The 54,912-nt window shown below is 73.7% G+C and carries 58 protein-coding genes, 1 pseudogene and 3 riboswitches (2 of these 62 cut by a window edge); of the genes and pseudogenes, 32 read left to right on the plus strand and 27 right to left on the minus strand.

Going from position 1 to position 54,912, the window contains the following annotated elements; genetic code table 11:
• The 3 genes in view from HGAM_RS12315 to HGAM_RS12325 are tightly spaced (each overlapping or abutting the next) and all read right to left on the minus strand, a layout consistent with a single transcriptional unit that may run on beyond the window.
• Window positions 1–76, minus strand: partial view of an ABC transporter ATP-binding protein gene (locus tag HGAM_RS12315; RefSeq protein ID WP_019145805.1) — the start only. 686 nt of this gene lie to the left of the window's left edge; only the first 76 of its 762 coding nucleotides appear in the window; it begins with the start codon at window positions 74–76; its stop codon lies off the left edge, out of view.
• A complete protein-coding gene (locus tag HGAM_RS12320) occupies window positions 73–1,134 on the minus strand; it encodes an iron chelate uptake ABC transporter family permease subunit (RefSeq protein WP_019145806.1) in 1,062 nt (353 codons plus the stop codon). Before HGAM_RS12320 ends, HGAM_RS12315 begins: the two co-directional genes overlap by 4 nt.
• Window positions 1,134–2,120, minus strand: a complete 987-nt coding sequence (locus tag HGAM_RS12325) for an ABC transporter substrate-binding protein (RefSeq protein ID WP_019145807.1) — start codon at window positions 2,118–2,120, stop codon at window positions 1,134–1,136. Before HGAM_RS12325 ends, HGAM_RS12320 begins: the two co-directional genes overlap by 1 nt.
• A gap of 55 nt (window positions 2,121–2,175) precedes the next feature.
• A riboswitch (cobalamin riboswitch) is annotated at window positions 2,176–2,356 on the minus strand.
• Between the two features lie 195 nt (window positions 2,357–2,551).
• Between HGAM_RS12325 and HGAM_RS12330 the strand changes: the two genes are divergently transcribed.
• From HGAM_RS12330 to HGAM_RS12345, 4 genes are read left to right on the plus strand one after another with little or no spacing between them, the layout of a single operon-like run.
• Window positions 2,552–3,430, plus strand: coding sequence for a hypothetical protein (locus tag HGAM_RS12330; protein WP_019145808.1), 879 nt, complete (start codon window positions 2,552–2,554; stop codon window positions 3,428–3,430).
• Window positions 3,427–4,092: a precorrin-8X methylmutase gene (locus HGAM_RS12335; protein WP_019145809.1), complete on the plus strand. Its 666-nt coding sequence runs from the start codon at window positions 3,427–3,429 to the stop codon at window positions 4,090–4,092. The genes HGAM_RS12330 and HGAM_RS12335 overlap by 4 nt, the downstream gene beginning before the upstream one ends.
• The gene (locus HGAM_RS12340; RefSeq protein ID WP_019145810.1) at window positions 4,089–5,597 is read left to right on the plus strand and encodes a precorrin-2 C(20)-methyltransferase; all 1,509 of its coding nucleotides are present in this window, start codon (window positions 4,089–4,091) and stop codon (window positions 5,595–5,597) included. Before HGAM_RS12335 ends, HGAM_RS12340 begins: the two co-directional genes overlap by 4 nt.
• Before the next feature lie 3 nt (window positions 5,598–5,600).
• On the plus strand, window positions 5,601–5,966 hold the full coding sequence (locus tag HGAM_RS12345; RefSeq protein ID WP_019145811.1) for a hypothetical protein: 366 nt from the start codon (window positions 5,601–5,603) through the stop codon (window positions 5,964–5,966).
• A gap of 378 nt (window positions 5,967–6,344) precedes the next feature.
• Here HGAM_RS12345 and cobM read toward each other — a convergent pair whose 3' ends face one another.
• The gene (gene cobM / locus HGAM_RS12350; protein WP_019145812.1) at window positions 6,345–7,100 is read right to left on the minus strand and encodes a precorrin-4 C(11)-methyltransferase; all 756 of its coding nucleotides are present in this window, start codon (window positions 7,098–7,100) and stop codon (window positions 6,345–6,347) included.
• Entirely contained in the window at window positions 7,097–8,305 is a 1,209-nt protein-coding gene (locus HGAM_RS12355; RefSeq protein ID WP_019145813.1) for a bifunctional cobalt-precorrin-7 (C(5))-methyltransferase/cobalt-precorrin-6B (C(15))-methyltransferase, read from the minus strand. Before HGAM_RS12355 ends, cobM begins: the two co-directional genes overlap by 4 nt.
• 71 nt (window positions 8,306–8,376) lie before the next feature.
• Window positions 8,377–8,519: riboswitch (cobalamin riboswitch) on the plus strand.
• 45 nt (window positions 8,520–8,564) lie between these two features.
• On the opposite strand from HGAM_RS12355, the gene HGAM_RS12360 reads away from it, so the two are divergent.
• The 9 genes and pseudogenes from HGAM_RS12360 (at window position 8,565) to HGAM_RS12395 (ending at window position 17,280) form a co-directional block, all read left to right on the plus strand.
• Window positions 8,565–10,592, plus strand: a complete 2,028-nt coding sequence (locus HGAM_RS12360; protein WP_019145814.1) for a VWA domain-containing protein — start codon at window positions 8,565–8,567, stop codon at window positions 10,590–10,592.
• Window positions 10,592–11,206 carry a cob(I)yrinic acid a,c-diamide adenosyltransferase gene (gene cobO / locus HGAM_RS12365; RefSeq protein WP_019145815.1) on the plus strand — a complete coding sequence of 205 codons (615 nt, stop codon included), beginning with the start codon at window positions 10,592–10,594 and terminating at the stop codon, window positions 11,204–11,206. Before HGAM_RS12360 ends, cobO begins: the two co-directional genes overlap by 1 nt.
• Window positions 11,203–13,623 carry a bifunctional hydrogenobyrinic acid a,c-diamide synthase/histidinol phosphate aminotransferase CobBC gene (gene cobBC / locus HGAM_RS12370; RefSeq protein WP_019145816.1) on the plus strand — a complete coding sequence of 807 codons (2,421 nt, stop codon included), beginning with the start codon at window positions 11,203–11,205 and terminating at the stop codon, window positions 13,621–13,623. The genes cobO and cobBC overlap by 4 nt, the downstream gene beginning before the upstream one ends.
• Window positions 13,614–13,760, plus strand: a pseudogene (locus HGAM_RS21050) (NAD(P)-dependent oxidoreductase); the annotation flags it as partial. The gene cobBC and the pseudogene HGAM_RS21050, both read left to right, overlap by 10 nt.
• Before the next feature lie 57 nt (window positions 13,761–13,817).
• Window positions 13,818–14,588, plus strand: coding sequence for a uroporphyrinogen-III C-methyltransferase (cobA, locus tag HGAM_RS12375; protein WP_245532127.1), 771 nt, complete (start codon window positions 13,818–13,820; stop codon window positions 14,586–14,588).
• Window positions 14,585–15,025 carry a histidine phosphatase family protein gene (locus tag HGAM_RS19175; protein WP_019145818.1) on the plus strand — a complete coding sequence of 147 codons (441 nt, stop codon included), beginning with the start codon at window positions 14,585–14,587 and terminating at the stop codon, window positions 15,023–15,025. The genes cobA and HGAM_RS19175 overlap by 4 nt, the downstream gene beginning before the upstream one ends.
• An 18-nt stretch (window positions 15,026–15,043) precedes the next feature.
• Window positions 15,044–15,131, plus strand: a riboswitch (adenosylcobalamin (AdoCbl) riboswitch).
• A 43-nt stretch (window positions 15,132–15,174) separates the two neighbouring features.
• Window positions 15,175–15,384 carry a CbtB domain-containing protein gene (locus tag HGAM_RS12385; protein WP_019145819.1) on the plus strand — a complete coding sequence of 70 codons (210 nt, stop codon included), beginning with the start codon at window positions 15,175–15,177 and terminating at the stop codon, window positions 15,382–15,384.
• 121 nt (window positions 15,385–15,505) lie between these two features.
• A complete protein-coding gene (locus HGAM_RS12390) occupies window positions 15,506–16,324 on the plus strand; it encodes a CbtA family protein (RefSeq protein WP_019145820.1) in 819 nt (272 codons plus the stop codon).
• Entirely contained in the window at window positions 16,321–17,280 is a 960-nt protein-coding gene (locus tag HGAM_RS12395) for a cobalamin biosynthesis protein (protein ID WP_019145821.1), read from the plus strand. The genes HGAM_RS12390 and HGAM_RS12395 overlap by 4 nt, the downstream gene beginning before the upstream one ends.
• On the opposite strand, the gene HGAM_RS12400 is transcribed toward HGAM_RS12395, so the two are convergent.
• Together HGAM_RS12400 and HGAM_RS12405 are read right to left on the minus strand one after the other, a co-directional pair.
• Window positions 17,219–17,959: a cobalt-precorrin-6A reductase gene (locus HGAM_RS12400; protein WP_019145822.1), complete on the minus strand. Its 741-nt coding sequence runs from the start codon at window positions 17,957–17,959 to the stop codon at window positions 17,219–17,221. The genes HGAM_RS12395 and HGAM_RS12400 overlap by 62 nt on opposite strands.
• A complete protein-coding gene (locus HGAM_RS12405; RefSeq protein WP_019145823.1) occupies window positions 17,956–19,419 on the minus strand; it encodes a cobyric acid synthase in 1,464 nt (487 codons plus the stop codon). The genes HGAM_RS12400 and HGAM_RS12405 overlap by 4 nt, the downstream gene beginning before the upstream one ends.
• Window positions 19,420–19,640: 221 nt before the next feature.
• Between HGAM_RS12405 and HGAM_RS12415 the strand changes: the two genes are divergently transcribed.
• On the plus strand, window positions 19,641–19,913 hold the full coding sequence (locus HGAM_RS12415) for a hypothetical protein (RefSeq protein WP_019145825.1): 273 nt from the start codon (window positions 19,641–19,643) through the stop codon (window positions 19,911–19,913).
• Here HGAM_RS12415 and rpsN read toward each other — a convergent pair.
• The 3 genes from rpsN to rpmB are packed head-to-tail and all read right to left on the minus strand — an operon-like array spanning window position 19,897 to window position 20,608.
• Window positions 19,897–20,202: a 30S ribosomal protein S14 gene (gene rpsN / locus HGAM_RS12420; protein ID WP_019145826.1), complete on the minus strand. Its 306-nt coding sequence runs from the start codon at window positions 20,200–20,202 to the stop codon at window positions 19,897–19,899. The genes HGAM_RS12415 and rpsN overlap by 17 nt on opposite strands.
• A complete protein-coding gene (rpmG, locus tag HGAM_RS12425; protein ID WP_019145827.1) occupies window positions 20,202–20,372 on the minus strand; it encodes a 50S ribosomal protein L33 in 171 nt (56 codons plus the stop codon). Before rpmG ends, rpsN begins: the two co-directional genes overlap by 1 nt.
• Window positions 20,372–20,608 carry a 50S ribosomal protein L28 gene (rpmB, locus tag HGAM_RS12430; protein ID WP_019145828.1) on the minus strand — a complete coding sequence of 79 codons (237 nt, stop codon included), beginning with the start codon at window positions 20,606–20,608 and terminating at the stop codon, window positions 20,372–20,374. The genes rpmG and rpmB overlap by 1 nt, the downstream gene beginning before the upstream one ends.
• 60 nt (window positions 20,609–20,668) lie before the next feature.
• On the opposite strand from rpmB, the gene HGAM_RS12435 reads away from it, so the two are divergent.
• The 4 genes from HGAM_RS12435 to ykgO are packed head-to-tail and all read left to right on the plus strand — an operon-like array spanning window position 20,669 to window position 22,312.
• On the plus strand, window positions 20,669–20,914 hold the full coding sequence (locus tag HGAM_RS12435; RefSeq protein WP_019145829.1) for a type B 50S ribosomal protein L31: 246 nt from the start codon (window positions 20,669–20,671) through the stop codon (window positions 20,912–20,914).
• Window positions 20,911–21,972: a CobW family GTP-binding protein gene (locus tag HGAM_RS12440; protein ID WP_019145830.1), complete on the plus strand. Its 1,062-nt coding sequence runs from the start codon at window positions 20,911–20,913 to the stop codon at window positions 21,970–21,972. The genes HGAM_RS12435 and HGAM_RS12440 overlap by 4 nt, the downstream gene beginning before the upstream one ends.
• Before the next feature lie 29 nt (window positions 21,973–22,001).
• On the plus strand, window positions 22,002–22,193 hold the full coding sequence (gene rpmF, locus HGAM_RS20135; RefSeq protein WP_081591935.1) for a 50S ribosomal protein L32: 192 nt from the start codon (window positions 22,002–22,004) through the stop codon (window positions 22,191–22,193).
• Entirely contained in the window at window positions 22,190–22,312 is a 123-nt protein-coding gene (gene ykgO, locus HGAM_RS12445; protein ID WP_019145831.1) for a type B 50S ribosomal protein L36, read from the plus strand. The genes rpmF and ykgO overlap by 4 nt, the downstream gene beginning before the upstream one ends.
• A 60-nt stretch (window positions 22,313–22,372) precedes the next feature.
• Here the strand turns inward: ykgO and HGAM_RS19180 are convergent, their stop codons facing one another.
• Window positions 22,373–22,873 carry a potassium channel family protein gene (locus HGAM_RS19180; RefSeq protein WP_019145832.1) on the minus strand — a complete coding sequence of 167 codons (501 nt, stop codon included), beginning with the start codon at window positions 22,871–22,873 and terminating at the stop codon, window positions 22,373–22,375.
• Between the two features lie 9 nt (window positions 22,874–22,882).
• Window positions 22,883–23,077, minus strand: coding sequence for a hypothetical protein (locus HGAM_RS12455; protein ID WP_019145833.1), 195 nt, complete (start codon window positions 23,075–23,077; stop codon window positions 22,883–22,885).
• Window positions 23,078–23,239: 162 nt separating this feature from the next.
• Between HGAM_RS12455 and HGAM_RS19185 the strand changes: the two genes are divergently transcribed.
• From HGAM_RS19185 to HGAM_RS12505, 10 genes are all read left to right on the plus strand, one after another.
• Window positions 23,240–23,824 (plus strand): hypothetical protein, encoded by a 585-nt coding sequence (locus HGAM_RS19185; RefSeq protein ID WP_019145834.1) that lies wholly within the window; start codon window positions 23,240–23,242, stop codon window positions 23,822–23,824.
• A 115-nt stretch (window positions 23,825–23,939) separates the two neighbouring features.
• Entirely contained in the window at window positions 23,940–24,437 is a 498-nt protein-coding gene (locus HGAM_RS12465) for a DUF1269 domain-containing protein (protein WP_019145835.1), read from the plus strand.
• An 83-nt stretch (window positions 24,438–24,520) separates the two neighbouring features.
• Window positions 24,521–24,925 carry a DUF7144 family membrane protein gene (locus HGAM_RS12470; protein WP_019145836.1) on the plus strand — a complete coding sequence of 135 codons (405 nt, stop codon included), beginning with the start codon at window positions 24,521–24,523 and terminating at the stop codon, window positions 24,923–24,925.
• A 152-nt stretch (window positions 24,926–25,077) separates the two neighbouring features.
• The gene (locus tag HGAM_RS20900) at window positions 25,078–27,735 is read left to right on the plus strand and encodes a helix-turn-helix transcriptional regulator (RefSeq protein ID WP_019145837.1); all 2,658 of its coding nucleotides are present in this window, start codon (window positions 25,078–25,080) and stop codon (window positions 27,733–27,735) included.
• Window positions 27,736–27,827: 92 nt separating this feature from the next.
• The gene (locus HGAM_RS20655) at window positions 27,828–28,238 is read left to right on the plus strand and encodes a DUF7144 family membrane protein (protein ID WP_019145838.1); all 411 of its coding nucleotides are present in this window, start codon (window positions 27,828–27,830) and stop codon (window positions 28,236–28,238) included.
• Window positions 28,235–28,786: a DUF1269 domain-containing protein gene (locus HGAM_RS20140; protein WP_019145839.1), complete on the plus strand. Its 552-nt coding sequence runs from the start codon at window positions 28,235–28,237 to the stop codon at window positions 28,784–28,786. Before HGAM_RS20655 ends, HGAM_RS20140 begins: the two co-directional genes overlap by 4 nt.
• Before the next feature lie 94 nt (window positions 28,787–28,880).
• Complete coding sequence (locus HGAM_RS12490; RefSeq protein WP_019145840.1) at window positions 28,881–29,255, plus strand: SHOCT domain-containing protein; 375 nt, start codon at window positions 28,881–28,883, stop codon at window positions 29,253–29,255.
• A complete protein-coding gene (locus tag HGAM_RS19190) occupies window positions 29,252–29,791 on the plus strand; it encodes a DUF7144 family membrane protein (protein ID WP_019145841.1) in 540 nt (179 codons plus the stop codon). The genes HGAM_RS12490 and HGAM_RS19190 overlap by 4 nt, the downstream gene beginning before the upstream one ends.
• 36 nt (window positions 29,792–29,827) lie before the next feature.
• On the plus strand, window positions 29,828–30,682 hold the full coding sequence (locus HGAM_RS19195) for a hypothetical protein (RefSeq protein WP_147543688.1): 855 nt from the start codon (window positions 29,828–29,830) through the stop codon (window positions 30,680–30,682).
• Window positions 30,679–31,167 (plus strand): RDD family protein, encoded by a 489-nt coding sequence (locus HGAM_RS12505; protein ID WP_019145843.1) that lies wholly within the window; start codon window positions 30,679–30,681, stop codon window positions 31,165–31,167. The genes HGAM_RS19195 and HGAM_RS12505 overlap by 4 nt, the downstream gene beginning before the upstream one ends.
• Before the next feature lie 14 nt (window positions 31,168–31,181).
• Here the strand turns inward: HGAM_RS12505 and HGAM_RS12510 are convergent, their stop codons facing one another.
• The 6 genes from HGAM_RS12510 to HGAM_RS19200 all read right to left on the minus strand — a co-directional run bounded on the left by HGAM_RS12510 (window position 31,182) and on the right by HGAM_RS19200 (window position 39,698).
• Complete coding sequence (locus HGAM_RS12510) at window positions 31,182–32,384, minus strand: MFS transporter (RefSeq protein ID WP_019145844.1); 1,203 nt, start codon at window positions 32,382–32,384, stop codon at window positions 31,182–31,184.
• Between the two features lie 13 nt (window positions 32,385–32,397).
• Entirely contained in the window at window positions 32,398–33,141 is a 744-nt protein-coding gene (gene narI / locus HGAM_RS12515) for a respiratory nitrate reductase subunit gamma (protein ID WP_019145845.1), read from the minus strand.
• A complete protein-coding gene (narJ, locus tag HGAM_RS12520; protein ID WP_019145846.1) occupies window positions 33,138–33,779 on the minus strand; it encodes a nitrate reductase molybdenum cofactor assembly chaperone in 642 nt (213 codons plus the stop codon). The genes narI and narJ overlap by 4 nt, the downstream gene beginning before the upstream one ends.
• Window positions 33,776–35,446: a nitrate reductase subunit beta gene (narH, locus tag HGAM_RS12525; RefSeq protein WP_019145847.1), complete on the minus strand. Its 1,671-nt coding sequence runs from the start codon at window positions 35,444–35,446 to the stop codon at window positions 33,776–33,778. Before narH ends, narJ begins: the two co-directional genes overlap by 4 nt.
• Window positions 35,446–39,189: a nitrate reductase subunit alpha gene (locus tag HGAM_RS12530; RefSeq protein ID WP_019145848.1), complete on the minus strand. Its 3,744-nt coding sequence runs from the start codon at window positions 39,187–39,189 to the stop codon at window positions 35,446–35,448. Before HGAM_RS12530 ends, narH begins: the two co-directional genes overlap by 1 nt.
• Window positions 39,190–39,305: 116 nt before the next feature.
• The gene (locus tag HGAM_RS19200; RefSeq protein WP_019145849.1) at window positions 39,306–39,698 is read right to left on the minus strand and encodes an ATP-binding protein; all 393 of its coding nucleotides are present in this window, start codon (window positions 39,696–39,698) and stop codon (window positions 39,306–39,308) included.
• Between the two features lie 198 nt (window positions 39,699–39,896).
• Here HGAM_RS19200 and HGAM_RS19205 point away from each other — a divergent pair, with 198 nt between their 5' ends.
• Window positions 39,897–40,574, plus strand: a complete 678-nt coding sequence (locus HGAM_RS19205; RefSeq protein ID WP_019145850.1) for a GAF and ANTAR domain-containing protein — start codon at window positions 39,897–39,899, stop codon at window positions 40,572–40,574.
• Window positions 40,571–41,329, plus strand: coding sequence for a GAF and ANTAR domain-containing protein (locus tag HGAM_RS12545; protein WP_019145851.1), 759 nt, complete (start codon window positions 40,571–40,573; stop codon window positions 41,327–41,329). Before HGAM_RS19205 ends, HGAM_RS12545 begins: the two co-directional genes overlap by 4 nt.
• Window positions 41,330–41,335: 6 nt before the next feature.
• Here HGAM_RS12545 and HGAM_RS19210 read toward each other — a convergent pair whose 3' ends face one another.
• Complete coding sequence (locus HGAM_RS19210) at window positions 41,336–42,592, minus strand: PP2C family protein-serine/threonine phosphatase (protein WP_019145852.1); 1,257 nt, start codon at window positions 42,590–42,592, stop codon at window positions 41,336–41,338.
• 187 nt (window positions 42,593–42,779) lie between these two features.
• Between HGAM_RS19210 and HGAM_RS19215 the strand changes: the two genes are divergently transcribed.
• Both HGAM_RS19215 and gad read left to right on the plus strand, forming a co-directional pair.
• Entirely contained in the window at window positions 42,780–43,430 is a 651-nt protein-coding gene (locus tag HGAM_RS19215; RefSeq protein ID WP_019145853.1) for a hypothetical protein, read from the plus strand.
• Entirely contained in the window at window positions 43,427–44,803 is a 1,377-nt protein-coding gene (gene gad / locus HGAM_RS12560) for a glutamate decarboxylase (RefSeq protein ID WP_020693504.1), read from the plus strand. Before HGAM_RS19215 ends, gad begins: the two co-directional genes overlap by 4 nt.
• 27 nt (window positions 44,804–44,830) lie before the next feature.
• Here gad and HGAM_RS12565 read toward each other — a convergent pair whose 3' ends face one another.
• From HGAM_RS12565 to HGAM_RS12600, 8 genes are all read right to left on the minus strand, one after another.
• Complete coding sequence (locus HGAM_RS12565) at window positions 44,831–46,324, minus strand: YfcC family protein (RefSeq protein ID WP_019145855.1); 1,494 nt, start codon at window positions 46,322–46,324, stop codon at window positions 44,831–44,833.
• Window positions 46,321–47,862, minus strand: coding sequence for a Na+/H+ antiporter NhaC family protein (locus tag HGAM_RS19220; protein ID WP_020693503.1), 1,542 nt, complete (start codon window positions 47,860–47,862; stop codon window positions 46,321–46,323). Before HGAM_RS19220 ends, HGAM_RS12565 begins: the two co-directional genes overlap by 4 nt.
• Window positions 47,863–47,875: 13 nt before the next feature.
• Window positions 47,876–48,016, minus strand: a complete 141-nt coding sequence (locus HGAM_RS20410) for a hypothetical protein (RefSeq protein WP_019145857.1) — start codon at window positions 48,014–48,016, stop codon at window positions 47,876–47,878.
• Window positions 48,017–48,026: 10 nt separating this feature from the next.
• On the minus strand, window positions 48,027–49,289 hold the full coding sequence (locus HGAM_RS12580; RefSeq protein WP_019145858.1) for an arginine deiminase: 1,263 nt from the start codon (window positions 49,287–49,289) through the stop codon (window positions 48,027–48,029).
• Between the two features lie 26 nt (window positions 49,290–49,315).
• The gene (arcC, locus tag HGAM_RS12585; protein WP_019145859.1) at window positions 49,316–50,230 is read right to left on the minus strand and encodes a carbamate kinase; all 915 of its coding nucleotides are present in this window, start codon (window positions 50,228–50,230) and stop codon (window positions 49,316–49,318) included.
• A gap of 10 nt (window positions 50,231–50,240) precedes the next feature.
• Entirely contained in the window at window positions 50,241–51,242 is a 1,002-nt protein-coding gene (argF, locus tag HGAM_RS12590; RefSeq protein ID WP_019145860.1) for an ornithine carbamoyltransferase, read from the minus strand.
• Window positions 51,243–51,259: 17 nt separating this feature from the next.
• Window positions 51,260–54,037 (minus strand): cation-translocating P-type ATPase, encoded by a 2,778-nt coding sequence (locus HGAM_RS19225; RefSeq protein WP_019145861.1) that lies wholly within the window; start codon window positions 54,035–54,037, stop codon window positions 51,260–51,262.
• 72 nt (window positions 54,038–54,109) lie between these two features.
• A protein-coding gene (locus tag HGAM_RS12600) for an ATP-binding cassette domain-containing protein (RefSeq protein WP_019145862.1) crosses the window boundary here: on the minus strand, window positions 54,110–54,912 show its end. Its footprint extends 1,645 nt past the window's final position; the window shows 803 of its 2,448 coding nt (coding positions 1,646–2,448); the start codon falls outside the window, past its right edge; it ends in the stop codon at window positions 54,110–54,112.

The following is a 54,912-nucleotide window of genomic DNA, read 5'->3' on the forward strand; positions in this document are numbered from 1 at the left end:
GGACGGACGCGGTGACGCGGTCGAGCACGCGGGCGCCGCGGCGGACCCACGAGACGTCCTGCACCTCGAGCCTCATGCGCTCCTCCCCTCGCGGCGAAGCAGCCAGGCGAACACGGGGGCGCCGACGGCGGCGGTGACGACGCCGACCGGCACCTCCTGCTCGGGGACGACGGTGCGCGCCAGGGTGTCGGCCAGGACGAGCAGCAGCGCACCGGCCAGGGCACTGAGCGGCAGCAGGCGGCGGTGCAGCGGCCCGCAGGCGAGCCGGACGAGGTGGGGCACGACGAGGCCGACGAAGCCGATCGCGCCGGTGAACGAGACGAGACCGGCCGTGACGAGGGCGGTGGCGACCATGAGCGTCCACCGCGTCGCCTGGACGCTCACGCCGAGCGAGCCGGCCGAGACCTCGCCGAACGCGAACGCGTCCAGCGCCGACGTGTAGGCCATGACGAGCGCGAAGGTCAGCAGCACCAGCACGACGAGCGTGACGGCGCCGCTCCAGCGCACCCCGGCCAGCGACCCGAGCGTCCAGCTGAGCACGCGCCGCGCGGCATCACGGTCGCCGCTGAGCAGCACGACGAACGACGTGTAGGCCGCGCACACCTGACCGATCGCGACGCCGGCCAGCACGACCCGGGTGGGCGGCAGGGCGCCGGTTCGCCCGGCGGCGAGGACCAGCACGAGCGCGAGCGCGGCGAGCGCGCCCGCGAAGGCACCGACCCCCACGAGGGCCGTGCCCACGAGGCCGGCGAACGAGACCCCCAGCACGATGACGCTGACCGCGCCGACGGCCGCGCCGTTGGAGATGCCGAGGAGGTACGGGTCGGCCAGGTCGTTGCGCGTGAGCGACTGCAGCACCGCGCCGCACAGCGCGAGACCGGCGCCGGTGGCCGCGGCGCCCAGCACCCGGGGCAGCCGCAGCTCCCACACGATGCGGTCGTCGAGCACCGACACGTCCAGGCCGCCGGCCCCGAGCCGCCGGGCGACGACCTCCAGGACAGTGCCGGCCGGCAGGTGCACCGAGCCGACCATGAGCGCGAGCGTCATCGCCACGACCAGCAGGGCCGCCATGACGACGACCCCGCCGGCGTACCGGACGCGCCACGGCGCGCGACGCTCCCTGCGCTGCAGCATCAGGACCCGGCGAGCTCTCGCAGCTGGTCGGACACCTTCTGCGCGCCGTCGACGAGCCGCACGCCGGGCGTGGACTCGGAGTACGCGACGGTCACGATGCGGTCCTCGCGGACGGCGCGGAGCTTGCGCAGCACCGGGTCACGGCGCAGGTGCGCGCGCTTCTCGGCCGCGGTCGACCACGAGGCGTCGGCGAGCACGATGACGTCCGGGTCGGCCTTGACGACCTGCTCCCACGAGACCTCGGCCCACCCGCCGTCGAGCCCGGCGAAGACGTTGGTGGCCCCGACGGCGTCCAGCACGACCTGGGGCCCGCCCTCCCCGGCGCCGGCGTACGCGGTCTTGTCGCCCGAGTCGTACCAGAACACGTCCAGGCCGCGCCCGGCCGCGGTCTCGGCCAGCTCGTCGACGACGGCCTGCTGCTCGGCCTCGACCTCGTCGGCCCGCTCGGGGACGCCGAACGCGGTCGCCACGGCGTGCACCTCGTCCCACACCGACGCGAAGCCGACCTCGGCCTTGTCGCCGGCGTCGGGGCAGCCGAACGGCGACAGGTACGTGCCGACGCCGAGCTCGGCGAGCTCGGCCTGCCTGCCGGCCGCGTCGGCCTCGAACGCGCTGGCGTAGGAGCCGTAGACGAAGTCGGGCTCCTCGGCCAGCACGGTCTCGTGGGAGGGATACTCGGCGGCGAGCACGTCGACGCTGTCGTACGCCTTCGCGAAGCGCGGCGCGACGGCGTCGTCGAGGTAGGCGGTGCCGGCGAGCCGGTCCTCCAGCCCGAGCGCGAGCGCGACCTCGGTGGCGCCCTGGTTCATGGTGATGGCCGCCTTCGGCGGCGCGTCGAGGGTGCTGGTGTGGCCGCAGCTGGTGACGTCGACCGGGAAGCCGGACGACGCCGGCTCGGCGTCGGCCGCGTCGGTGGGCGCGCCCGCGCAGGCGGACAGCAGCATGGCGGCCGCGAGGGCCAGGGCCGGGAGAGCACGACGGGACACGAGGGTCGCTTTCGTCCGGAGGCCTGTGCGCGAGGCCTGGTTGGCGGGTGACGCAGACGGGTGTCTGCGGCCAGCAGGTCTTCGGACTCGGGATCATCCGGACGGAGCGCCTTCCCGGACTCTCGTCCAGTGGCTTCGTTGCTCCGCCCGTCACCCTCACCGCTGCGCGTCAGTCCCGGACTCTCACCGGGTTCCCTGGCTCATCGCTGAGTTTGACTGGCAGGAGGAACCTAGCAGGCGCGACCGCCCCGCGGGAACCTCGTCGGAACCTCGTCAGCCCGGCAGCGGTCCGCCCGGCTCCGCCATCGCCAGGAGCACGGTGCGCGCGTGGGCGAGCCGCTCGGGGCTCAGCGTCGGGTCCCACGGAGCGGCCCCGGCGAGCCCCTCGGCCGCGGCACGACTGAGCGGCCGGGCCCTGGCACGATGACCGCGTGACCGAACGGACCCGCCGCGACCTGTGCCCCGGCCTCCTGCGCCCTTGGATCGCCGACGACGGCGCCCTGGTGCGCGTCCGCGTGCCGGGCGGGATGCTGCCGACGCCGGCGCTCGCGGGGCTGCTCGAGGTCGCCGACGCGCACGGCGACGGGGCGGTGCACCTCACCAGCCGGGCCAACCTGCAGGTGCGCGGCATCCCGCACGACGACGGCTGCCTGTCCGACGCCGTCGTGGACGCGGTGATGGCCACCGGGCTCATGCCGTCCGTCTCGCACGAGCGGGTCCGTAACGTCATGGCCTCGCCGCTCACCGGCCGGGCCGGTGGGCGCGCCGACCTGCGCCCCGTCGTGCGCGAGCTGGACGCCCTGGTGTGCGCCGACCCCACGCTCGCCGCGCTGGCCGGGCGCTTCCTGTTCGTGCTCGACGACGGCCGCGGCGACGTGGCCGGCCGTGACCTCGACCTCGGGCTCGTCGCGCTGTCCGCCGACGTCGTCCAGCTGCGGGCCGGGGCGTCGGCGTGGGGCCGGGTCGTCCCGGTCGCGGACGCCGCGACGGCGCTCGCGTCCCTCGCCGTCCGGTTCGTGCGGGCGGCCGGCGCGCAGCCGACGTCCCCGTGGCACGTCGACGAGCTCCCGGGCGCCGGCACGGCGGTGCTGGACGAGGTCGACGAGCGGCGACCGCAGACCCGGGTGGTGTCGGACCCGCCGCCGCTTGGCAGGATCCCCCAGGACGACGGCCGGCTCGCGCTGCACCTGGCGGTGCCCGACGGCCGTCTCGACCGGCGCCTGCTCGACGAGGTCCTCGCGCTGGGCGCCCCGGACGTCGTCGTGACGCCGTGGCGCACCCTGATCGTCCCCGACCTGGAGAACGCATGACGACCGCCCCGCCGACCCGCCGCTACGACTACGAGACCGACGGGGCGCAGATCTACGTCGACTCCTTCGCGACGATCCGCGCCGAGGCCGACCTGTCGCGCGTCCCGGCCGACGCCGAGAAGGTGGCGGTGCGGATGATCCACGCCTGCGGCCAGACCGACCTGACCCGCGACCTGGTGATCCACCCCGGGCTCGTCGCAGCGGCCCGCACCGCGCTGGAGGCCGGCGCCCCGATCATCACCGACGCGCACATGGTGGCCTCGGGCGTCACCCGCGCCCGGCTCCCCCGCGAGAACGACGTCGAGTGCTTCCTGCGCGACCCGCGCGTGCCGGACCTGGCCCGCGCGTGGTCGACCACCCGTTCGGCCGCCGCCGTGTCGCTGTGGGCCGATCGCATGGAGGGCGCCGTCGTGGCCTTCGGCAACGCCCCGACCGCGCTGTTCCACCTGCTCGAGATGCTCCGCGACGGCGCTCCGCGTCCGGCGGCGATCATCGGCACGCCGGTCGGCTTCATCGGCGCCGCCGAGTCCAAGCAGGCCCTGATCGACCTGGCCTCGGACGAGCCCGGCCTGGACGTGCCGTACCTCGTGGTCACCGGCCGCCGCGGCGGCTCGGCCATGGCCGCGTCCGCGCTCAACGCCCTCGCCCAGGAGCGCGAGTGAGCGGGCGGCTGTTCGGCGTCGGCGTCGGCCCCGGCGACCCCGAGCTCATCACCCTCAAGGCCGCCCGGCTCATCGGCGCCGCGGACGTCGTGGTCTACCACTCCGGCGTCGGCAAGCAGTCGAACGCGCGCCGCATCGCGTCCGGGCTGATCCCCGATGGCGTCGTCGAGGAGGAGCTCGTCTACCCGGTCACGACCCAGACGTCCGACCACCCGGGCGGCTACGCCGGCGCGATGGCCGACTTCTACGCCGAGTGCGCCGACCGGCTGCGCGTCCACCTGGCCGCCGGCCGCGACGTCGTCGTGCTGGCCGAGGGCGACCCGATGCTCTACGGCTCGTTCATGTACCTGCACGACCGGCTCAGCGACGACTTCGAGACGCAGGTCGTGGCTGGCGTCCCGGCGTTCGCCGCCGCCACCGCGACGACGGCGCTGCCGCTGGTGCGCCAGACCGACGTGCTGGCGGTGCTGCCCGGCACGCTGCCCGAGCCCGAGCTCGCGCGCCGCCTGGCCGACACCGACGGCGCCGTCATCATGAAGCTCGGCCGCACGTTCGCGAAGGTGCGCTCCGCGCTCGAGCAGGCGGGACGCGTCGAGGGCTCCTGGTACGTCGAGCGCGCCTCGATGGACGCCGAGCGGGTGCTGCCCGTGGCCGACGTGGACCCCGAGACCGTCCCGTACTTCTCGATCGTGCTGGTGCCGGGCGACACCCGTCCGGGCGTGAAGCGGTACGAGGAGCCGGCTCCCGCGGCCGTCGAGCCGGCGTCCGACGCCGAGGTCGTCGTCGTGGGCCTCGGTCCGGGCCCCGATCGCTGGCTCTCCCCCGAGGCGTCCCAGGTGCTCGCCGAGGTCGGCCACGTCATCGGGTACGGGCCGTACGTCGAGCGGGTCCCGCAGCGTCCGGGCCTCGTGCGTCACGCGTCGGGCAACACCGTCGAGGTCGACCGCGCCCGCGAGGCGCTCGAGCTCGCGCTGGCCGGCGAGCGCGTCGCCGTGGTCTCCGGCGGCGACGCGGGCATCTTCGGCATGGCGTCGGCCGTGTTCGAGGCGGCCGAGGACGAGCGCTACGCCGGGGTCGCGGTGCGGGTGGTGCCCGGCATCTCGGCCGTGCAGGCCGTCGCCGCCAAGGCCGGCGCCCCGATCGGCGCCGACTTCGCGGTGATGAGCCTGTCGGACCGGCTCAAGCCGTGGGACGTGGTGGTCAAGCGGCTGCGCGCGATCGCGGAGGCGGACCTCGTGCTCGCGCTCTACAACCCGCGCTCGCGCTCACGCACCGAGCAGGTGGCGCAGGCGCAGGCGGTGCTGCTGGAGCACAAGGCGCCCGAGACGGTCGTGGTCGTGGGCCGCGACGTCGGCCGCGCCGAGGAGAGCCTCACCGTGACGACGCTCGGCGAGCTCGACCCGGAGACCGTCGACATGAAGTGCCTGCTGCTCATCGGCGCGTCGTCCACCCGGGTCACGCCGGCCGGCCGCGTCTGGAGCCCCCGCTTCGTCGAGCAGGCCTGAGCCGTGGACCGGGTCCGGCTCGCCGTCGTCGCGTTCGCGCTGCTGCTGATGGCGCGCTCGGCCGTCGCCCCGCTCGAGGTCGTCGCGCTCGACACCGTGCTGCTCGTCCTGGGACTCGTCGCCGCCGCCGTGGTCCCGTGGACGTGCGTCGCGAACCACCGCAGGCACCCGATCGCGTCCAACCGGACGGCCGCGGCCGTGGCCGCCGCCGGGTTCGTCGTGCTGGTCGGGTACCTGGCCGTCTCCACGGGCGAGGACGGAACGTCGGTCGGCTCGGGTCTGGCAGCGCTCGTCGCGCTCGTCGGACTCCTCGTCGGCGCCGTCACGACCAGCCGGCACGCGGCGGAGCGGACCTCGCCCCGTCGCTGAGCGGCCTCCCCGTCCCCGAGCGGTGAGCTGGCAACCTCATCACGGGTCGATCCGGTTGCTCACTCACCGCTCCCGAGGGGCGTCAGTCCGAGCGGTGACCTGGCAACCTCATCACCGGTCGATTCCGTTGCTCACCCACCGCTCCCGAGGGGCGCCAACCCGAGCGGTGAGCTGGCAACTTCATCACAGGTCGATCCGGTTGCTCACCCACCGCTCCCGAGGGGCGTCAGTCCGAGCGGTGACCTGGCAACCTCACCACGGGCCGATTCAGTTGCTCACTCACCGCTCCCGAGGGGCGCCAACCCGAGCGGTGAGCTGGCAACCTCATCACGGGTCGATCCGGTTGCTCACCCACCGCTCCCGAGGGGCGTCGGCGGGCTAGCCCCTCGCGCGGCGCTCGCGGCTGGCGGCGTAGAGGAACGACTCACCGCCGCGGACGTCCGGGGCCAGGGCCGGGCCGACGAGGATGACCGCGGCCTGGCGCAGACCCGCCTCCTCGACCTGGTCGGCGATGTCGCCGAGCGTGCCCCGCAGCACGAGCTCCTCGGGCTGCGTGGCCCGTGAGACGACCGCCACCGGGCACGCCTCGCCGTAGTGCTCGGCCAGCTCGGCGGCGAGCTCGCGCGTGCGGGTGATGCCCAGGTGCATGGCCAGCGTCGCGCCGGTCGCCGCGAACGCCGCGAGCTTCTCCCCCTCGGGCATCGCCGTCGAGCGCGCCTGGGTGCGGGTGAGGACGACCGACTGGGCCAGCTCGGGCACGGTCAGCTCGGCGCCGAGGATCGCCGCGGCCGCCGCATAGGCCGGCACGCCGGGGGTGACGTCCCACGGCACCTGGGCGGCGTCGAGCCGGCGGGCCTGCTCGTGCACGGCCGAGTACAGCGACGGGTCGCCCGAGCACAGCCGGACGACGTCGCGTCCCTCGGCGTGGGCGTCGACCAGGTGGGCGGTGATCTCGTCCAGGTCCAGGTGCTGGGTGTCGACCAGCCGGGCGTCGTCACGGCAGTGGCCCAGCACCTCGGCGTCCAGGTACGTGCCGGCGTACAGGACGACGTCCGCGGCCTGCAGCAGGCGCACGGCGCGCAGGGTCAGCAGGTCGGCGGCGCCGGGGCCGGCCCCCACGAAGTGGACGGTCATGACTCTCCCTTGGTGACGGACCACTGGCTCACGGCCCGGGCCGGCGTCCAGCCGGTGAAGCCGCCGAGCGGCTCGGCGCGCTCGACGGACAGGCGGACGAGCTCGCCGCCGTGGCGACGGTAGCGGTCGAGCAGCACGGCCTCGGTCTCGGCCGTCACGCCGTGCACGACGAGCCGGCCGCCCGGTCCGAGCGCGTCCCAGCAGGCGTCCAGCACGCCGGGCGCGGTCGCTCCCCCGCCGACGAACACCGCGTCCGGACGCTCGAGACCGGCCAGCGCGTCCGGGGCGGTGCCCTCGACGACGACGAGCCCGGGCACGCCGTGCTTCTCGGCGTTGGCGCGCACGAGGGCGAGCCGGTCGGGGCGCGGCTCGACCGCGATCGCGCGGGCGGTGGGCCAGGCACGCATCCACTCCACACCGACCGAGCCGCTACCCGCTCCGACGTCCCACAGCAGCTGACCAGGCGCGGGCGCGAGCCGGGCGAGGGCGCTGGCGCGCAGGTCGCGCTTGGTGATCTGGCCGGCGTGCTCGAAGGCGTCGTCGGGCAGCACGCCGCCGGACGTCCAGCCGGGCCCGGCACCGTGCACCTCGACCGCGAGCACGTTCAGCCGCGGCACCTCCGGGACGTCCCACCCCGCGGCCGTGCCCGATGTGCGCGACTCGGCCGCGGACCCGAGGTCGCCGAGCACGGTCAGCCGGCTGTCGCCCCAGCCGAGGCCGTCGAGCAGCGCGGCGACGAGGGCCGGCGTCGTCTCGTCGCTGGAGAGCACGAGCAGGCGGCGGCCGGCGGCCAGGGCGGGCACGACCAGCCGGACCTCGCGCCCGACCAGCGAGACGACGGTCGCACTCTCGGCCGGCCAACCCATCCGCGCCCGGGCCAGCGCCACCGACGACACGGCCGGCACGATCGTGACCCGCCCCGGGCCGAGGACGTCCAGCAGCGTGGTGCCGATGCCCGAGACGAGCGGGTCGCCCGAGGCCAGCACCACGACGGGAGCCTGGGCGTCGGCGAGCAGACCGGCAAGGTTCTCGCGCAGCGGCGACGGCCACGGAACCCGCTCCTGGCCGACCACCGGGGGCACGTCGGCGAGGTGCCGGGCGCCGCCCAGCAGCGTCCCGGCGCCGCGCACGAGCCCACGGGACGCCTCGGGGAGTCCGGCCCAGCCGTCGGCGCCGACGCCGACGACGGTCACGTGCGCATCCATGGTCGTGCACCCTAGCCGCGCCGGTCCGGCCCGCGGACCCCCTGTCCCGCACGGCCCCGTGGCGTCTAGGGTGTGCGTCGAAGGAACGAGGTGCCCCACGGCCGACGGCCACGGGGAGAATCTGGGAAGCCGGTGAGAGTCCGGCACAGGCCCGCTGCGGTGACTCAGGCACGACCTGGGAAGTCCGAAGACCGGCCTCGGTCCGACCCGCGACGCAACCGCGTCGCGGACCGTCGTGGCAATCGAGCGGGAGCCTCACATGCCAGCGCAGTACCCCTTCTGTGCCGTCGTCGGCGCCGACGACATGACCCTCGCCCTCACCCTGGTCGCGATCGACCCGCTCATCGGCGGCGTCCTGGTCCGCGGGGAGAAGGGCACCGCCAAGACCACCACCGTCCGCGGCCTCGCCGAGGTGCTGCCGCCGGTGCGGACGTTCGAGGGCGACCGGTTCTCGGCCGACCCCGACGACCCTGCCGCCGTCTCCCCCGACGGACCGTTCGCCGCGGGCACGCCCGTGGCCGAGCGGCCCGTGCGGCTCGTCGAGCTCCCGGTCGGCGCCAGTGACGACCGCGTGACCGGGTCGCTGCGCCTGGACTCCGCCCTGCGCGAGGGCAAGGTCGAGCTCGAGCCCGGCCTGCTCGCCCGCGCCCACCGCGGCCTGCTCTACGTCGACGAGGTCAACCTGCTGCACGACCACCTCGTCGACCTGCTGCTGGACGCCGCCGCCACCGGCCGGGTGAGCATCGAGCGCGACGGCCTGTCGATGGAGCACGCCTCGCGGTTCGTGCTCATCGGCACCATGAACCCCGAGGAGGGCGAGCTGCGCCCGCAGCTGCTCGACCGCTTCGGCCTCACCGTCGAGGTCGCCGCGCCGCGGGACCCGGCGCTGCGCGTCGAGGTGGTGCGCCGCCGGCTCGCGTTCGACGCCGACCCCGAGGGCTTCGCCGGCCGCTGGGCCGCCGAGCAGGACGCGTTGCGCGACCGCCTCGCGGCCGCCCAGCAGCTGGTGGCCGAGGTGGACCTCGACGACGAGACGCTCATGACCATCGCCGAGATCTGCGCCGCGTTCGACGTCGACGGCCTGCGGGCCGACCTCGTGACCGCCCGCGCTGCCGCGGCCCACGCCGCCTGGCAGGGCCGCACCCACGTCACCCGCGAGGACGTCCGCGTGGCCGCCCGGCTGGCGCTGCCGCACCGGCGCCGGCGCAACCCGTTCGACGAGCCGGGGCTGGACGAGCAGCAGCTCGACGACCTGCTCGGCGACGACGAGCCGGACCCGGGCCCCGAGCCCGACGGCGACGGACCCGACGACGGCGGTCCTGGCGACGGCAGCCCCGAGGACGGGCCCCAGGACGGACCGGCCGACGACGCGTCCGACCAGGCCCCGCAGCCGCCGCAGCCCCAGCAGACCGACGAGCAGGGCGAGAGGCAGCCCGCCGGCGCCGGCACGGTCGCCGCGGCCGGCGCGCCCGGTCGCGCCCGGCTGCTCGTCGTCCGCGGTACCGGCGAGGGCCAGGCCGGACGCCGCTCCCGGGCCCGCACCCCGCAGGGCCGCGTGGTCGGCGTGCAGCGCGACCGCACCGCCCCCGGGCGCCTGCACCTGAGCGGCACCATCGCCGCCGCCGCGCCGCACCAGCAGGATCGCGGTGGGCTGACCGACGGCCGCGGCGTCGTGCTCGCCCCGTCCGACCTGCGCCGGGCCGAGACGGTCGGGCAGGAGTCCAACCTCGTCCTGCTGTGCGTCGACGCGTCCGGCTCGATGGCCGCGCGCCGCCGCATGGAGCAGGTGAAGACCGCCGTGCTGTCGCTGCTGCTGGACGCCTACCGCCGCCGCGACAAGGTAGCCCTGGTGACCTTCCGCCAGCACGCCGCGGACGTCACGCTCCCCCCGACCGGCTCGGTCGACGTCGCCTCACGCCGCCTGGCCGACCTGCCGGCCGGCGGCCGCACCCCGCTCGCCGAGGGCCTGGAGCGGTGCGCCGACGTGCTGCGCCGCGAGGCCCTGCGCGACCCGTCCCGGCGTCCGCTGCTCGTCGTCGTCACCGACGGCCGCGCCACCTCGGGCGCCGACGCGCTGGGCCGGGCCCACCGCGCCGCCGGGCACCTGGCCGCCACCGGCGTGCAGAGCATCGTCGTCGACTGCGAGACCGGACGCTTCCGGCTCGGCCTCGCCGGTCAGCTCGCCCAGCACCTCGGGGCCGAGCACGTCCCGCTCGGCGAGGTCACCGCCGACGGGCTGACCGGCGTCGTGCACGCCGCCACCGCGCCGCGCGAGGGGGTGGCCTGATGCCGCAGGGCAAGCCGCTGGTCGTCCCCGACGACGGGCTCACCACGCGCCAGCGCCGCAACCGGCCGCTGCTGATGGTCCACACCGGCGACGGCAAGGGGAAGTCGACCGCCGCGTTCGGGCTCGCGATGCGCGCCTGGAACCAGGGCTGGGACATCGGCGTCTTCCAGTTCGTGAAGTCGGCCAAGTGGCGCATCGGTGAGCAGACCGTGCTCGAGCGCCTGGCCCGTCTGCACGACGAGACCGGCGAGGGCGGGCCCGTCGAGTGGCACAAGATGGGCTCGGGCTGGTCGTGGAGCCGCAAGGAGGGCTCCGAGGCCGACCACGCCGCGGACGCCGCCGAGGGCTGGGCCGAGGTCAAGCGCCGCATCCAGGCCGAGCGCCACCGGCTCTACGTCCTGGACGAGTTCACCTACCCGATGCAGTGGGGCTGGGTCGACGTCGACGACGTCGTCGACACCCTCGCGAACCGGCCCGGCACGCAGCACGTCGTGGTCACCGGCCGCCGCGCCGACCCGCGCCTGCTCGAGGTCGCCGACCTGGTCACCGAGATGCAGCACGTCAAGCACCCCATGGACGTGGGCCAGAAGGGCCAGCGAGGCATCGAGTGGTGACGTTGCCGCGCGTCCTCGTGGCGGCGCCCGCGTCCGGGCACGGCAAGACGACCGTGGCCACCGGCCTCATGGCCGCGCTCGCCGCTCGCGGGCACGTGGTGTCGGGGCACAAGGTCGGCCCCGACTACATCGACCCGGGCTACCACGCGCTGGCCACCGGCCGGCCCGGCCGCAACCTCGACCCGCACCTCACCGACCCTGCACTCATGGTGCCGCTGCTCCTGCACGGGGCCCAGGGCGCCGACGTGGCCGTCGTCGAGGGCGTCATGGGTCTGTTCGACGGCCAGATCGGCGGCGACGGGTTCGCGTCCAGCGCGCACGTCGCGACGCTCACCCGCACCCCGGTCGTGCTCGTCGTCGACGTCTCGCACGCCTCGCGCAGCGTCGGCGCCGTCGTCCACGGCATGGCCACGTTCGAGCCGGGCGTCACCGTCGCCGGCGTCATCCTCAACAAGGCCGGCTCGCCGCGTCACGCCGCCGAGGCGCGCGCCGCGGTCGAGCGCACCGGCGTCCCGGTGCTCGGCGTGCTGCAGCGCGACCACGGCGTGAGCGCTCCCTCGCGCCACCTCGGCCTGGTCCCGGCCGAGGAGCGCGACGAGGCCGCCGGCTCCTTGGACCGGCTGGCCGCGCAGGTCGCCGAGCACGTCGACCTGGATGCCGTGCTCGAGATCGCGCGCAGCGCCGCTCCCCTGGACGAGCCCGCCTGGGACCCGGCCGACCACGTGCGTCCGGCCGGTCCCGACGCGCCGGTGGTGGCCGTGGCCGCCGGCCGCGCGTTCACCTTCCGCTACGCCGAGACCACCGAGCTGCTCGAGGCGGCCGGCTGCACCGTCGTGCCGTTCGACCCGGCCCGTGACCGGCACCTGCCCGCCGGCACCCGAGGCCTGTACCTCGGTGGCGGGTTCCCCGAGGTGCACGCCGCCGCGCTCAGCGCCAACACCAGCCTGCGTGCCGACCTGCGCCAGGCGGTGCTCGACGGCGTCCCGACCGTCGCCGAGTGCGCCGGCCTGCTGTACCTGTGCCGCACGGTCGACGGGCACCCCATGATCGGCGCGCTCGACGCGGACGCGGTGATGACGCCGCGGCTCACGCTGTCGTACCGCACCCCGCGCCTGGGCACCGACCAGCTGCTCGGACCGGCCGGCACCACCGCCACCGCGCACGAGTTCCACCGCACGACGGTCACGCCGGTGCACGGCGACCGGCCGGCGTGGTCGCTGGACGCCGGCGACGTCGGGTTCGCCGGCCCGACCCTCAGCGCGTCCTACCTGCACCTGCACTGGGCCGGCCACCCGCACCTGGCCCAGTCTTTCGCCGACGCCGTGCACGGCTCGACGGCGACCGCCCGCCCGGCCGCGCCCGTCGCCGCCACCTCGTCACCGGTCACCGGGTCCACGACGCTGGCCGACCCGCTGCGGCACCACGGCGACGTCGAGGCCACCGAGGGGCTGCTCGACCTGGCCGTCAACGTCAGCCGGCTCCCCCGCCCCGAGTGGCTGGAGCAGGCGCTGCGCGACGGCACCGCCGCCTCGACCGCCTACCCCGACGCGTCCGCCGCCCACGCCGCCGTCGCCCGGCGCCACGGGCGCGACGCCGACGAGGTGCTGGTCACCGCCGGTGCGGCCGAGGCGTTCTTCCTGCTCGCCCGGGCCCGGCACTGGCGGCGTCCCGTCGTGGTGCACCCACAGTTCACCGAGCCGGACGTCGCCCTGCGCGCCGCCGGCCACCGGCCCGCGCACGTGCTGTGCCATGCCGAGGACGACTTCGCGCTCGATCCGGCCCTGGTGCCCGACGACGCCGACCTCGTCGTCGTGGGCAACCCGACCAACCCGACCGGACGCCTGCACCCGGCCGCGACCCTGCGCGCCCTGTGCCGGCCCGGACGCGTCGTCGTGGTCGACGAGGCGTTCATGGACCACGTGCCGGGCGAGCGCCAGACGCTCACGGCGCACCGGCTCCCCGGACTCGTCGTCGTCCGCAGCCTGACCAAGCTCTGGTCGATGCCCGGCGTCCGCGCCGGCTACGTCGTCGGGGACCCGGCCGTCGTGGCCGACCTGCGCGCGCAGCAGCCGCCGTGGTCGGTCGGCACCGCCGCGCTCCACGCCGTCGTCGCCACGAGCGGGCCGCAGGCGCTGGCCGAGTCCGACCACCGGGCCCGGCTGTCCGTCCGGCACCGCAAGGTCCTGGTCGACGGCCTGGCCGAGCTCGGCGTCGAGGTCGTGCCGTCCGAGGCGCCGTTCGTGCTCGCCCGGCTCGGCAGCGGTGGGCACGCCCGCCTGCGCGCGGCCGGGGTCGCGGTGCGCCGCGCCGACACCTTCCCCGGGCTGGACGACACCTGGGCCCGCCTGGCCGTCCGCGAGCCCGCCGCCACCCGTCACCTGCTCACCACGTTGGGAGTCGAAGCCGCATGGAGCTGAACGTCGCCGGGCGCTCCGTCCTCGTCCTGGACGGTGGTGAGCCCGCCGTCGCGACCGTCGCCGCGCTGCTGCGCGACGGGGCGAAGGTCACCGTGGCCGCGCCCGCGGTCTGCACCGCCATCCAGGACCTGGCCGAGCGCGGCCGCCTGGACTGGACCACCGGACCGGCCGACGAGGCGGCGCACGACGTCGTCCTGCGCGCCGTCGCCCGCGAGGAGCCGCGACCGGCGAGCCCGTCCGCGGGCGGACGCGTGACGCTCGTCGGCGCCGGCCCCGGCGATCCCGGTCTGGTCACCGTGGCCGGACGCGCCGCCATCGAGACCGCCGACGTGATCGTCGCCGACCGGCTCGCGCCCTGGGAGTCGGTCGCCTGGGCCCGCCCCGACGTCGAGGTCGTCGACGTCTCCAAGATCCCGTTCGGCCGCTCGACCCCGCAGGAGGAGATCAACCGCGTCCTGGTCGAGCACGCGAGCGCCGGCAAGCACGTCGTGCGGCTCAAGGGCGGCGACTCGTTCGTGTTCGGGCGCGGGTTCGAGGAGGTCCAGGCCTGCGCGGCCGCGGGCGTCCCGACCACGGTCGTGCCCGGCGTGACGTCCAGCGTCGCCGGCCCGGAGCTGGCCGGCATCCCGGTCACGCACCGCGGCCTCGTGCAGGGCTTCACGGTCGTGTCCGGGCACGTGCCGCCGGGCCACCCCGAGTCGACGCTCGACTACGCCGCCCTCGCCCGCTCCGGCACGACGCTGGTCGTGCTCATGGGCGTCCGGACGCTCCCCGCCATCGTGGCCGCCCTCGTCGACGGCGGCCTGGCCGCCGACACCCCGTGCGCGCTGGTCGCGGACGCCAGCCTGGCCAGCCAGCGCGTCGTCCGCAGCACGCTCGCCGACGCCGTCGCCGACGCCACGGCGGCCGGGGTCGGGGCGCCCGCCGTCGCCGTCATCGGCCACGTCGCCGCGCTCGAGCCGTGATCTGCTGGCTGCGCCACGGCGAGTCCACCTGGAACGCCGCCGGCCGGATGCAGCACCGCGACCCCACGCCGCCGCTGACCGAGCTCGGCCGGCTGCAGTCGCGCTCCGCCGCCGAGCACCTGCGCGGCACGGCCTTCGACGCGCTGCTCTCCTCCCCCGCCGTCCGGGCGCGGCAGACCGCCGGGATCGTCGCCGACGCGCTCGGGCTGGAGGTGCGGGTGGACGACCGCCTGGTCGAGCGCGACCACGACGAGACCGTCGCGGAGGTGCGCGGCCGTGTCCGGGCGGTGCTGGCCGACCACCCCGGCGAGCTGCTCGTCGTCAGCCACGGCGACACCATCGCGGTGGCCGTCGAGCTGCTCACCGGACGCCCCTGCGAGCTGCCCGGCAACGCCCAGGCGATCGTGACCTCGGACACCCTCGAGGCGCGCTCCTGACCTGCTAGCCTCGTGCCACCTCAGCCGAAGGAAGCCGGTGTGAATCCGGCGCAGTCGCGCTACTGTGACGCCCCTCCCGGGGCGGAGCCAGACCCGACGGCCGAGGCGAACATCCATCGATGGGACGCAGAATCCCCTAGGAGTGTCAGATGCCTCAGGCAACCACGGCCGTCCCGGCCGCCCTTCCCCAGATCCCCGTCGCGGCGCTCGCGCCCTGGGCGGTCTTCTTCGCCCTGCTCACGACCGTCGTGCTGTTCTTCGTCGGCGCCGAGCAGGGTGCGTTCTCGGTCTTCGAGGGCACCGCGATCCACGAGTGGGTCCACGACGCCCGCCACGTCATGGGCTACCCCTGCCACTGACGCGCCCGCGCGCCGTCCGCGCCCGGCTCCGTCCGGACGCCCTCCCGGGCCCTCGGCCCGGGTCCCTCACTCCCACCACCCCGGAGGCCTCGTGCTGCCCGGGTGACCGAACGGACCCCTCATGACCCCACGCACCTTCCTCGTCCACGGCCTGCTCGCCGGTCTGGTCGCCGGCCTCGCCGCCTTCCTCGTCGCCTACGTCGTCGCCGAGCCGCAGGTCGACGCGGCGATCGCGCTGGAGGAGGCGGGCTCGGCCGAGCCCGCCGAGCACAGCCACGCCGAGGGCACCGCCGCCCACGCCCACGAGCACGACCACGGCGAGGAGGCCGGCCACTCGCACGGCGAGGGCGCCGAGGTCTCGCGCTCGACCCAGTCCACGTGGGGCCTGGCGACGGGCACGCTCCTGCTCGGCTCCGTGCTCGGCGGCGGCACCGCCCTCGGCGCGGCGTTCGCGCTCGGCCGGCTGGGCGGGCTCGGCGCCCGGGCCTCGACCGCGGTCGTCGCCCTGGCCGGCTTCGTCGCCACGTCCCTCGTGCCGTTCCTCAAGTACCCGCCCACCCCGCCCGCCGTGGGCGACGGCGAGACGATCGGCGAGCGCACCGCGCTCTACTTCGGCTTCTGGGCGATCAGCCTGGTCGCCGGGGTGGCCGCGGTCGTCCTGGGCCGCCGGCTGCTCGAGCCGTTCGGTGGTCTCGGCGCGGTGGTCGCCGCGACGGCGGCCTACCTGGTCGTGGTGGTCGGGATCGGCACGGCGCTTCCCACCGTCAACGAGCTCGGCGACTTCCCGGCCGACGTGCTCTGGTACTTCCGCCGCGAGTCGCTGCTCACGGTCGCGGCGCTGTGGGCCGTCCTCGGCGTCGTCCTCACCGCGCTGGTCGGACGCGACGCGGACCGCGTCGTCGTTGCCCAGCAGCGTCGCGAGGCGGCCGCCGCCCTGTGAGCAGGTCCCTGGCCGCCGGGCTGGCGCTCGGCTTCGCGCTCGACCGCGTCCTCGGCGACCCGGCCCGGTTCCACCCGGTCGCCGGGCTGGGCCGCTGGGCCGCCGCCGTCGAGCGCCGCACCTACGGCGACCGCCGCGCCGCCGGCGTGCTGCACCACGCCGCCGTCGTGGTCCCGCTCGTCGGGGGCGCGGTGCTCGCGGAGCGCGCCTGCCGCCGGCCCTGGCAGCACGCCGCGCTCACCGCGGTGGTCACCTGGTCCGTCGTGGGCGGACGCTCACTGGTGCGTGAGGGCACGACGATCGCCGGCCAGCTCGAGCGTGGCGACCTGCCCGCCGCCCGCCAGCAGGTCACCCACCTGGTCGGTCGCGACCCCAGCCGATTGGACGCCGACGGCGTGAGCCGGGCGGCGGTGGAGTCGATGGCCGAGAACACGTCCGACGCCGTCGTGGCCCCCCTGCTGTGGGGCGCGGCCCTCGGCGTGCCCGGCCTGGTGGGCTACCGGGCGGTGAACACGCTCGACGCGATGGTCGGGCACCGCAGCGAGCGCTACGAGCGGTTCGGGTGGGCCAGCGCCCGGGTCGACGACGTGGCCAACCTGGTGCCGTCGCGGGTGTCCGCCGCCCTCGCCTCCGCGCTCGCGCCGTCCGTCGGCGGCGGACCGGCGGACGCGCTTCGGGCCTGGCGCCGCGACGCCCGTCGCCATCCCAGCCCCAACGCCGGACCGGTCGAGGCCTCGTTCGCGGGCGCGCTCGGCGTCACGCTCGGCGGCGTCAACGACTACGCCGGACGCGTGGAGCACCGGGCCGCGATGGGCGACGGACCCGCCCCCCGCGTGACCGACCTGCCGCGCGCCACCCGGCTCGCGACGGGCGTCGCGTGGGCCGCGGCCGGGCTCAGCGTCCTGGCTGCGCTCGCACCCAGGCGCGGGCGGCGCTCGCGTCGGTCACGACGCTGACGCCTGCGGGCGCCCCGGCCCGCCGGACGACCACGACCGGCACGCCGAGCTCCGCGGCGACGTCGAGCTTCGCCTCGGTGTGCTCGCCGCCGGAGTCCTTGGTGACCAGCACGTCGGTGCCGCGCATCGCGTCCCGCTCGTGGTCGCGCGTGTAGGGGCCACGGCTCTGCACCAGCGTCCAGGCGGACGGCAGCTCGATCTCGGGCGGATCCACGACCCGCACGACGCAGCCGTGGTCGCGCAGCGGCTCGACGAACCGCGCCAGCGACTGACGCCCGACGGTCAGGAAGGGGCGCTCCCCCAGCTCCGCCGCCACCTGCGCGGCCTCGTCGTGGTCGTCGACCCAGTGCCAGGTGCCGGCGTCCGGCCGTACCGACCAGCCCGGACGCTCCAGGCGCAGCAGCGGCACGCCGGCCTGCGGGCACGCCGCGGCGGCGTTGGCGCTGATGCGCTCCGCGAACGGGTGCGTGGCGTCGACGACGACGTCGACGACGTGCTCGCGCAGGTGCGCCGCCAGGCCTTCGACGCCGCCGAACCCGCCGACCCGCACGTCGCCCACTGGCAGCCGGGGCCGGGCCACGCGTCCGGCCAGCGACGTGGTGACGTCGTCGCCGTCGTCGACCAGGAGCTCGGCCAGGGCGCGTGCCTCGCGCGTGCCGCCCAGCAGCAGGACCCTCACGCGTGCGGACCGATCACCGGCACCGACGGGGCGCCACCCTCGGCCAGCGCGAGCAGCGCGTCGACGTCCAGGTGCTTCTCGGCCAGGTCGCCGAGCAGGTCCAGCCGCGCCTCGCGGGCGGCGGCGAAGCTGACACCGGACGCCTCGAACGAGCCGCCCCGGGCGCGGGCCGCCAGGTCGAGCACGGCGGTGCGCAGGGCGTCGGCCTCCAGGCTGCCGTGCCACATCGTGCCCAGCACCGCGCCGTCCTGCGCGCCGCCGAGGAACTCGGTCGCGCCGTCCTCGCGCGTGATGCGGCCGTGGTGGATCTCGTAGCCGGACGCCGGGGCGCCGAGGGCCTCGCCGTGCGGCAGCCGCAGGGTCTTCTCGGCGGCGAACGTCGTCTCGACCGGCAGCAGGCCGAGACCCGCCACGCTCGTGGGCGACCCGGACTCGACGCCCTCGGGGTCGTGCACGGCGCGGCCGAGCATCTGGAACCCGCCGCAGATGCCGAGCACGGCGCGACCGGCCTCGGCGTGCCGGACGATCGCCCGGTCCAGGCCGCGTGCGCGGAGCCAGGCCAGGTCCGACACCGTCGCGCGGGTGCCGGGCACGACCACGAGGTCGGCGTCGGCGACGTCGTGCGGGGCGGCGGTGAAGACGACGTCGACGTCCGGCTCGAGCCCGAGCGCGTCCACGTCGGTGAAGTTGCTGATGCGCGGCAGCCGCACGACGACGACGCGCAGCGCCCCCTCGGCGCCCGCCCGCCGGCCCTCGAGGTCCAGGGCGTCCTCGGAGTCCAGCCAGACGTCCGGGCTCCACGGCAGGGTGCCCAGCACGGGACGTCCGGCCAGCCGCTCGAGGCTGCGCAGCCCCGGTGCGAGCAGGGTCTCGTCGCCGCGGAACTTGTTGACGACGAAGCCGGCCACGAGCCGCTGGTCGGCCGGTTCCAGGAGCGCCACCGTGCCGTAGAGGGCGGCGAAGACTCCCCCGCGGTCGATGTCGCCGACCACGACGACGGGCATGTCGGCGTGCCGGGCCAGGCCCATGTTGACGTAGTCGCCGGCGCGCAGGTTGATCTCGGCGGGGCTGCCCGCGCCCTCGGCCACGACCAGGTCGTAGCGCGATGCGAGGTCGTCGTACGCGGCGTACGCGGCCTCGGCCAGGTGCGTCCGGCCCCCGATGAACTCGGCGCTGCTGATCTCGCCGGCCGGGCGACCCATCACCACGACGTGGCTGCGCCGGTCTCCCCCGGGCTTGAGCAGCACGGGGTTCATCGCCGCCTCGGGCTCGGCACCCGCGGCGAGCGCCTGGACCCACTGCGCCCGGCCGATCTCGGCCCCGTCGGCGCACACCATCGAGTTGTTCGACATGTTCTGCGACTTGAACGGCGCGACCCGCACGCCGCGCCGGGCGAACGCGCGGCACAGCGCCGTCGTCACCAGGCTCTTGCCGGCGTCGGAGGTCGTGCCGGCGACCATGAGCCGGGCCTGTCTGTCCACCGCTCCAGTATCCCGGCCACCGCTCCCGCGCGGGCCGTCGCCTCGCCGGAAGCGCGGACGGCACCGACCGGCCCGTTCTAGGATCCGGCCATGACCACGCCAACGGCACCGTCCCAGACGACCAGCAGCGGGGCGCCGGTCGCCATCATCGTCACGGCCGCCGTCGCGATCCACCTGCACTGCTGTCCGTCCTGAGCACCGTGCTCGCGTGGCTCGTCCTCGCCTTCGCCCTTCCGGAGGGCTGGGGTCCGGTCCTCGTGAGCCAGGACGACCTCGTCGCCACGCCGCGGGAATGGGCCTTGCGCAGCGTGCTCGTGGCCGCGTGCGTCGCAGCGGTGCTCGTCGCCGTCCACCGCCGCGGGCGGGAGACCACGCCGTCCGTCCGGGCCGCGCTGGCCGTCTCCGTCGTCAGCCTCGCGGTCGGACTCTCTGAGTGGCGCATCGACCTGGGCCAGCTCACCAGCTGGACTTGATGATGCCCGGCAGCTCGCCGCGGTGCGCCATCTGACGGAAGCGGATGCGCGACGTGCCGGTCAGCCGGACGAACCCGCGCGGGCGTCCGTCGACCTGGTCGCGGTTGCGCAGCCGCACCGGGGACGCGTCGCGCGGCAGGCGCGACAGGGCCCGCACCGCGGCCGTCTGCTCGGGCGATCCGGGCAGGGCGAGGCGCACCTGCTCCTTGAGCGCGGCACGACGGTCGGCGTAGCGGGCGACCACCTCGCGGCGGCGTCGGTCGGCGGCGATCTTGCTCTGCTTGGCCATCAGCGCTCCTCCTTGAACGTCACGTGCCGGCGCACGCGGGGGTCGTACTTGGTCAGCTCGAGCCGGTCGGGGTCGTTGCGCCGGTTCTTCCGTGTGACGTACGTGTAGCCCGTCCCGGCGGTGGACCGGAGCTTCACGATGGGCCGGACGTCGCTGCTGCGGCTCGCCATCACAGGCTCCCGTCGCGACGGACGATGTCGGCCACGACGGCGTCGATGCCGCGCTGGTCGATCGTCTTGATCCCGCGGGCGCTGACCCGCAGCGTGACGTGCCGGCAAAGCGTGGGCACCCAGTACCGCTTGCGCTGGACGTTGACGTCGAAACGGCGCTTGGTCCGACGGTGCGAGTGCGAGACGTGGTGACCGAACCCCGGACGGGCGCCGGTCACCTGGCACGTGCGTGACATGGCTTCCTCCTACGAGTACTATTGAGAATGATTCTCAGTCTCACACACGGAAGGAGCAGCATGCGCCGCGGCATCCACCCGCCCTACGCCCCGGTGGTCTTCCGGGACCGCTCGACCGGCGACCTGACGCTGACCCGCTCGACCATGACGAGCGACCGCACGATCGAGCTCGACGGCACCACCTACCCCGTCGTCGACGTGGACGTCTCGACCGCCAGCCACCCGTTCTGGACCGGTCGCGGACGCGTCGTCGACAGCGAGGGACGCGTCGAGCGCTTCCGCCGTCGCTACGGCAGCCGCGCATGAGGACGCCCGTCGTCCTGCTGACCGGCACCGATCGCGACGCCCTGGCCACGACGATGGTCGGCCTGCTGTTCGACCTGCCCGGAGCCGTCGCCGTGCGCCACCACATCGACGTGGACGCCGGCGTCCTGCGACGCGTCGTGAGCGACATGAGCGGGGTGCTCGAGCAGCACGAGGTGCACCTGGAGCACGCCTGCGTCAGCTGCGCCCTGCGCGAGGACGTCCTGCCGACGCTCGAGCGCCTGGCCACGGACGGGCGCTGGTCGACGATCGTCGCCCACCTGCCCGTCGGGGCGGAGGCCGACCAGGTCTGCCACGTCCTGGCCCTCGACACCCGCCTCGCCCGGCGCCTGCGGGTCGCGTCCGTGGTGGCCGCGCTCCCCGGACGCGGGATCGAGCACGACCTGCTCGGTGACGACCTGCTGGCCGAACGCGGCACGCACTGCGGTCCCGACGACCGACGCGGTGTGGCCGAGGTGACCTGCGCGATGGTCGAGCACGCCGACGTCACGGTCGCGGTCGGCGAGGCGGAAGACGCCGGGCTCGACCTGCTGGCCGCGCTCGCCCGCCCCGGCGCGAGCGTGGTCGCCGGCACCGAGCACCTCGACGCCACGGCACTCACCGGCCACGCCCACGACTACGGCCGCACCGAGGCCTGGACGGGCACCGTCCTGGAGTGCGAGCTGCCGAGCCTGCGGTCGCCCCACGTGTGGCGCCTCGACCTGCGATCGGACCGCCCGTTCGACCCCGCCCGGCTGCTGGACGACCTGGAGAGCCTCGGCTCCGGCCCGTTCCGTGCGCGCGGCTGCTTCTGGCTGCCGACCCGTCCCGACCGCGCCCTCGTGTGGGACGGCGCGGGCGGCCAGCTCAGCATCGGCGACGGCGAGTCCTGGGGCCCGCGACCGCCACGCACCCGGCTCGTCCTGACCGGGACCGGCGACGTCCCGGCCGGGCTCGAGGAGGCGTTCCACGCGCTGCTCGTCGCGCCGGACGCGGCCCCGGACGACTGGCGCACGACCCACGACGGGTTCGAGCCCTGGCTGGGAAGCATCTCGGCCTGATCGCTGTTCACTACCCCGCAGGAGGACCCATGGCAGTACCGAAGCGCCGCACGTCGCGCAGCAACACCCGTCACCGGCGGTCCCAGTGGAAGGCGTCCGCGCCCGCCCTGGTGTCCGTGACGGTCGACGGCCGCGAGCACCGCGTCCCCCGACGCCTCGTCGCCGCCGTCCACGCAGGGCTGGTCGATCCCACGACCGGCCGGAACAGGAGGAACGCATGAAGGTCAGGAACTCGCTGCGCTCGCTGAAGAACCAGCCGGGCTCGCAGGTCGTGCGTCGCCACGGACGCACCTACGTGATCAACAAGCAGAACCCGCGCCTCAAGGCCCGCCAGGGCTGACCGCGCGCGACGGCCCCCGACCTGCACGCAGGTCGGGGGCCGTCGTCCGTCCGGTCACCGTCAGGACGACTCGCCGGCGCGCCGCGCGCGACTCTGCGCCCGGCGCCGCATGCGTCCGGTGAGCAGGCTGCCCGCCGTCGCCACGAAGACGATGTCGACGACCATCTGCACGAGCACCAGCACCCGTGCCGTCTGGCCGGCCGCGTGCACGTCGCCGTAGCCGATGGTGAGCATCGTCGAGCAGGTGAAGTAGAGCGCGTCCACCCGGGTGTCGAGGCCGGCGACCTCGCCGGGCCGGTGCACCTCCAGGGCGTAGAAGCCGAGCGCGAACGTCACGACCACGAGCACCAGCGACGCGACGAGCCCGTCGACGCGTCGGTCCTGGTCCTCGGCCGTGAGTCGCAGCTGCCACAGCAGCACCGTGATCGCGGCGCCGAGGAGCACCGCGGTGGCCAGGCCGCGGACGAGGGTCGTGCCGGTGGTCTCGGAGCGGACCGGCACCACGAGGAACAGGACGAGGAGCAGGACGCTGACCGAGCCCAGCCGCAGGACGCGGGACACCACCGTGGCCTAGCCGTCCGGGATGGAGACGACCTCGACGACGTCGATGCCGACCGTGGTGAGCAGGTTGAGAACGCCTTGCAGCTCCTGCTGGTCGGCCATGTCGCCGGTCAACGTCGTCGAGGCCTGGTGGCGCCGGACGACCAGCTGCGGGAACGCGGTCAGCAGCTCCTCGGACAGCTCGCCGTCCACGCGGATCAGCATCTTCGCCATCGTCCCGCCCGCCCCTCGTCGTCGCGGCCGAACCCGCGACCTGCGGCGACGGTACGCCGGAGCCGTGCCGGCGACCTCACCGGAATCGGGCGAGGACCCGCGGTGGGCCACGGGACGACGATCGCCGCAGACCACCGACCGAAGGGATCCCCCGTGAGCGAGCTCGTGCTGGTCGTCCTCGGGGCCGTGCTGTGCTTCGCCGGCGCGGCCTCCGTCCGGCTCGGCGTGCTGGTGGCCGGGTTCGCGGCGGGCTGGTTGCTGGCCGAGGTCTTCGACGCCTCGCTCGGCACGACCCTGCTGGTCGCGCTCTGCGGCGCGGGGCTGGCGTTCGTCAGCACGTGGCTCGTCGCCACCGTCATGTTCCTCGTCGGCGGCGGGTGCGTCGGCGCCATCGTCGGGGCGAAGCTGTTCGTCCTGGCCGACTCCGGGGCCGGGCAGGGCGACGCCGACTGGCTGCTCGCGACGGTCTTCGTGCCGACGGTCGCCGTCCTCGGTGCCCTGCTGGCGAACCGGTTCCGGCTCCGGTTCCTGCGGTGGGGCACGGCACTGGCCGGCTCCGCGCTCGTGCTGTCGGGCGTCGGCCGCCTGGGCGACGACAGCGTCGGCCTGCTCTGGCGCCCGGAGTCCGGGCCCGAGGCCGCGCTGTTCGCGGTCGCCTGGGCGGTGCTGGCCCTGGCCGGTCACCGCGTGCAGTCCCGCGCGTCCGGGCAGCCGGACGCCGAGGACGCCCGCCGCTGACGACCGGCGTTCACCCCCGCCGGGTGAGGACGCGGGCCGTTCGCGGGGCTGGACTGGCACCACCACCACCGATCGCGACGTCGTCCGCGCCGCCGCGCACACCCAAGGAGCAGCGATGGCACAGGCCACCCTCACCGTCTGGAAGTTCGACTCGCCACACGGTGCCGAAGAAGCCGCACGGACCCTCCAGCAGCTCGCGCGCGAGAACGTCATCACCGTGCTGGACTCGGCGACCGTGTCGTGGGAGGAGGGCAAGAAGAAGCCCAAGACGCACCAGGGCGCCCCGACCACCGGCGTCGGCGCCCTCGGCGGCGCCTTCTGGGGGATGCTGTTCGGCCTCATCTTCTTCGTGCCGCTGCTCGGGGCCGCGGTCGGCGCCGCCACGGGCGCGCTCGCCGGGTCGTTGACCGACGTCGGCATCGACGACGGGTTCATCAACCGGGTCCGCGACCAGGTCACGCCGGGCACGTCCGCGCTGTTCGTCATGACGTCCGACGCGGTCATCGACCGGGTCAAGGACGCCTTCGCCAGCCACCAGCCGTCCGACCTGATCTTCACCAACCTGTCGACGGAGCAGGAGCAGGCCCTGCGTCAGGTGTTCGCCGAGGCGTGAGGCACGCAGTCGCTCGCCGGCCGGACGCGCGCGCCCGGCCGGCGCTGCGGCCGCCGACGCACGGCCCTCCAGGAGGAGACCCGATGATCACCAGACCGAGGCCCAGCGACGCCGACGAGCCGACCGGCGTCATCGCCTTCAGCGGGCTCATGCTGGCCGCCGCCGGCATCCTGCAGGTGCTCCAGGGCGTCGCGGCGATCGCCCAGGACCAGGTCCTGGCGTCCGGCCCGAAGCAGAGCCTCCAGATGGACGTGACGACCTGGGGCTGGGTGCACGTGGGTCTGGGCGCCCTCGCGGTCCTCGTGGCGGTCGGCATCCTGCTGAACCAGGCCGGAGCGGCCGGCGCCGGCATCCTGGTCGCGGCCGCGGGGTGCGTCGTCAACTTCCTGTTCCTGCCCTACTACCCCTGGTGGGCGCTGACGCTCATCGTCACGAACCTGCTCGTCGTGTGGGCCCTGAGCCTGCAGCTGGACCCCGTGCACCGGTGAGTCCGACCAGTTCTCGGATCATCCGCTGCGGATGAGCTCCATCGGCCCCTGGAGGGCCTACGGTGAAGGAAGGGCGGCCGAGGTCGCCCCCTGACGCCGTGGGCGCACCTCGAGGACGGCCCGCGGCACGGACCCGGGGGAGGCTGGGGCCAATGTCGGAGCTGCACGACGACCGCGAGCGTGGGGACGGTGTTCCCCCGCCCGGCGGCGCCCCGCCGCGACTGCCGCACAACTACGTCCTGCGCCACACCCTGTTCGAGCACCTGGACGCGTCCGCGTCCTCGCCGCTGACCCTGCTGGTCGCGCCGGCCGGCACGGGCAAGACCCTGGGCGTCGGGGGGTGGGCCCGCCTGCGGCACCGCGAGCCCGTCGTCTGGGTCCAGGCCGACGCCCGTTGGGACGCCGAGCGCCTGGCCCAGCAGCTCGACCTCGCCGTCGCCCCGTCCGCTTCAACCCCCGGCGTGGTTGTGGTCGACGACGCGCACCTCCTGCCGCCCGCTGCCGTGCGGTTGCTGGAGCACCGCTTGTCGACCGACCCGGACTCGATGCGGGTGCTCCTCCTGAGCCGGTGGGACCTGCCCGTCAGCCGCTTGGTCCCCGAGCTGCTCGGGCACCTGACCGTGCTCCGCGGCGACGTGCTGCGGCTGACCGACGACGAGACCGCCGAGATGGTCGCGTCGCACGCGCGGACCCGGGACCCGGAGGTCGTCGCCGCCATCAGCGGCCAGGCCCAGGGCTGGTGCGCCGCGGTCGTCCTGCTCTCGCGCGCCGTGGCCGCCGCCGCCGATCCCGTGGCCGCGGCCCGGCGCTACGCGGCGGACGCCACCGGCGTCGCCGGGCAGGCCACCAGCGAGGTCTTCGCCTCCCTCCCCCGGCGCCAGCGCCACCTGCTGCTGACGGTGGCGTCCGATCAGGTCGTGACGCCAGCGACCGCCGTCCACCTCTCCGGCGACCAGGACGCGGGCGAGGTGCTGACCGACCTGCAGTCCACCGGGCTGCTCGTCACGCGGCTGGACGGCGCATCGGTCGAGGGACCGCTCGCCGACGAGCCGGACGCCCGGTTCCGCATCCACCCGCTGCTCGTGGAGGTCGTCCGCCGCCGGCTCGTCAGCGGAGGCGTGGACGTCGTGCTGGCTCGGTCCACCGTCGCACGGGCCGTGGAGCTGGACGTCGCCCGCGGTGCGACCGGCCTGGCGTTCGAGCGGCTCGTGGGCGTCCACGAGCTCGAGCTCGCCGCGGGCATGCTGGCCGGCGAGGGGCTGACGCTGCTCATGCGCGGCCAGGGCAGCCTCGTCGCCCGGTTCGCCCGGGACCACCCGGACGTCGTCGAGGCCGAGCCGGCCGCGTGGCTCACCGTCGCGCTGGAGCGGTGGGTGGCCGGGGACACCGCGGCCGCCCGGTGCTGGAGCGAGCGGCTCCGCGCCCACGTGGCCGCACCGACCCGGCTGGCGCGGTCGGGCCGGACCGTCGAGGCGTTCACCGGGCTCGTGCTGGGCCGGCTGGGCGTGCTCCCGCTGGCGGACGCCGTCCGGGACGCCCAGGAGCTCGCCGACGAGCTGTCGGCCGGCTCGACCAGCCCGGTGGGCGACAGTGCGGTGCTCCCCCAGCTGCTCACCGAGCTGGGCATCGCGCAGAACTGGACCGGCGACCTGACGCCGGCGGCCCGGAACCTGACGTCGGCCGCGGAGCTCGGACGCTCCCGCGAGCTGCCTGCCCTGACCCTGGCCGCGTCCACCCACCTGGCGCTCACCGAGTACATGCTCGGACGGGAGCGGACCAGTCGCGAGGTCGCGGAGCAGGCCTGCGTCGTCCTCGCGGACACGCCGGACTGGCGACCGCGCTACGCCCGGACCCGGGCCGCGCTGGCCCTCGCGCTGTCCGGCATGCCCGGGCTGCCGCTCCCGGCGGTCGTGCTGGAGACCGATGGCATGCAGGTCCATCCCGGCGACCACACGACCCGGTTCTGGCGGCGTGTGCTGGAGGCCCGGGTCGCGCTGCGCGGCGGGTCCCTGCACCAGGCCGAGCAGGTCATGGCCATGCCGCTCGACGTGCCCGGCAGCGCGGACGGGCTCCCCGACCACCTGCGCGTGGCGCTCCTGGTCGAGCGGGGGCTCCTGGCGTACCTGGCCGGCGACCGCGACCGGGTGCGAGTCGCCGAGCAGGCACTGGCGACCGTGACGGCGCCCGGTGAGGTCGCGCTGCTCCTCGGCCTGCAGGCCGACCTCGTCGGCGACGTCCACGCCGCCTGCCAGCTGCTGGACGAGGCCAGCCGCACGGCCCGGTTCGCCCAGCCCGCGACCCGGGAGCTCGCGCTGACGACGCGGGCCCAGCTGCTCGACGTCCTCGGCGACCGGGCGGCGGCGCTGGACGACCTGCGGGCCGCCGTCCGCGGCACGTCCGTCCGCGACAACGTGGTGCCGTTCCTGGGCTGGTCGCGGCACGGCACTCCCCTGTCGCTGCTGCTCGAGGCGCTCGCCGAGCAGGACCAGCCCGACGCGGCATCGTGGCTGGCGCAGGTCGTCGACGCGCGCCGCGGGCACGCCGACGTCGTCGGGCGCTACGGCTTCTCGATGGCCACGGCGGCCGAGCGCGACCGGGTCGAGGAGCCGGTCTCCCGGCTCGAGCTGAGCGCCCGCGAGCGCGACGTGCTCGCCGACCTCGCCCGTGGCTCCACCTACGCCGACATCGCCGCGAACCTCGTCGTGTCCGAGAACACCGTCAAGACCCACGTCTCCAACCTGTACGCGAAGCTCGCGGTGTCACGCCGCAGCGAGGCGCTCGCCGTCGCCCGGACCCACCGGCTGATCTGAGCGCCGTCGTCTGATTCGGGTGAGGCCCGCCGGGCCGGGACGGACCTACGCTCGCGACGCACGCACGTCCACCGCCACGGACCGGAGGACCCATGACCGCACCGACCGGAGCACGTGACCGGGCGCCCGACTCGGGCATGGCCTGGGAGACGGCCGCGTTCGCGGGCTTCCTGCTCGCGACCGTCGGCATCATGCAGGCGCTCGAGGGGATCGCCGCGCTGGTCGGCGACGACGTCTTCACCGGGCGACCGCGCTACTTCGCCGAGCTCGACCTCGACACCTGGGGCTGGGTCCACCTGGGCCTGGGCGTGGTCGCCACGGTGATCGGCGGCGCCCTCCTCATGGGCGCGCCCTGGGCCCGCTTCGCCGCCCTGCCCGTGGCGTTCCTCGCGGTCGTGGCCAGCTTCCTGTTCATGCCGTACTACCCGTTCTGGGCCTTGGTCGTCATCGCCTTCAACGCCCTCGTGATGTGGTCGCTGTGCCGGCTGATCGCGACCCAGTGAGCGAGGGGTTCCCGGCGGGCGAGGAGCTGGCGGCGCTCAGCGCGAGCTCACTCACCGTGTGGCACTACGACTCCGTCCTCGGTGCCGCCGCCGGAGAGCTGCGGCTCCGGGACCTGCAGCAGCGCGAGGCCGTGACGGTCGTGGACGCCGTCTCCGTCACCTGGGTGCACGGCGCCCACGCCCCGCGCATCGGCCACCTGCGTCACCGGTCGTCGTCCGGCGACCGATCGGTGCTGGCCGGCCTGCTGGCGCTCGTGGTGCCCGACCCGGCGCCCGCCGACGACCCGCGCGACGTGCTGGGCACGCTCGCCCGCCGCCTGGAGGGCACGGGGATCGAGCGTGACTTCCTCCAGGACATCCGCAGCCGCCTCGAGCCGGGGACGTCCGCCCTCACGGTGCTGGCCACCGACGCCGACATCGACGAGGTGCGCGGGGTCGTGGAGCGGGGCCGCGCCCGTGGCGACGTCCGGCTCATGCACGCGATGCTGCGCACCGGCGCGGCCGAACGGCTCGCTGCGGCCGTCCACGAGCTGCAGGACCGCGGCTAGGCGGGGCCGAACAAGGATTCGCCCGAAGCGGGTGAGACGCACCCGGGACGGCGAACGATATCCAGGGAGGAACCGACCGAGCAGGAGGCCCGTCATGGATTTCTGGGACGTGATCTGGTTCATCGTCGTCAGCTTCGCCTTCATCGCGTACCTGATGGTGATGTTCAGCATCCTCACCGACGTGTTCCGCGACGCGGACCTGTCCGGTGCGCTCAAGGCGGTGTGGGTCGTCTGCCTGATCTTCCTGCCCTTCGTGACCGCGCTGGTCTACCTCATCGCCCGCGGCCGCGGCATGGCCGAGCGCCAGATGAGCGCGGCCGTGCGCCACCGCGAGGCCCAGGACGCCTACATCCGGTCCGTCGCCACGCCGTCCCCGCCCGACCAGATCGCCCAGGCGAAGTCGCTGCTCGACTCCGGCACGATCACCGGCTCCGAGTACGAGGCGTTGAAGGCGAAGGCACTGGCGTGAGCGACCGCGCGGCGTCCGGCGGCCCGTCGGGTCCGCCGCGGCGCGAGAGCCGCATGACGACGTCCCGGGCCCGGGCGCTCAGCCGGGTCGGGGGCGTCGTCCTGCTCGTCACCGCGCTGCTGGCCGTGCTGCAGGGCATCACCGCGCTGGGCCAGGACGAGCCGCTGTCCGACGACGTCGACTACTCCTACGCGCTCGACCTGACGGCGTGGGGCTGGATCCACCTCGTCGTGGGCGTGCTCGCGGCCGTCGTCGCGGTCGGCGTGCTCACCGGCGCGACGTGGGGCCTCGTCACCGGCCTGATCGTGGCCGGCTCCTCGATGCTGGCCAACTTCGCCTTCCTCCCGGTCTATCCGCTGTGGGCGATCGTCGTCATCGGCTTCGACGTCCTGGTCGTGTGGGCGCTGTGCGAGCTGCTCCGCGACGCCGAGGGCGAGCTCTCGTCCGTCGCGGACGACGCGGACCGAGCCCGTGCCGGTGATGCTGGAGCCCACGTCCGGCGTCCGTCCTCGTCGCACGAGAGTGCGCCGAGGTGAGGTGGAGGGGCGCCGCCCCGTCAGGAAGGACCGCCGATGCCTGACACCCCTCCCGGCTCCGCCGTGCCTCCGAGGGCGCAGCGCTCCCCCCGGGCGTCGGACGTGCTCTGGGGCGCGGGCGCCCTCAGCCTGACCGCGCTCGGCCTCGCCGCCCGGGTCGGACGCCGTGCGGCCCGCCCCGCCGTCCGGGTCGTGCTCGACCCTCCCCTGGTGCCCTTCCGGCTCGGACCGGTCCTGCTCGCCGCCGTCGAGCGCCACGGCCGGGCCGAGCGGGCCGAGGCGCGACGGGCCGCGGACCGCCTGCTGGTCGCCGTGGTGCCGGCGGTCGTCGACCACCTCGGCCGCCTGCTGCCCGTCACGGACCTCGTGCGGCGGAACCTGGACCTGCAGGCCCTGGTCGCCGACGTCGACGTCGACGCCGTGCTGCGTGACCTGGACCTGACCGCACTGGTCTCGGAGCACGTCGACCTCGACGCGGTCGCCGCCACCCTCGACGTCGAGGCCCTGCTCGGGCGCCTGGACCTGACCGCGCTGGTCGCCAAGCACGTCGACCTCGACGCTCTCGCCGCCACCCTCGACGTCGACGCGCTGCTCCGGCGGCTCGACCTCACCGCCCTCGTCACCGAGCACGTCGACCTCGACGCCGTGGCCGCGACGCTCGACCTCGACGCGCTCGTCGCCCGGGTCCAGCTCGACGTGCTGGCGAGGGACGTGATCGCGGCCGTCGACCTGCCCGAGATCATCCGGGAGTCGAGCGGCTCGCTGGCCGCCGAGACCGTGCGCAGCGTCCGGATGCAGGGCATCAGCGCGGACAGCGCGGTCGACCGGTTCGTCGAGCGGCTGCGGCGACGGTCGGCAACCGGCCGCCAGCCCCGGGACGCCCCGGCATGAGCGTCCCGCACCCACCCGGCCACGTCTCGGCGGTGCCCGCCGAGGCCCGCCAGCACCAGGGCGGCCCCGCGGGCATCGTCAGCCGGCTGCTGGCCGCGTGCGTCGACCTCGCCGTCGTGCTGCTCGTGCTTGTGACGGAGTACCTGGCGTGGACGGCCGCACGGTTCGTGCTGGACTCCGAGGGCTTCCGCGCACCCCGCCCGTCGTCGGGGCTCGTGGCCGGCACCTACCTGGTCGTGGCCGTCGTGGTGCTCGCCCTGCCCTGGTGGGCACGAGGGCGCTCCTACGGCCAGCACGTCATGGGGCTGCGGGTGACCAGGCTCGACGGCCGGCCCCTGGGCTCGGTGCGCGCGATGCTGCGGGCCGTCGCGTGCGTGCTCGTGCCGGTCGGGCTGCTCTGGGTGGTCGTGAGCCGGCGTGACGCCGCGCTGCACGACGTGGTGCTGCGCACGAGCGTCCAGTACGACTGGGCGACCTGGCGCTGATTGCCGGTTGGCCGTTAGCGACCGGACGGCTGCCGGACGGTGAACAGCAGCGCTCCCAGGGCCACGACGACCAGCAGGGCGAGGCCGAATCCGTAGTCGTCCAGCCAGACCCCGTACGTCGCCCCCATCACGAGCGGCGGGAAGAACCCGCCGAGACCGCCGGCCGCGCCGACCAGTCCGGTGACCGTGCCGACCTTCTCCGGCGGCGACTGCACCGCCACCCACGCGAAGACGCCACCAGTGCCGAGCCCCAGGAACAGCGCGAGCAGGACGAATGCGACGCCCGCCGGCACCTCGACCGGCGGCTCGAGCGCCACGACCACCGCCAGCGCCGCGGTGCCGGCCAGCGACGCCATGACCACGGTGCGCGGGCCGACCTTGTCGGCCAGGATGCCGCCGATCGGACGGGCGACGACCGCGGCGATCGCGAACCCGGCGGTACGCGTGCCGGCCTGCTTCAGGTCGAAGTCGTACACGTCGGTGAGGTACGTCGGCAGGTAGGTGGAGAAGGCCACGAACCCGCCGAAGGTGACCGCGTACAGGAACGACATCCGCCACGTCACCGGCAGGCGCAGGCCCAGCGCGAGCTTCGGCAGCACGGGGTTGTGGTTCGCCTGCCACCGGGGCGAGTCGCGCATGGCCGTCCAGCACAGCACCGCGGTGAGCACGAGCGCCACGGCGACCAGCACGTGGGTGGCCGTGTAGCCGAACCACTCGACCATGCGCGGCGTGAAGAACGCCGACAACGCCGTGCCGCCCATGCCGGCGCCGAAGACGCCGGTCGCGAAGCCGCGGCGCGGCGCCTCGTACCAGGCGTTGACGAACGGGACGCCGACCGCGAAGGTCGTGCCGGCCACGCCGAGGAAGAACCCGAAGACGAGCAGCAGGCCGTACGAGCCGCGCTCGCCGGCCAGCGCCACGAGCAGCACGAACGGCGCGGACGCGGCCAGGAGCACGGGGAACATGAGTCGTCCGCCGAACCGGTCGGTCAACGCCCCGGCCAGGATCCGGCCGAGCGAGCCGACCAGCACCGGGATCGCGACGAGCAACGACTTCTGCGAGCTCGTGAGTTCCAGCTCGGTGGCGTAGCGGACGCCCAGCGGGCCCACCACGTTCCAGGCCCAGAAGCTCACCGCGAAGGCGAACGTCGCGAGCGCCAGGTTGCGGCCCTGGCCGCGCAGGTCGGCGGTGGTCTCGGTGGTGCGCGTGCTCGTCATCGGGGCTCCTGGCTCAGCGTCGGGACCGGTCGCTGGTGCCGACCGCGCTCCAGCCCCGGCGGGGCGGACGGGCCGAGGCCAGGTCGTCCCGGCTGCGGTAGACGATGTAGGGACGGAACAGGTAGTGCAGCGGCGCGGTGAAGGCGTGGACGAGCCGGGTGAACGGCCAGATCGTGAACAGCACCATGGCCATCAGCACGTGCACGTGGAACTGCACCGGCGCGGCCGCCATGGCGTCGACGTCGGGCTGGAGCGTGAACAGCGACCGGAACCACGGCGAGACCGTCTGGCGGTAGTCGTGCGCCTCGTGCCCGGCCCCCACGGCCTTGAGCGTGGTCCAGAGCCCGAGCGCGATGGTCGTGACCAGCACGGCGTACATGAGCTTGTCGTTGCGCGTCGTGGCCATGAAGACCGGCCCGGTCGTGCGCCGCCGGTAGACCAGGATCAGCAGCCCGCCGAGCGTGAACAGCCCGGCGACGCCGCCGAGCACCAGGGCGTTGACGTGGTACATCTCCTGGCTCACCCCGATCGCGTCGGTCCACGACTCGGGGATCACCAGCCCGATGACGTGCCCGATCAGCACGACGAGGATGCCGATGTGGAAGACCGGCGAGCCGATGCGCAGCAGCCGCGACTCGTAGAGCTGGGACGAGCGGGTCGTCCAGCCGAACTTGTCGTAGCGGTAGCGCCACCAGGTGCCGCCGACGAGCACCGCGAGCATCACGTACGGCAGGACGCCCCACAGCACGGTGCTCATCCCCGGGTCCCATCCAGCACCGGCAGCAGCCGGGGGTCGTAGGGCTCGAGACCGACCGCCTCGAGGGCGGGCGGCCCGGCCAGCGCCATCGCGCCGCGCCGGTCGGTGGGCGACTCCCCCGGCAGCGTCGCGCAGACCGCGGCGAGCGCGCCGGCGTAGGGCGTGCCGTGGTCGAGCAGCGCCAGCCGCAGCAGCTCCAGGGCGGGTCGGAAGTCCAGCAGCAGCTCGCTGCCGGCCGCGAGGTCGGCGACGGCCGCGAACTCCAGCACCATCGACAGGTGGTCGGGCAGCTCCCCGCCGGTGTCGACCAGGAACCCGCTGGCCCGGTACGCGGACTTGAAGCGGCCGAGCACCTCGCCGCGGCGGCGGGTGTCGCCGTCGGTCCAGTAGCTCAGGTGCAGCGCGTGCTTGCGGTTCAGGTCGAACAGGTCGACGTACGCCGTCTGCAGGACGTCCAGCGGCGTGGCGTCCAGGTGGTCGACCAGTCCGGAGAGACCCGGGTGGACGCCCGGGTGCTCGGCCAGGGCGGCCCGCAGGACCGGCACCTGGCCGACCAGCGCCTCGTCCGGGTAGCCCAGCGTCCAGGACGCCACCTGGTACGTGACCCGCGTGGCGGTCTCGTCGCGGCGCCGCCTCACGACGCGTCCTTCCCCGGGCTGGGCGGGAACATGCCGTCCGGCCGTCCGTTGCCGTCCCAGTTGAGCAGGTTCACCCGTCCGCGCATCGACCCCTGCGAGGCCGGCTCGTCGGCGGTCTGGCGGTCGCGCAGAGCGTGGAACGTCTCGACCGCCACGGGCACCGGGCTCCCGCTCGCCTCGCCGAACGGGCCCGAGTCGTACATGCCGGGGCCCTCGTCGAAGTCCAGCGAGCACCCCATCTCCTCCAGCCGGTGGGCGTCCTCCACGTGGGCGGTGGGGATGACGTAGCGCTCCTCGTACTTGGCGATCGCCATCAGCCGGTACATCTCGTACAGCTCCTCCTCGCCCATGCCGACCGACGCCGGGATGGACGCGTCGGGCTCCCGGCCCAGCGAGACGCCCCGCATGTACGCACGCATCGCCGCGAGCTTGCGCAGCACGCCCGTGACGACCTCGGTGTCGCCGGCGGTGAACAGCTCGGCCAGGTACTCCACCGGGATGCGCAGCGCCTCGATCGCCCCGAACAGCGTGCCGGCGTCCTCGGCGTCGTGCCCCTGGGACGACAGCAGGTCGACGACCGGCGACAGCGGCGGGACGTACCAGACCATCGGCATCGTCCGGTACTCCGGATGCAGCGGCAGCGCGACCCGGTAGGTCTTGGCCAGCGCGTACACCGGCGACCGGCGGGCGGCGTCCAGCCAGTCGTCGGGGATGCCGCTGCGTCGCGCCTCGGCGACGACCCCCGGGTCGTGCGGGTCGAGCATGAGGTCCAGCTGGGCCTCGTAGAGCTCCTGCGGGTCCTCGACCGAGGCCGCGGCGCTCACGGCGTCGGCGTCGTACAGGAACAGGCCGAGGTAGCGCAGCCGCCCCACGCACGTCTCCGAGCAGACCGTGGGCAGGCCGACCTCGACGCGTGGGTAGCAGAACGTGCACTTCTCGGCCTTGCCCGAGCGGTGGTTGAAGTAGATCTTCTTGTACGGGCACCCGGTGATGCACTGGCGCCAGCCGCGGCACCGGTCCTGGTCGACGAGCACGATGCCGTCCTCGGCACGCTTGTAGATCGCGCCGGACGGGCACGACGCCATGCACGAGGGGTTCAGGCAGTGCTCGCAGATGCGCGGGAGGTAGAACATGAACGTCTGCTCGAGCTCGAGCCGGACCTTGTCCTCGGACTCCCGGCGCAGCTTCTCGACCACCGGGTCGAGGTCGAGCATCTCGCTGGAGCCGCCGAGGTTGTCGTCCCAGTTGGCCGACCAGGTGATCTTGGTGTCCTCGCCGGTGATCAGCGACTTGGGCCGGGCGACCGGGAAGTCGTCGCCGAGCGGCGCCTCGACCAGCGTCTGGTAGTCGTACGTCCACGGCTCGTAGTAGTCGCCGAGCTCGGGCTGGACGGGGCTGGCGAAGATGCCGAACAGCTTCTTGACCCGGCCGCCGGCCTTGAGCTTGAGCTTGCCGTTCCGGCCCAGCTCCCAGCCGCCGCGCCAGCGCTCCTGGTCCTCGTAGCGCCGCGGGTAGCCCTGGCCGGGCCGCGTCTCGACGTTGTTGAACCACACGTACTCGGTGCCGGCGCGGTTGGTCCACGCCTGCTTGCAGGTCACCGAGCAGGTGTGGCACCCGATGCACTTGTCGAGGTTCATCACCATGCCCATCTGGGCCATCACGCGCATCAGTACTCGACCTCCTGGGACCGCTTCCGGACCGTCGTCACCATGTCGCGCTGGTTGCCGGTGGGACCGAGGTAGTTGAACGTGTACGACAGCTGCGCGTAGCCGCCGATCAGGTGCGTCGGCTTGACCAGCAGCCGGGTGACCGAGTTGTGGATGCCGCCGCGGCGCCCCGTGGCCTCGGACTTCGGGACGTCGATCGTCCGCTCCTGGGCGTGGTAGACGTACACGACGCCGGCCGGCATGCGGTGGCTGACGATGGCCCGCGCGACGAGCACGCCGTTGGCGTTCACGCACTCGACCCACTCGTTGTCGTGCACGTCGATGCTCTCGGCGTCCTGCGGGCTCATCCAGACGGTCGGGCCGCCGCGCGAGAGCGACAGCATGAGCAGGTTGTCCTGGTACTCGGAGTGGATCGACCACTTCGAGTGCGGGGTCAGGTAGCGGACGGTGACGGTGGCGCCGTCAGGCCCCAGCCGCGGCTCGCCGAACAGCCGGTGCATGTCCAGCGGCGGCCGGTACGTCGGCAGCGACTCGCCCAGGTCGGACATCCAGTCGTGGTCGAGGTAGAAGTGCATGCGTCCGGTGAGCGTGTGGAACGGCTTGAGCCGCTCGACGTTCACCGTGAAGGGCGCGTACCGGCGTCCGCCCGTCTCCGACCCCGACCACTCCGGGCTGGTGATGACCGGCACGGGTTGCTTCTGGGTGTCGGCGAAGGTGATGCGCCGCTCCTCGGACCCCTCGGCCAGGTCGGCGAGCGGCTTGCCCACGCGTTCCTCGAGCGTCCGGAAGCCCTGCACCGCGAGCTCGCCGTTGGTCGTGCCCGAGAAGGACAGGATCGCCTCGGCCAGCTTGGTGTCGGTGTCGATCGCCGGACGCCCGTCGCCGGCCCCGCCGAGCATGACGCCGTTCTTGCGCGCCAGCCGCTCGACCTCCTCGCCCAGCCGGTAGGTGACGTTCTTGACCGTGAAGCCGAGCCGGTCGGCCAACGGACCGACGGTCGCGAGCTTGTCGGCGATGGCGGTGTAGTCGCGCTCGACCACGGTGAACACCGGCATGTCGCGGCCGGGACGTCCGGGCCGGTCGGCGTCGCGCCAGTCGACGACGCGTCCCCCGGGCTGGGCGGTCTCGCCGGGGGTGTCGTGCTGCAGCGGGACGCTCACCAGGTCCTTGCGGACGCCCAGGTGGGTCCTGGCCATCTGCGAGAACCGCTGGGCGAGCAGGTGGAAGGTGTCGAAGTCGCTCTTGGCCTGCCACGGCGGGTCGATCGCCGGCGTGAAGGCGTGCACGAACGGGTGCATGTCGGTGGACGACAGGTCGTGCTTCTCGTACCAGGTGGCGGCCGGCAGCACGACGTCCGAGAGCAGCGTCGTGGACGTCATGCGGAAGTCGGCCGAGACGAGCAGGTCGAGCTTGCCCTCGGGTGCTTCGTCATGCCAGGCCACCTCGCTCGGACGCGGCACGTCCGGCGCCTCGCCTCCCTCGCCGTCGACGCCGCGGACGTTGGAGTGCGTGCCGAGCAGGTGCTTGAGGAAGTACTCGTTGCCCTTCGCCGAGGAGCCGAGCAGGTTCGAGCGCCACAGCACCAGCGTGCGCGGCCAGTTCTGCGGCGCGTCCACGTCCTCGATTGCTGGCGTGAGGTCGCGCCGGTGCAGCGCCTCGGCCACGTAGGTGGCGGCGTCCTGCGCAAGTCCCTCGGCGACGGCCGCCTCGGCGTCGTCGGCGACCTGCAGCGGGTTCGTGCCGAACTGCGGGTAGAACGGCATCCAGCCGAGCCGGGCGGACTGGGCGATCGCGTCGGCGGTGTGCTTGCCGCGCAGGTGCCCCTCGGCCAGCGGCGAGGCCAGCGAGTCGGCCGAGTAGCCGTCCTGGCGCCACTGGCCGGTGTGCATGTACCAGTACGAGGTGCCGGTCATGGTGCGCGGTGGACGCGACCAGTCCAGCGCGTTGGCCAGCGAGATCCACCCCGTGACCGGACGGCACTTCTCCTGGCCGACGTAGTGCGCCCAGCCACCGCCGTTGCGGCCCATGCACCCGGTGAGGATGAGCAGCGCCAGCATCGCGCGGTAGGTCGCGTCGCCGTGGAACCACTGGCAGACGCCCGCGCCCATGATGATCATCGACCGGCCGCCGGACTCCTCGGCGTTCTGGGCGAGCTCGCGGGCGACCCGCAGGCACTGCTCGGCCGGGACGCTGGTGATCTCGGCCTGCCAGGCCGGCGTGTAGGGCGTGCTCGCGTCGTCGTACCCGGTCGGCCACTCCCCCGGCAGCGGCTGCCCGGCCACGTCCCGCACGACGCCGTACTGGGCGAGCATGAGGTCCAGCGACGTGGTCACCAGGTGCCCGCCGACGCGCGTCGCGGGCACGCCGCGACGCAGCACCGACCCCTCGCCGTCGGGGGCGACGAACGCGGGCAGCAGCACCTCGGCCGGCTCCAACGCGACCGTTCCGTCTCCGTCGGCCACCGACAGGAGCGGCTCGGCCCCCTCGAGGTCGAGGTTCCAGCGGCCCTTGCCGGACTCGGCGTAGCGGAAGCCCAGCGACCCGTTCGGCACCACGGCCTCGCCGGACGTGGCGTCGAGCACGACCGTCTTCCAGGCGTCCTCCTCCGCGGCGGCGCCCAGGTCGGCGGCGGTGAGGAACTTGCCCGGCACCAGCCCGCCGTCGGCGTGCTCCTCGAGCCGCACCAGGAACGGCAGGTCGGTGTACTGGCGGACGTAGTCGGCGAAGAACGGCGTGCGGCCCTGCGCGTAGTGCTCGGTGAGGATGACGTGGCCCATCGCCATGGCGAGCGCACCGTCGGTGCCGGCCTGCGCGGGCATCCACTCGTCGGCGAACTTCGTGTTGTCCGCGTAGTCGGGGCTGACGGTCACGACCTTCGTGCCCCGGTAGCGCACCTCTGCCATCCAGTGCGCGTCCGGCGTGCGGGTCACCGGCACGTTCGAGCCCCACATCATCAGGTAGGTGGCGTCCCACCAGTCGCCGGACTCCGGCACGTCCGTCTGGTCGCCGAACACCTGCGGGCTGGCCACGGGCAGGTCGGCGTACCAGTCGTAGAACGAGGTCATGACGCCGCCGATGAGCTGCATGAACCGCGTGCCGACGCAGTGCGACACCATCGACATGGCCGGGATCGGCGAGAAGCCGGCGCAGCGGTCGGGCCCGTAGGTCTTGATCGTGTGGACGTGGGCGGCCGCGGCGATCTCGACCGCCTCCTCCCAGCTGGCCCGCACGAGTCCGCCCTTGCCGCGCGCCCGCTGGTAGCGGCGGCGACGCTCGGGGTCGCCGGTCACGTCGGCCCACGCGAGCACCGGGTCGCCCAGCCGGGCCTTGGCCTCGCGGTACATCTCCAGCAGCACGCCGCGCACGTACGGGTAGCGCACCCGCGTCGGCGAGTAGGTGTACCAGGAGAAGGCAGCCCCGCGGGGGCAGCCGCGGGGCTCGTACTCGGGCCGGTCGGGACCGACCGACGGGTAGTCCGTCTGCTGGGTCTCCCAGGTGATGATCCCGTCCTTGACGTAGACCTTCCAGGAGCACGATCCCGTGCAGTTCACGCCGTGCGTCGACCGCACGACCTTGTCGTGGCTCCAGCGGTCCCGGTAGAAGACGTCGCCTGCGCGACCGCCCTCCCGGAAGACCGCTCTGCCGTCGTCCGTCTCGTCCCAGCGCGTGAAGAACCGTCCTGCGTCCAGCAGCGCCTGGCTCGCCGGGCCATCAGTGGCCCGGCCTCTCCCCCGTGAGGCCATGCTCGGGACGCTACGTCCGGGGGTGGGGCACGGGCAACGGCCGCCAGGTGAACCTCAGGCGACGCGTCGGACGCGGTCATGCCCGCTCCGGCGGGTCGACGCGGACGACGGGTGCCTCAGTGGACGGCGAACGTGGCCCAGACCGTCTTCGCTCCCGGCGCCGCGGTCCGCACGCCCCACGCGTCGCTGAACGCATCGACCAGCACCAGGCCCCGGCCGCCGGGGGCGTCCGCTCCCCGGTCGACGGTCGGGCGGACGGGTTCCGGGGAGCGGTCCTGGACGTGCAGGTGCAGGACCCCGCCGCCGTAGGCGAGCCGGACGGAGCAGGCGGTGCGCGCGTGGACGACGGCGTTGGTGGCGAGCTCGCTCACGACCAGCTCGACGTCGTCGCACCGGCTGGCCAGGCCGTTCTCGTGCAGGTGGGCCCGGACGAACGAACGGGCCAGCGCGGGACTGGACTCCGCGCACGGCAGCAACAGCTGCCGCCACCACGTCGACGTCGATCCCATGACCTTCTCGCACGCTCGGAACGGATCCAAGGCGGGAAGCGGGGGCTGGGCCACCACCGGGTTCGGTTCGACCGTACCTCCGCGCCGGGCGACGCGCACCCCCTTCGGACCCGCCGGACGGGGGCGCCCGGCGCTATGCTCGGAGCCTGGCCCGAGCGCGTGGGGCGAAGCGCTCGCGACACAGATGGGGCACCACTGATGATCGAACGTGACGACGAGCTGACCGCGGCGGCGCACGCCCGCGTGCGGGTGCTGCTCGCCGCCTGCGCCCAGTCCGTGGGCGTCGACGGAGCCGGGTTCTCGCTCGCCCGCGCCGGCACCATGGAGCCGGTGATGGGCACCGACGACGTCGCGGAGGCGATCGAGCGCACCCAGTTCACCACCGGCGAGGGTCCGTGCCTGGACGCGTCGCGCTCGGTCTCGCCGGTGCTCGTGGCCGACCTCCAGCACCCGGGCGACGGGCACTCCCTGCGCTGGCCCGCGTTCGCGAACGAGGCCCGGGAGCTCGGCGTGCGCGCCATCTTCGCGCTGCCCCTGCGCGTCGGCGACACCGCCATCGGCGCGGCGGACCTGTACCGGCGCGATCCGGGACCGCTGGCCGGGCAGGCCTTGGCGCGGGCCCTGACCGTGGCCAACGCCGTCACGCTGACCCTGCTGGACGGTGGTCGCACCGACGCCACCTTCGGCGACGAGGCGCCCCTGATGAACCTGGACGCGCACCGCGCCGCCGGGATGATCATGGTGCAGCTGGGCGTGAGCATCGACCAGGCGCTCGTCCGGCTGCGGTCCACGGCCTACGCCGACGGGGTGCCCGTCGAGCAGCTGGCCAAGGACGTGATCGACGGACGTCGGCGCTTCGAGGAGGACGAGCGATGAGCGGCGACATCCCCGATCAGGGCACGGGCACGCGCGAGGAGCGGCTCGCCCGCACGTTCGTGAGCCTGGCCGACACCCTCGTGGCCGACTACGACGTCGTGGAGCTGCTCGACCGGCTCGTCCATGCCTGCGTCGACCTGCTCGGCGCCAGCCAGGCCGGCCTGCTGCTGCGCGACCAGCGTGGCGACCTGCACGTGATGGCGTCCTCGGACGAGGCGACCCGCATCGTCGAGGTGTTCCAGCTGCAGGGCACCGAGGGCGGTCCGTGCAGCGACGCCGCTCGCGACGGCGTCACGGTCGACGTCGACGACCTCGGACGCGAGAAGCGCTGGCCCGGCTTCGTCGCCACCGCCCTGTCGGAGGGCTTCCGGTCCGTGCACGCGGTGCCGATGCAGCTGCGCGACGAGACGATCGGCGCGCTCGGCCTGTTCGGCAGCGAGGGCGTGTCGATGTCGGAGGCCGACCGCCGGCTGGCCCGCGCCCTGGCCGACTTCGCCACCATCGGCATCCTCCAGCAGCGGACGCTGCACCGCTCGTCCCTGGTGACCGAGCAGCTGCAGGCCGCCCTGACCACGCGCGTGGTCATCGAGCAGGCCAAGGGCATGCTCGCCGAGCACGGCCGGGTGGGCATGGAGGAGGCGTTCGCCACGCTGCGCGGCTACGCCCGCCGCCACCAGGTGAAGCTCAGCGTGGTGGCCTCCGCGCTCGTGACCCGCGAGCTCGACCTCGACCGGGTCGGCAGCACCGGTCGCTGACGCCGGTCAGTCGTCCAGCACGGTCTGCGGCACGAGCGCGTCCTCGGCACCGGTGCGCCAGGCCACCAGCAGGACGGTCGCGTCGTCGCCGAGCACGGTCCCCGCGTCGTCCAGCAAGGTGCGCCGGAACCGCCGGAGGATCTCCGGGGCGCCGGCCCGGGACGCGGACTCCCGCTCGACGAACTCGACCAGCCCTTCGACGTCCAGGAACGAGCCGTCCGGGCGGCGGGCCTCGACCACGCCGTCGGTGTAGAGCACGACGACGTCACCGGGCTCGAGCTGCTCACGTCCGACCTGCACGTCGCCGAACGGACCGGGGGCGCCGAACGGCGTGGCCGGCTCGACCTCGAGCTGCTTGACCACGCGCCCGTCCCGGAGCACGAGCGGTGCCGGGTGCCCGGCGTCCACCCACTCCAGCACCCCCGTGGCGGGGTCGAGCCGGGCGAGGATGCCGGTGACGAAGCGGTCGGCGCCGAACTCGGCCGCCACGGCCTCGTCGACCATGACGTAGGCCTTCGCCAGGCCGGCACCGGACCGCCGGGCATGACGGCCCGCCGCCAGGACGAAGGTGCTCAGGCGGGCGGCGACGAGTCCGTGGCCGAGCCCGTCGAAGATGGCCAGGTGGACGCCGTCCTCGTTCACGGCGTAGTCGTACGCGTCCCCGCCGTTCTCGTAGGCCGGCTCGAGCATCGCCGCGATGACGAGCCCCTCGTTCGCGTACGTCATCGGCGGCAGCGCCGACCACAGCAGCTCGGCGCCAAGGTCCATGGGGCGGCTGCGCTGGACGAGCTCGAGGTCGTCGCCGTAGGCCCGCTTCGAGACCAGGGCCAGCGCGACCGCGTGACCGAGGCGCTCCAGCACCCGCAGCCGCTGCTCAGAGTCGGCGCCGGCCGTCGGCGAGGCGGCCTGGGGCAGGTCCAGCTCGACCACGCCGAGCCGGTCGGTGCCGTCGACCACGGGCACGAGCACCCGCACGCGTCCCGGGGCCGAGTCCGTCGTGAGGATCGTGGACGTGGTGAAGGCCCGGCCGGCCAGGCTCCCGTCGAGGCTCAGCGGAGCCGGCGTGCGGAACCCTGCCACCGGGAGCGGGACGAGCTCGGTCTGCTCCCGATTCACCCAGTACAGGACCACCTCGCCGGCGCCGAGCGCGGACTGCGCCTCCTCGACCACGAGCCGGGCGACGTCCGCCGGTCGCGACAGGTGCGTCCGCCGCAGGATGCCGTCGAAGAGGTCCGCCTCCGTGCGCCGCCAGTCGTCGACCATCGGCCCACCATGCCAGGACGCGCGCCCGTCCGCTCGTCCTGCAGCAGCTTCTCGACGTCCATCTGCCAGCCAGTGACCGACGCGCCGGCCAGCCCGTGGCACCGCTGCCCGCCACCTCACCCCTGGTGGGTGAGGCCGGCAGGCGGGACGAGCGGCGACGCTGAGGGGACCGACCGGAGGAGCAGCGATGGCAGACGCCGTGCCCGCGCGCGAGGCGACCTCGCGACGACGGCACCGGCTCGACGTCGCCGCCGGGCTGGCGTTCGTCGTGGGTGGCTCGCTGTTCGCGCTCGGCGCCGCGCTGGCCCAGCAGGGCTCCGTCGCGCTCGTGGTGGTGAACGTGACCTACCTGGTCGGGGGCTGCTTCTTCACGCTCGGCGGCGTGCTGTCCGTCATGGCCGCCGGGGGCCACGGTCCAGACCGGGCCTGGCGCGGCGCCGTCGTGCTGCTCGTCGGCACGCTCCTGTTCGGCGTCAGCCTGGTGGCGGCGTTCGCCGAGGGCCTGACCCCGCGCCAGTCGGACGGCTGGATCTGGCTGCCCGACATCAGCGGCTGCGTGTGCTTCCTGGTCTCCGGCCACCTCGCGCTGCTGGACGTGCGCGAGCCCGGCCAACTCGTTCCCGACCGGACGCCCGACTGGTGGGTCGCGACGGTCAACCAGGCCGGCTCAATCCTGTTCTTCCTCGCCGGGCTCGCCGCCTTCACGCGTCCGGCCACCGACGAGGTCGTCAACGAGGGCCTCGTCAACGGCGGCACCTTCGCCGGTGCGGCGTGCTTCGTCGCCGCCGGCTTCCTGCAGTCCTCCATCCCGACACGAACGGTGGGTCCAGCGACATGACCGAGCTCAGAGAACCCGGGGCCGAGGCCCTGTACGGCAACCGATTCCTCACCGAGAGGGTCCCCTCGACGTCGTTCCCGCAGGCGGGGATGCCGCCCGTGGACGCGATGCGCCTGCTCGGTGAGGACCTCAACCTCGAGGGCGACCCGCAGCGCAACCTGGCCACGTTCGTCACGACGTGGATGGAGCCCGAGGCGCAGCGGATCATCGCCGAGAACCTGCACCGCAACTTCATCGACCACGCCGAGTACCCGATCTCGGCCGAGATCGAGCAGCGCTGCGTCCGGATGCTCGCGGACCTGTTCCACGCGCCCGGCGAGACCACCGGCTGCCGCACCCAGGGCTCGTCCGAGGCGATCATGCTCGGCGCGCTATCGCTGAAGTGGAAGTGGAAGGAGCGCCGGGCCGCCGCCCACGCTCCGGCCACCGCGCCGAACCTGGTGTTCGGCGCGGACGTGCACGTCGTGTGGGAGAAGTTCTGCCGCTACTTCGACGTCGAGCCGCGGATCGTCCCGCTGGAGCCGGGCAAGTACACGATCGGGCCCGACGACGTCGCCCCGCACGTGGACGAGAACACGATCGGCGTGGTCGGCGTCCTGGGCACGACGTTCACCGGGCACATGGACGACATCGTCGGGATCAACCACCTGCTGCTCGAGCTCAAGCGCGAGCGCGGCCTGGACGTCCCGATCCACGTCGACGCGGCCAGCGGCGGGTTCGTCTGGCCGTTCCTGTACCCCGACTCCCCCTGGGACTTCCGCCTGGAGCAGGTGCGCTCGATCAACGTCTCGGGCCACAAGTACGGGCTCGTGTACCCGGGGATCGGCTGGCTGGTGTTCCGCGAGACCGCTGACCTGGCCGAGGACCTCGTCTTCTACGAGAACTACCTGGGGAAGACCGATGCCACCTTCACGCTCAACTTCTCCACCGGCGCGGCGATGGTGCTCGCCCAGTACTACAACTTCGTCCGCCTGGGCCGCGAGGGCTACACGTACGTGATGCGGCAGATGCAGCAGAACGCACAGGTGCTGGCCAAGAACCTGGAGGCGAGCGGCCGCTTCGAGGTGATCGGCGCCGGCCAGGAGCAGCTGCCGCTGGTGGCGTTCCGGCTGCGCGGCCGGCACACGTCCTACGACGAGTCCGACGTCGCCTGGCAGCTGTCGGCCGAGCGCGGCTGGATGGTGCCGGCGTACACGCTGCCGCCCAACGCCCAGTCCGAGAAGATCATGCGGGCGCTGGTCAAGGAGACGATGAGCCGCGAGCAGGTCGAGCGCCTGACCCGCGACATCGCCGAGGCCTGCGAGACCCTCGACGAGAAGGGCGGCACGCACGACGTCGAGCGCGAGCAGACGAAGACCGGCACCGGCTACTGACCGCTTCCCCGGCGCCGCCCACGTCGCTCAGGCGACCACGGCCCCGACGCCGAGCACGACGACGACCAGCGCGGCCAGCGCCGTGAGCAGCGGCCAGACCCAGCGCAGGTAGGTGCCGTAGGGCACGCGCGCGATCGCCAAGCCGCCCATCACCACCGCCGACGTGGGGATGAACAGGTTCATCAGCCCGGACGCGCTCTGGAACGCCGTCACGACGAGGTCGGCCTCGACGCCGACGAACGCGGCGAGCGGAGCCATGATGGGCATCGCCACCGTCGCCAGGCCCGACGACGACGGGATCAGCAGCGACAGCGGCAGGAACAGCAGGAAGACCACGATGGCGAACCCGACCGGACCGACGCCGTCGACCGCCTGCTCGGCCCAGTGCAGGACCGTGTCGGTGACGCCGCCGTTGTTCATGACCACCGTGATGCCGCGCGCGATGCCGATGATCAGGGCGACGCCCAGCAGGTCGCGGGCGCCGTTGACGAAGGAGTCGGTGAGCCGACTCTCCCCCATCCGGGCGACGACACCGATGAGGATCGAGAACAGGACGAACAGCGCGGTCATCTCCGGGAACCACCACCACAGCGTCGGCAGTCCGATGCCCATGTCCTCCCACGGGATGACGCCGTACATCATGGTCAGGAACGCCAGGCCGAACAGGCCGAGCACGACCTTCTGGCGGCCGGTCATGACGGCGTCGGCGTCGTCCTGCCGGACGCTGAAGTGCGCCTCGTTGTCCGCTCTCATGGCGTGGACCGCGGACCGCGTGGGGTCGTGCTTGACCTTCTCGGCGTACCGCATGACGAAGAAGATCCCGAGCCCGAGCCCGACGACGAGGATGATCAGGCGGGACACCAGTCCGTCGCTGATCGAGACCCCGGCGAAGCCGGACGCGATGCCGGTGGCGAACGGGTTGATCGTCGAGCCGAGCGTGCCGATCCCGCAGCCGAGCAGCACCACGGCCGCACCGGTCAGCGCGTCGTACCCGGCCGCGATCATCACCGAGATGACCAGGACGTAGAACGCGAGGCTTTCCTCGGCCATGCCGTAGGTCGAGCCGCCCAGCGCGAAGACGCACATGAGGATCGGGATCATCCAGCGCTCACGTCCTCGCAGCGCCGACACGAGCCGGCCGATGCCGGCCTGGATCGCGCCGGTCTGCATGGTGACGCCGAGGAAGCCGCCGATGACGATGATGAACAGGGCGACGTCGATCGCGCCGAACAGCACGCCCTCGTTGTAGTAGCTGATCGTCCCCTCGGCGTCCTCGATGCCGTAGAGGCCGTTGATCGGGGCGGTCAGCGAGTCCACGACGATCCGGGCGGAGTCGCCGTCGACCTCCTGGTAGGAGCCCGGGACGGGCGCCCCGTCGGCGTCCAGCTCGTACTCTCCCGCCGGGATGATCCAGGTCGCGATCGCCATGAGGACGATCAGCGCGAACAGGATCGTGTACGCCGAGGGGAGGGTGAAGCGGCGCCGCCGTCGGGCCGGTGCCTCGGTTGACGTGTCGCTCATGACTCTGCCTCCACGGTCGGGTCGTGCTCGTCGTCCCGCGCCGGCTGGGCGGGGGTCTCCTCGTCGGCCCAGGGCTCGGCCGTCCCCGGGACCTTGAACCCGAGGTAGCCGTAGACGACGTCGAGCACGGGGCTGAGCAGGTTGAAGAAGCAGTACGGCAGGTAGGCACCGGTCGCGACGCCCAGGACGCCGGACACGTAGGCGCCGCAGGTGTTCCAGGGCACCAGGACGGACGTGACCGTGCCCGAGTCCTCCACGACCCGGGACAGGACCTGCGGCGCGAGCCGGCGGCGCGAGAACTCGCGCCGGAACATGCGGGCCGGCAGCACCACGGCCACGTACTGGTCACCGGCGATGACGTTCAGGCCGACGCCGCTGCCGGTGACCGCCAGCAGGAGCGACCCGCGCGTCGGCGCGATGCTCACCACCGGTCGCAGCAGCCGCTGCAGGAACCCGGCGTGCTCCATGACGGCGGCGAACGACAGCGCCCCCAGCACCAGCCAGATCGTCGGCAGCAGGCTGGCCATGCCACCGCGGGTGAACAGGTCGTCGACGGCCTCCACGCCGGAGTTGCTGACGAACCCGGTGGCCATGGCGCCGAAGACCGCCTCGATGCCGGTGGCCACCGTGCCGAGGTCCGGGTCGTCGACGAACGCCTCCACCGCGTCCGGCTGCAGGAACGGCGCCAGGATCCCGGCGAACAACGAGGAGCCCAGGATGGACAGGAACGGCGGGAACCGCAGCACCGCGAACACGACGAGCAGGAGCAGCGGCAGCAGGCACCACGGCGAGATCCGGTAGGCGTCGCCGAGCACCGCCCGGGCGTCATCGGTGCTGATCACGGCCTCCGGCTCGGCGTTCAGCCCCAGCAGCAGGAACAGCACCAGGCTGATGCCCAGCGCCGGACCAGCGGTCCAGAACATGTTGCGCACGTGCTCGCCGACGCCGAGCTCACCGCCGACGAGCTTCGGCACGAGGATCGTGGTCTCCGACAGCGGCGTCATCTTGTCGCCGAAGTAGGCGCCGCAGATGACGGCGCCGGCGGCGATCTCCTCGGACATGCCCATGACGCGGGCCATGCCGACGAACGCCACGCCGAGCGTCCCTGCCGTGGTCCAGGAGCTGCCCGTGACCAGCCCCACCAGGGCGCACACGACCGCCGTCGCGAGGTAGAACCACGAGGGGCTGACCAGGGCGATGCCGTAGTCGACGATCGTCGGGATGGTGCCGGCCATGTTCCAGGTGCCGATCAAGGCGCCCACGGCCAGCAGGATGAAGATGGCACCGACGGCCGACGTCACGCCGCCCACGGCCGCGTCCGCCACCCCGGCCACCGTGTAGCCGTTCTTGAAGGCGACCAGGCTGGCGAAGGCCGCGCTGAGCAGCAGGGCGACCTGCAGCGGACCGTTCGTGGCGTCGATGCCGAACAGCACGATGGTGGTCGCCAGCAGGGCGATCAGCACCAATACCGGCGCGAGGGCGTCCAGCAGCGTCGCCTCGCGGACCGTCCGCGCGGTCCTGCCCTGTGCGCCGGCCATGGCGGACCCGACCTCAGCCGCTCACGGGCGCGGTCTGGGCCACTGCGCCGACGTCGTCGCCCCGGCGGTGGTCGTCCCCGCGCGCGACGGCGACGAGGCTGATCACGAGGACCAGCACCAGGACGCCGACGATCCAGCGCCACATCTCGCTCATCGCCGCCTCCTCACACCGGGTCGCGCACGAGCGGGCAGGTCATGCAGTGCCCGCCGCCGCGGCCCTTCCCCAGCTCGAAGCCCTCGATCGTGATCACCTCGACGCCGGCCTGGCGCATCTTCTCGATCGTGTAGGTGTTGCGCTCGTAGGCGACGACCACGCCGGGCTCCAGCGCGACGACGTTGTTGCCGTCGTCCCACTGCTCGCGGGCCTGCTGGTACTCGTCGCCGCCGGTCTCGACCACCTGCAGCTTCGGGACGCCCATCGCGTCGGCGACGGCGGTCAGGAAGTCCGGCTCCTCGGTGACGTGGAACAGGTTGCCTCCCGTGCCCGGGCGCAGGCTGATGGCGCGGACGTTCCCCATGACGGTCGGGTAGACGGTGACCTTGTCGCGGTCGAGCATCGTGAACACGGTGTCGAGGTGCATGTGGGCCCGGTCGCGGGTCATGACCACGGCGATGACCCGCTCGGCCTGGCCCTTCTCGAACAGCGCGGCGGCGATCTGCTCGATCATCCGCGCCTGGCTGCGCTCGCTCAGGCCGATCAGCACCGTGCCGTTGCCGATCGGCTGCACGTCGCCGCCCTCGAGCGACGAGCGGCCGAAGTCGTGGGCCTGGAACCGGCCGTCGTCGCCCTGCGGCGGGTACCAGAACTCGAAGTCGGCCTCGGCGAACATCGGGTGGTACTTGTAGATCATCGTGACGTTGTAGGCCTCGAGCCGGCGTGCCGGCCAGAACATCGGGTTGATCGAGACGCCGCCGTAGATCCAGCACGAGGAGTCGCGCGTGAACAGCGTGTTGGGCAGGGGCGGGAGCACGAACCGGCTCTCGTCGTCGAGCGCGGCGGCCGGCAGCGACGAGCTGCGGTACCGGCCGATGTCCAGGCCGGCCTCGGCCACGGTGAGCCCGCCGATCAGGTGGGTGGCGAGGTCCTCGGGCTTCATCGCCGCGAGCATCGCCCGTACCTCCTCGACGAGCGACAGGCCGACCGTGTACTCCGAGGCGGCGAGCTCGATCAGCCGCTGACGGCCCTCGGTGCTCGCGGCCAGCGACTCCGCGAGCAGGTCCTGCAGCAGGAACACCTCGACCCCGCGACCACGCATCTCGGCCACGAACCGGTCGTGCTCGGTCTGGGCCCGCTCGACCCACAGCACGTCGTCGAACAGCAGGTCGTCGTGGTTGGACGGCGTCAGGCGCTGCAGGCTGAGCTCCGGCCGGTGGACCATCACCTGCCGCAGCCTGCCGACCTCTGAGTGCACTCCGAACTTCGTCATCGCTCCTCCTCGGTGTCCTGCGACGGTCAGCCCGCCACGACCTGTGTCCCGGCGCTGCCGGCGACGATCTGCTCGATCAGACCCAGTCCGCCGATGGCGGCGCGCCGGCCGGTGGCCTCGACGAAGCCCGCCGCGGCGTCGACCTTCGGCCCCATCGAGCCGGCCGGAAGCTCCATCGCCCGCAGCTCGGCAGGCGTGGCACGGGTGACGAGCTGCTGGTCGGCGGTCCCCCATCCGGTGAACACGCCCTCGACGTCGGTCGCCATGACGAACAGGTCGGCGTCGATCTCCCGGGCGAGCAGCTCGGTGGCCAGGTCCTTGTCGATGACGGCCTCGACCCCGCTGAGCACCGGTCCGGTCTCGGTCTGCGTGACGACCGTGGGGATGCCGCCCCCGCCGGCGCAGATGACCACCACGTCGAGGTCGATCAACGCGCGGATGGCGTCCAGCTCGAAGATGCGCTGCGGCCGCGGAGAGGGGACGACCCGTCGCCACGCCTGGCCGTCCTGGCGGAACGGCCAGCCCTTCTCGCTGGTCAGCCGGCGGGCCTGCTCCTCGGTGTAGCCGGGGCCGACGAACTTCGTCGGGTGCTGGAAGGCGGGGTCGTCCGGGTCCACCCCGACCATCGTCATGACGGTGGCGAACCGCTCGGTCGGGGAGCTGTTGCGGAGCTCCTGCTCCAGGATGTACGCGATCATGCCTTGGGTCTCGGCGCCCAGGACGTCCAGCGTCGACGGCTCGGCCTCGGTGTACGCGGCCGCCTGCAGCGCGAGCAGACCGACCTGCGGACCGTTGCCGTGCGACAGCACCAGCTCGTGGTCGGCGGCGACCTTGGCCAGGGCGGGGGCGGCGCGACGCACGTTCCGACGCTGGGTCTCGGTCGTCATCGGCTCACCCCGCTGCAGCAGGGCGTTGCCTCCGAGCGCGACGACGACTCGCATGACGGGCTCCTCAGGATCCGAGGGTGGCGACCATGACGGCCTTGATGGTGTGCAGGCGGTTCTCCGCCTGCTCGAAGACGATCGAGCTCTCGGACTCGAACACGTCGTCGGTGACCTCCAGGCCCTCCATGCCGTAGGTCTGGAAGATCTCCTCGCCGACCTTGGTGTCGCGGTTGTGGAACGCCGGCAGGCAGTGCATGAACTTCACCTGCGGGTTGCCGGTGCCGGCCACGACGTCGGCGTTGACCTGGTACGGCGTCAGCAGCCGGATGCGCTCGGCCCAGACGCTCTTGTCCTCCCCCATCGAGACCCACACGTCCGTGTAGAGGAAGTCCACGCCCGACGTGCCCTCGGCGACGTCCGCGGTGAGGGTGAGCCGGGCGCCGGTGTGGTCGGCGATCTCACGGCAGGTCTTGACCAGGTCGTCGGCCGGCCAGAGGTTCTCGGGCGCGCACAGCCGGACGTCCATCCCGAGCTTGCAGGCGCCGACCATGAGCGAGTTGCCCATGTTGTTGCGCGCGTCCCCCAGGTAGCAGAAGGAGATCTCCTCGAGCGGCTTGTGGCTGTGCTCGGTCATGGTGAGCATGTCGGCGAGGATCTGCGTGGGGTGGAACTCGTCGGTCAGGCCGTTCCAGACCGGCACCCCGGCGTGCTCGGCGAGGATCTCGACGTTGCGCTGGGCGGAGCCGCGGTACTCGATCCCGTCGAACGTGCGCCCCAGCACCCGGGCGGTGTCCTTCATCGACTCCTTGTGGCCGATCTGGGAACCGCTGGGCTCGAGGTAGGTGACGGAGGCGCCCTGGTCCTTCGCGGCCACCTCGAACGCCGTGCGGGTGCGGGTCGAGGTCTTCTCGAAGATCAGCGCGATGTCCTTGCCGGCCAGCCGGTGCTGCTCGTAGCCGCCGTACTTGGCCGCCTTGAGCTCCGCCGACATGCGCAGCAGGAATCGCAGCTCGGCGGGGGTGAAGTCGAGCTCCTTGAGGAAGCTGCGGTTGCGAAGGTTGAAGGGCATGGCGTTCTCCTGGGGTGTCAGGTCGTCGCCGGCCTGGAGCCGGTGGCGGGGGCGGTTCGTCCGCGGGGCGTCGACGGTCCGCGCCGGGCGTGGAGCACGAGCTTGATGACCTCGTCGACGACGAGCAGGCTCGCGGCGAGGCCGAGGCAGATCGCCCACTGGCCGCCGGTGAGCTCGGTGGTGTCGAGCACCCGCTGGAGCAGGTCGATCGTCGTCACCGCCACGATGGCCAGGACCGCGATGCCGTACCGGCGCAGCTGCGCGGAGCCCGGCACGGCGTCCCGGTCGAAGATCGTGTGGACGGGGTCGCGGGCGAGCAGCCCGGCGACGACGTGGAAGACCGAAAGCGTCGTCAGCAGCATGGTCGAGGCGACGAGGGCCCCGTCGAGGTCGTCCCCGATCTGGTAGGCGACGAGCGACCCGACGGTCATGATCGCGCCCTGCACGCACAGCCGGATCCAGCTGGTGCGCGAGAGCACCGGTGCGCCGACCGGACGCGGAGGCTTCGCCATGAGGCCTTTGGTGGGGCGGTCGAACCCGAGCGCGATGGCGATCGGGATGTCGATGACCATGTTCAGCCACAGGATCTGCAGCGGGTTGAGCGGGACGCCGTCGGCGATCGACAGCGCGCCCGCGGCCAGGAAGATCGCGATGTACGCGACCAGGGTCGACATCTGGAAGCGCAGGTACTTCACCAGGTTGTCGTAGAGCGTGCGCCCGTACTCGACCGCGCCGACGATCGTGGCGAAGTTGTCGTCGGTCAGGATCATGACCGCGGCCTCCTTGGAGACCTCGGTGCCGGTGATGCCCATCGCGACGCCGATGTCGGCCGCCTTGAGCGCCGGCGCGTCGTTCACCCCGTCCCCGGTCATCGAGACGACGTTGCCCGACTGCTTCAGCATCTGGACCAGACGGATCTTGTCCTGCGGCGCGACCCGTGCGACCACGCCGATGTTCGGCAGGTCGCGGAGCAGCTCGTCGTCGCTCATCGCGGCGAACTCGGCGCCGGTGAGGGCGCGCCCCTCGATCCCGAGCTCGGCGGCGATCGCCGCGGCGGTGGTGGCGTGGTCACCGGTGATCATCCGCACCTGGATCCCGGCGGCGTGGCACTCGGCGATCGCGGCCTTCGCCTCGGCCCGCGGAGGATCGACGATGCCGACCATCGCGAGCAGCACCAGGTCGTCGACCAGCCCGATGAGCGCCGCGTCGCCGGCCGTGCGTGCCTGCTCGAACGTGGCCGGGTCGAGCTCGCGCTGGGCGACCACCATGACGCGCTCACCGTGGTTGGCCATGCGGTCGTTGGCCTCGAGCGCCGCGGCGCGCTGCTCGGTCGTGATGGGCGCGGGGCTCCCGCCGGGCGTGAGATGGCTGACGCCGCGGTCGATGAGCACGTCCGGCGCGCCCTTGACGTAGCAACGGACGACCGGGCGGCCGTCGGCACCGGTCATCTCGTGGAAGGTGGCCATGAACTTGTACTCGGAGTCGAACGGCACCTCGGCGACCCGCGGGTACTGGGCCCGCGTCGTGGCGAGGTCCAGGCCGCCCTTGCCGGCCAGGACGATCAGCGCTCCCTCGGTCGGATCGCCGATGAGGTTCTCGCCGTCGAGCACCGCGTCGGCACACAGCGCCATCGGCAGCAGGTACGGGTCGAGATCGAGGCGCGCACCGCCGACGTGCCTGATCTCGCCCTCCAGGCCATAGCCCTCCCCCGAGACGGTGAAGGTGTGGTGCCCGGGGATGACGATCTCGCGCGCGGTCATCTTGTTGAGCGTGAGCGTCCCGGTCTTGTCCGAGCAGATCGCGGACGTCGCGCCGAGCGTCTCGACGGCGGGCAGCCGCTTGACGATCGCGTTGCGCCGGGCGATCTCGCGCGTCCCCATCGAGAGCAGCGCGGTGACCACGGCCGGCAGCCCGGTCGGGATCGCCGCCACGGCCAGCGCCACGCCGGTGATGAACAGCGTGTCGAACGACTCGCCGCGCGCCAGCCCGAGCATCACCACGACGACGAGGGCGACGCCGGCGATCGTCGCGATGATCTTCGACAGTCCGTCGAGCTGCTTCTGCAGCGGCGTCTTGTCGGCCTCGGTGCTGGCCAGCAGGTCGGCGATGTGCCCGATCTCGGTGTCCATGCCGGTGGCGGTGACGACGTACTCGCCCCGCCCGCGGGTCACCGAGGTGTTCATGAAGACCATGCAGGTGCGGTCGCCCAGCGGCACGTCCGTGCCCGGCACGGCGTCGACGGACTTGCCCACCGGGAGGCTCTCGCCGGTCAGCGCCGCCTCCTCGATCTCGAGCGTCGCGGCCACCAGCACCCGTCCGTCGGCCGGGACGCGGTTGCCCGCCTCGACCAGCACGACGTCGCCGGGCACCAGCTGGCCGGCGTCGATCTCGATGGCCTCGCCGTCGCGCCGCACTCGGGCGATGGTCTTCATCATCTTGGACAGCGCCTTGACGCTCTCCTCGGCCTTCGACTCCTGCCGCAGGCCGATGACGGCGTTGAAGAGCGTCAGTCCGAACAGCACGGCGGACGTCCCGACCTCACCGGTGACCACGAGGTTCACGGCGGCGGCGACCAGCAGGATGACCTGCATGAAGTCGCGGTACTGACGCAGGAAGGCCTGGACCGGTGACTCCTTCTTGGCCGCGGTCAGCTGGTTCGGGCCGTGCGACGCCAGCAGGGAGGCGGCCTGGTCGGAGCCCAGGCCCCGGGCCGGGTCGACGCCGTACGACTCCGCCACGGCACCGGCCTCGGTGGCCGCCACGGGCAGTTCATCGCGGACGTGCGTCTGCGTCATCCACCCATCGTCGAGATCCGGACGGTGCCGAGCATCGCCTGGAAAGGGTGACGACGCCGGGCGATCAGCGTGTCAGGACGCGTCCTGCGTCGAGCGCTCCAGGGCGCGGCGCAGGTACGGCGCGGTGATGCTGTCCGGGTCGTCGAGCAGGTCGGCCGGCGTCGCCGTCGCGACGACGGTGCCGCCGCGGTCGCCGCCGCCGGGGCCGAGCTCGATCACCCAGTCGGCGGCCGCGATCACCTGCATGTCGTGCTCGACCACGACGACGGTGTCGCCGGCCTCGGTCAGCCGGGTCAGCACGCGCACCAGGTCGCGGACGTTCACCGGGTGCAGGCCGCCGGTGGGCTCGTCCAGGACGAAGACGGTGTCGCCGCGGCGCGGACGCTGCAGCTCGGTGGCCAGCTTGATCCGCTGGGCCTCGCCGCCGGACAGCTCGGTGGCCGGCTGGCCCAGGGTCAGGTAGCCCAGGCCGACGTCCAGCAGCGTGGTCAGCGAGCGGTGGACGGCCGGCACGTCGGCGAAGAAGTCCGCCGCCTCCTGCACCGTCATCGCGAGCACCTGGCCGATGTCGTGGTCGCGGTAGCGCACCTCGAGCGTCTCGGGGTTGTAGCGCGAGCCGTGGCACGTGGGGCAGGTCGAGTAGCTGGTCGGCAGGAAGACCAGCTCGATGGCGATGAAGCCCTCGCCCTCGCACGTCGGGCAGCGTCCGGCCTCGACGTTGAACGAGAACCGTCCGGCCGACCAGCCGCGCTCCTTGGCCGCGTCGGTGGCGGCGAACAGGCGCCGCACGGCGTCGAACAGTCCGGTGTAGGTGGCGAGGTTCGAGCGCGGCGAGCGTCCGATCGGACGCTGGTCGATCTGCACCAGGCGCGGGG

The organism is Aeromicrobium massiliense JC14 (genome assembly GCF_000312105.1).
GTDB classification, from domain to species: domain Bacteria; phylum Actinomycetota; class Actinomycetes; order Propionibacteriales; family Nocardioidaceae; genus Aeromicrobium; species Aeromicrobium massiliense.

Coding starts and splice junctions, on each gene's coding strand:
- HGAM_RS12320 (WP_019145806.1), bottom strand. CDS start 1,134: ATGCTGCAGCGCAGGGAGCGTCGCGCGCCGTGGCGCGTCCGGTACGCC.
- HGAM_RS12335 (WP_019145809.1), top strand. CDS start 3,427: ATGACGACCGCCCCGCCGACCCGCCGCTACGACTACGAGACCGACGGG.
- cobM (WP_019145812.1), bottom strand. CDS start 7,100: ATGACCGTCCACTTCGTGGGGGCCGGCCCCGGCGCCGCCGACCTGCTG.
- HGAM_RS12355 (WP_019145813.1), bottom strand. CDS start 8,305: ATGGATGCGCACGTGACCGTCGTCGGCGTCGGCGCCGACGGCTGGGCC.
- HGAM_RS12360 (WP_019145814.1), top strand. CDS start 8,565: ATGCCAGCGCAGTACCCCTTCTGTGCCGTCGTCGGCGCCGACGACATG.
- cobO (WP_019145815.1), top strand. CDS start 10,592: ATGCCGCAGGGCAAGCCGCTGGTCGTCCCCGACGACGGGCTCACCACG.
- HGAM_RS12385 (WP_019145819.1), top strand. CDS start 15,175: ATGCCTCAGGCAACCACGGCCGTCCCGGCCGCCCTTCCCCAGATCCCC.
- HGAM_RS12390 (WP_019145820.1), top strand. CDS start 15,506: ATGACCCCACGCACCTTCCTCGTCCACGGCCTGCTCGCCGGTCTGGTC.
- HGAM_RS12405 (WP_019145823.1), bottom strand. CDS start 19,419: ATGGTCGCCGGCACGACCTCCGACGCCGGCAAGAGCCTGGTGACGACG.
- rpsN (WP_019145826.1), bottom strand. CDS start 20,202: ATGGCCAAGCAGAGCAAGATCGCCGCCGACCGACGCCGCCGCGAGGTG.
- rpmG (WP_019145827.1), bottom strand. CDS start 20,372: ATGGCGAGCCGCAGCAGCGACGTCCGGCCCATCGTGAAGCTCCGGTCC.
- rpmB (WP_019145828.1), bottom strand. CDS start 20,608: ATGTCACGCACGTGCCAGGTGACCGGCGCCCGTCCGGGGTTCGGTCAC.
- HGAM_RS12435 (WP_019145829.1), top strand. CDS start 20,669: ATGCGCCGCGGCATCCACCCGCCCTACGCCCCGGTGGTCTTCCGGGAC.
- HGAM_RS12440 (WP_019145830.1), top strand. CDS start 20,911: ATGAGGACGCCCGTCGTCCTGCTGACCGGCACCGATCGCGACGCCCTG.
- rpmF (WP_081591935.1), top strand. CDS start 22,002: ATGGCAGTACCGAAGCGCCGCACGTCGCGCAGCAACACCCGTCACCGG.
- ykgO (WP_019145831.1), top strand. CDS start 22,190: ATGAAGGTCAGGAACTCGCTGCGCTCGCTGAAGAACCAGCCGGGCTCG.
- HGAM_RS12455 (WP_019145833.1), bottom strand. CDS start 23,077: ATGCTGATCCGCGTGGACGGCGAGCTGTCCGAGGAGCTGCTGACCGCG.
- HGAM_RS12465 (WP_019145835.1), top strand. CDS start 23,940: ATGGCACAGGCCACCCTCACCGTCTGGAAGTTCGACTCGCCACACGGT.
- HGAM_RS12470 (WP_019145836.1), top strand. CDS start 24,521: ATGATCACCAGACCGAGGCCCAGCGACGCCGACGAGCCGACCGGCGTC.
- HGAM_RS20900 (WP_019145837.1), top strand. CDS start 25,078: ATGTCGGAGCTGCACGACGACCGCGAGCGTGGGGACGGTGTTCCCCCG.
- HGAM_RS20655 (WP_019145838.1), top strand. CDS start 27,828: ATGACCGCACCGACCGGAGCACGTGACCGGGCGCCCGACTCGGGCATG.
- HGAM_RS12490 (WP_019145840.1), top strand. CDS start 28,881: ATGGATTTCTGGGACGTGATCTGGTTCATCGTCGTCAGCTTCGCCTTC.
- HGAM_RS19195 (WP_147543688.1), top strand. CDS start 29,828: ATGCCTGACACCCCTCCCGGCTCCGCCGTGCCTCCGAGGGCGCAGCGC.
- HGAM_RS12505 (WP_019145843.1), top strand. CDS start 30,679: ATGAGCGTCCCGCACCCACCCGGCCACGTCTCGGCGGTGCCCGCCGAG.
- HGAM_RS12510 (WP_019145844.1), bottom strand. CDS start 32,384: ATGACGAGCACGCGCACCACCGAGACCACCGCCGACCTGCGCGGCCAG.
- narI (WP_019145845.1), bottom strand. CDS start 33,141: ATGAGCACCGTGCTGTGGGGCGTCCTGCCGTACGTGATGCTCGCGGTG.
- narH (WP_019145847.1), bottom strand. CDS start 35,446: ATGCGCGTGATGGCCCAGATGGGCATGGTGATGAACCTCGACAAGTGC.
- HGAM_RS12530 (WP_019145848.1), bottom strand. CDS start 39,189: ATGGCCTCACGGGGGAGAGGCCGGGCCACTGATGGCCCGGCGAGCCAG.
- HGAM_RS19200 (WP_019145849.1), bottom strand. CDS start 39,698: ATGGGATCGACGTCGACGTGGTGGCGGCAGCTGTTGCTGCCGTGCGCG.
- HGAM_RS19205 (WP_019145850.1), top strand. CDS start 39,897: ATGATCGAACGTGACGACGAGCTGACCGCGGCGGCGCACGCCCGCGTG.
- HGAM_RS12545 (WP_019145851.1), top strand. CDS start 40,571: ATGAGCGGCGACATCCCCGATCAGGGCACGGGCACGCGCGAGGAGCGG.
- HGAM_RS19210 (WP_019145852.1), bottom strand. CDS start 42,592: ATGGTCGACGACTGGCGGCGCACGGAGGCGGACCTCTTCGACGGCATC.
- HGAM_RS19215 (WP_019145853.1), top strand. CDS start 42,780: ATGGCAGACGCCGTGCCCGCGCGCGAGGCGACCTCGCGACGACGGCAC.
- gad (WP_020693504.1), top strand. CDS start 43,427: ATGACCGAGCTCAGAGAACCCGGGGCCGAGGCCCTGTACGGCAACCGA.
- HGAM_RS12565 (WP_019145855.1), bottom strand. CDS start 46,324: ATGAGCGACACGTCAACCGAGGCACCGGCCCGACGGCGGCGCCGCTTC.
- HGAM_RS19220 (WP_020693503.1), bottom strand. CDS start 47,862: ATGGCCGGCGCACAGGGCAGGACCGCGCGGACGGTCCGCGAGGCGACG.
- HGAM_RS20410 (WP_019145857.1), bottom strand. CDS start 48,016: ATGAGCGAGATGTGGCGCTGGATCGTCGGCGTCCTGGTGCTGGTCCTC.
- HGAM_RS12580 (WP_019145858.1), bottom strand. CDS start 49,289: ATGACGAAGTTCGGAGTGCACTCAGAGGTCGGCAGGCTGCGGCAGGTG.
- arcC (WP_019145859.1), bottom strand. CDS start 50,230: ATGCGAGTCGTCGTCGCGCTCGGAGGCAACGCCCTGCTGCAGCGGGGT.
- argF (WP_019145860.1), bottom strand. CDS start 51,242: ATGCCCTTCAACCTTCGCAACCGCAGCTTCCTCAAGGAGCTCGACTTC.
- HGAM_RS19225 (WP_019145861.1), bottom strand. CDS start 54,037: ATGACGCAGACGCACGTCCGCGATGAACTGCCCGTGGCGGCCACCGAG.